Genomic DNA, 57,671 nt, shown 5'->3' on the forward strand with positions numbered 1-57,671 from the left:
ATTTTCATTCTCTGTGGTGTAGCGCTGATTTTGCGCTACATGGATGGCTAACGGGTGCTTTAGCAAAACATGGCCATCATTTCGATGGTCTATTTGCATGTCCAAAACATTAATTTGATCTCCGATATGCATTGTGAAATATTACACTTAAACTAAAGCGGCAGGGTAGTGAAAGAAGAAATATAAATCTATCATGAATTAATGATTTATTCTCAAAATTTAATGAAGAGAGGCGTGAAAATGATTGAAACACTATTAAAGCAGATTCCTATATTAAGCAATTGTAAAGACGTTATTCAAATTAAAAAAGGATTTTCCTCAGATGAAAAATATCTAATACATATGAATGATGGAAACAAAAAGTTACTTCTTAGAACTTTTAAGTTAGAAGAGTTTGAATCAAAAAAGAAAGAATATTCTATTCTAGAAAAGATGCAGGAATATAACGTTACTTGTTCACAGCCGATTTCTATGGGTCAGGTAGGGAGTAGGGGTTACATCATCGCATCATACATCGAGGGTAAAGATGCCGAGGAAGAAATCCAAAAATACTCAGAACAAGAGCAATTTAATATTGGCTTCGAAGCTGGGAAAGAATTGAGGAAAATCCATCAGTTTACGGCTCCAAATCATGTCTCTTCGTGGCATTCAAGGAAAGAGAAAAAACACAAGAATTATATTGACGCTTATTTAGCGTGTGGAATTAGAGTTGCAAATGACGAAAAAATAATGAATTTTATTGAAGAAAATATACACCTCATGAAAGAGCGGCCGAACATGTTTCAACATGATGATTTTCATGTTGGAAATATCATTGTAAATAATAAAAAATTCGCGGGAGTTATAGATTTTAACCTGTATGATTGGGGCGATCCTATTCATGAATTTCTTAAAATTGGTCTCTTCAGTCGGGAAGTAAGCATTCCTTTTTCAATTGGACAAATAAGGGGATATTTTAATAATACTGAACCCGATGAATATTTTTGGAGGCTTTATTCACTTTATCTAGCAATGTGTGTCTTCTCTACTGTAATATGGACCTTAAAAACTGTTCCAGACAACTTAAATAATATGTTAGGTAAAGTTTACACTTTTTTAGAAGATCATGATTACTTTAGTGAATTAAAACCTAAATGGTATACAGAAGAGATATAAGTTTGAAATACTTTTTTTTTGTGAAGGATTGTAATTAAAGTGAATGGTGCAAGTTGAAGTTCAGTAAATATTATAAGGTTTGCGAAAGGTTTCACTGAAACAAACGGGTGCTTTAGTTCAACAAGTAGTTCAGTTAGATGCGATAAGTGATTATTAGGTATGGGAGGAATATTAATGGACTCATTTTTCTATTTCAATATGTTAGAAATATAATTTCTAAATTTTTTTAGATGGTATCTGGGTAGTCGGATTTTTTTACTTGTTAACCAAGACATATGAAAGTGATAGACTTAAACAGGTTTCCAAGTATGTGATGGGAACTGCTTTGGCATTATTATTTGTTTATTCAGTAATGGGAAGTATATAAGATTTTTCCTTATTCAACTAACGGGTGCTTTACTTCAAGAAGGAGTAAAGCCATTTGTTATTGAACTAACTGTGCAGTTTAGTTCAATAAGGACTGGGAAGAACTTGAAGTAAAGGAGACCATAATGAGAAAAATAGACCGTAGTATTGTTATTGGAGTATCAGGTGGTTCAGGTAGTGGAAAAACCAATTATTGTAGTAATTTGGCGAAGACTTTAGATGCATTGAAGGTTAAAATCATATCTACTGATGATTATTTTAAAGAAGAAAACAAAAAGTGAATGCTCCATACAATGGAAGGCAATATGATGATTATGACCATCCTACTTCTGTGGATGTTGACAAGCTAAATAGAGATATTAATCAATTAATATCTTCTAAAATGTTTGATGTTGTTATTGTTGAAGGCTTAATGGTCTTGCATTTTGAAGGAATTCGAGAAAAACTTGATTTGAAGTTATTTGTTGATTGCCCATCAGATGAGAGATTAGTCAGGAGATTAAAACGAGATAAAAACGAAGAAAGCTTTGACGAAATTTCTTCGGAATATCTTGATATAGTTAGACATCGTTATAATGAGTATGTTGAACCTACAAAATGGTACGCAGATATAATAATAAACGGTTCCAATACTACTAAAAATTCAATAGACGTTGTTCGTAAATGGTTGTTAAATTAACATTTTCTTCTTCAACTAACGGTGCAGGTTAGTTGAAGAAGAAACTAAATCCAGAGTAAAGGAGAAATATATATAATGATTGTTAATATGGAACCAACAAAAGAACAAGTTAGGAATTGGATAGAAAATTTTGTCCCCAAAATAGACCTGTTTTTCGTACAAGAAAAGGATTTAATTATGTTAGCAGAGCATTTAAATGAAGTCTTAGTTATTCCAAGAAAAGAATTCTTTGGACATTCATCATATAAACAAATCCAGTTAGTAAATAGCTATACATATTGGAACATTTCTGACAAGGTAGAGTTCGTTATCGTGGCACAACCTGATTGGATATCAAAACTACCAGAGCCAAAGAAGAGAGAACTTCTTTTTATTCAATATAAAGTAAGCAGGGGCTTAATTTTTTCCTTGTCATTGTTTTCTTTTGTAGGTCTACTTCCTGAAGAATACATTTTTGAAGACAAAGGGGAAAAGTTCATAGTAATTCAGCGAAATATATGGGAGCAAATTCCATATAAAGTAAAAGAGAATGCAATTCAAGCATATTCTCAACTATGGGATACTTGGATTGGTTGTGACGTTCCACATCGAACTCCTATACACCTTAAGAAATATGCTAACAAATTCTCAACGGAATCAGGAAGTAATTGTTTATCTGCTACTTTATTTGCTATTACAGAACAAGATTGGATTATTGGAGAGTGGGTTCACCCTAATACATTTTTGAATGGGTTAGAAAGAGCAAATTTTTCCCAAACAAACGATCAAATACAAACTGGAGATGTTATTACTTGGGTAAATAACGATGGTGTTATTCAACACGCTTCTTATCATATAGATAATAATTACTTCTTTAATAAAAATGGACAAACTTTTTTCAATCCCTGGAAGATAGCACACTGGGATCAATTGAATAAGGAATGGAGGCAATACAAGACGAATGTTTATCGCAAAAGAAAGTAAGTATTCTTCAACTAACGGGTGCTTTAGCAAAACAAGACCATCAAAAAATGGTGGTCTTGTTTTATATATCATGTGAAATGTTACACTTGAACTAACGCGGCAGGTTAGTTAAACAAAAACTATTCAGCTAAACAGAGAATGTTGCATTAGACTAGCAATAATTGGGGGAGGAACAATAAAAATGAAAAAAACTTCGGGTATTATATTCTTGTTTGTATTATTGATACTTACATCCTGTGGAGGGTCTAATACATCAACAACGTCTTCCTTGAAAGTTACAGAAAAAGGTCACTCAAACAGTTATAAGGAATATTGGATAAAAGCTTATGACCCGAATAATGACACTGAAGATAAGGCTTTTAAAATCATTGTTAATGAAGAGATGGTTTGGAATCTAATTGAGGAAGATAAAGAATATTTTACTTCTTATTCAAAAGAAGGAAATGAACCTTGGATTTTAAACCAAATAGAACATATGGCTAAACCCCAAAAATAAACCAATCCATTTTCAACTAACGGGTGCTTTACTTCAAGAAAGATAATTTTGATATTTGTCGTAAAAAGAAGGAGATGTTATATGAAAAGAAATGTGAAACTGTTTAGTATTACATTGGTTTTTGGCATAATCGCTATTTTTTCGATAATTATTGATTTATTTTTGATTGATTTTGTAAATTCATTTCTAATGTTAAATCCCGTATTAGATATACTGTTTCAGAACGGCTTTAGCTTTATAATCGACAATGAATTACAAAGTCAAGAAACAAATAGTGCAATATTTCATTATACGAAATGGGCGTATTTTATTCATTTAGTAAGTTGTTTATTAGTTGGAAGTCTTATAGATTTGATTAAAAATAAGTTGTTTTTCCGAGAAGTTTCGGAGTTAAACTGAAATTCCTTCTTCAACTAAAGGAGCAGGTTAGTTTAAGAAGGATTGTAAATTAGTTGTATTGAATTCTTGTAGAGGTGAGTAGATGAAATTTTATCTTTTAGGTGAGAGAACAAATATTGAGATTGATGTATTACATCGAAATTTTCCTGACAGTACTGACTATTGGGATGTTAATTGGGTTAAATCAAAAATAAAAATAGAAATTCCAGGTTATCTGGTTTGTTTTAATGCTGAGTTAAGAACAGATGAATTAAGGGACTTTGTTAATGAACTCAAATTAATGAAGCGATTCTTACAAGGAAAAGCAAGCCTAAAAAATTTAGATAGTTATTTACAGTTTGATTGTGAAATGGACAAATTAGGTAACATTATGTGGACTGGTGAGACGTGCTATCCTGCGGGGGATGGTGCTGTTCTTACATTTGAATTTGCATCAGATCAAACTTTTTTAAATACATTAATAAAAGAATTAGATGAAACTTTAACTATTTTCCCTGTTGTCGGGAAGCCGTAGTTATTCAACTAACGGGTGCTTTAGCAAAATATGGCCATCATTTCGATGGTCTATTTTTATGTCCAAACATAAAGTTGTTCTCAGCAATCCATTGTGAAATGCTACACTTAAACTAAAGAAGCAGTTTAGTTTAAGAAGAAATCTTAGAAATTAGATATAAAGTAAAAGAAAATTCGAACTTCTGCAGTGTTGATTTCGTCCTCAAAGTAGGTTAAATATTATTTGTATAGAATTACTAATAAGGATGATATTAGGGAGGCGATAAATAAAATGAGTAAGTCGATAAAAATTTCATTATTGTTTTTTGCAGTCATTATATTGATTGGTATATTATTTTTGTATCAAGCATTAAACCCAACGCTAAGTAGTATTCAAGTGAATGAGAAAAATGAAGAAGGCATTTATATTTCGCCAAATGGGAAGAAAAGTATAACGGTATATTTTAACGGAGGTCTAATATTCCATAACGACGTAACATATGTGGGGGTATTAGAAGATTTTAACTCGGGTCTGAAAAAGAATATTTTTCTAGTGATGTCAAATGTTAAAGAAGTTCGATGGGAAAGTAATGAAACGATTGTTGTAAATGGTATAGAAATTGCTATTGATGATACCTATGACTTTAGGAAAGAATAAGTTAAAAGAATAGCAAATTCTTATTCAACTAACAGATGCTGTAGCAAAATATGCCCATCATTTCTTAGCTCTATTTTTATGTCCAAAACATTAGGTTGTTCTCAGATATGCATTGTGAAATGTTACACTTAAACTAAAGAAGCAGTTTAGTTTAATAAGCGAAGTGAAGTTTGATTATGCTTTTGACAAATAAAACGCCATAATTTTGCTTTATGCAGGATCCCTACATTCATATTTTTCATTTGGAGTGAACTTTCTAACTTTATAATCATGAAGGACCCATTCAGATTTCGTTGACTCATCTTTTCTTACAGTTATCGTAAAAATATCAAGAGGTTCATGTATTCCTGTGAAGGTCCTACCTTCCAACTTAGCTTCAAATAACCAAGAACCTGCATGGTCTAATTTCTTAACTTCGATGACCTTTTGGCATTGAAATCCAATTAGCCTTCTAGTTCCATAGTGTTTATCCACTGCTAAATACATTTGAGGTGCTAATAAATCGATTACAGCATCTTCTAATAAATTTTCTCTAGTAGGTGGTGTATTCGTTGGTAAATTTTCTTGGGCTTGGATATTCATTATTAGTATAAACATTGTTAAAGGCACTAGTAGAAATAGTTTTTTCATAACTCAATCATCCTTCATTTTTTTGTTATCTTGCACTAAATAGAATGACTAATACATTTATTTATGTTTAGTACGACCATAATGTGTAACAGTCGGGAAGGAGATTGTTTGACTCCCATGGAAATTAAGATCCTCCTTTTAGAGAAAAAGGCGATACGAAATCGGACGCCGCTCAATAATTTTTTAAAAAAGTGCAGGGAAGATGTCTATTAGCAAAAACAGAAGTCTCTTCATACTTTGCCGTGCTTACAATAAGAGATTTTATTGTCGATCATAAAAAGTTGGTTCCCAAATTACAGGGTTGTTTTTATTAAGCTAACAGGTGCTTTAGTAAAACAAATGGATGCCTGTGAGGGGAGCTTTCTTATGGAACTTACGCGGCAGGTTAGTTTAAGAACAAATTAACGAACTAACTGATTCAAAAAAGGGGGTTATTCATTGCATCCAATAGAATTAAATGAATTGATGATAGTCGGTGGAATTTTACTTGTAATTCTATTAGTTTCTTTTATTTTGAAAGGAAAATGGAGAATAATTACTCTAGAATCAGCTATTATATTTTTGGTGTCCTTTGGTATCTTTTATTTCGTACGTCCATATTGGATTGATATGCAAATAGAAAAAAAAGTAGGTTATATACAGATGCATTTGGAAGAACAGTACCCTGGGGAAACGTGGGAATATAGGACAGTGCCTCATCGTGAGGACGGCTACGAATCCTCGAACCCATATTATATAGGTGTAATATTTGATAATGAACCACTAGTGGAATATAAATATTTGGCACGTAAAAAAGGCGATATTATCCAACCAGGGTGGTATACAACTGAATTACAAAGTGACTTATTACATTTAGAAGTGTTTGAAGAATAATTACTGTTTATGATGAAGTTCCATCTTCTCTTATAGATTTGAATATTAATCTCCATTATTTTCTTAATCTTATTCAACTAACGAGTGTGTTAGTCAAATAGAGCCTCGTCATTAGACGTGGCTCCTTTGTATTTAAAAGTATTTCCGATAATACTTCTTTCCTTAGTCTTCCGCTTAATTGAGCGTAGATCAAAGTCGTTTTCTTTTCTCATGCCCCATAATTCAATAGGAGCTCCATTATTCATTAAATGAGTTTAGTAGCTGTAAGTCCTCTATTCGCTTATCCGCTTCAAACGAAGCCCATGCTTTTGACAGTAACAATTCCATTCCCCCTAAAAAATAGTACTATTAAAAGGAGTATTGCCAACTTAATAGAATTATAGACATAGGGTATATTTTTACTAATGCGGCAGTTTAGTTGAAATTTCATTTAGGGACATGTGGTAACAAATATGCAAAGGGGGCACAAAGATGAAGGATATTTATAATCAATCGCACGTAGAGGAGATTTTAAACCGAATTGACAACTTAACTCGAGAATCAAAACCGCAATGGGGTAAAATGGATGTTGCCAAAATGCTGGCACATTGTTCATCTTTTCAAGACATTGCAATGGGAAATGCTTTTCCTCCGAGAGGTTGGTTAGGGATATTAATTGGGAAGTTTGTGAAACCAATTTTATATAATGACAAGCCCTTAGCAAAAAACATGTCAACAATCCCTACTATTTTGATTGTAGATGATAAAGAATTTGAAACAGAAAAGAAAAAACTAAAACAAAAAATTATAACGTTTCAAAGTAATGGTCCTCATAAGTGTACCAATCATCCACTTCCTTTTTTCGGTAAACTTACCGCCGAGGAATGGGGAAAAGGAGTTTATAAGCACCTTGATCATCATTTAAAACAGTTTGGTGTTTAATAAACCAAAGTGAAGATTTTTTTACTAACGGGTGCTTTAGTAAAAAACAGAAAGCAAAATACAATGAGCTGGAGATACATTTCTAACTCATTGTTATGTGTATTGTAAATAAACCTAACTTAGCTTTTTAAAAGATAGCTCTATAAAAAAGAAATGTGATAATTGGAGTAAATATATTAATTATTTTATTGGTGATCTATTAATATTTATTTGTTGCCCTGTTTGTTCGGATGTATATTGGAGAACTTGTCCTTCAGAATCAGTATTGTTCTCATTAAAAGAGGCACACCACACGAAGTCATAGTTTCTCCCCTGATATGAATACTCGCCATCTATATAATAAACGTTCTTATAAATTTCTTCAGTTTCATCATTTTCTAGATCAGGATGTTTATCAGCTCTAATGTTAGCATCATCTACCTCCACACCATCTAATCGATCATATTTCTCAATAATAGTTTCTGCACGAACTGCTAGATTTATTAAAAGCTTTTCATTCATTATCTTTCCTTCTGAGATTTTATAGGTATCGGTTTCATCAGAATTCTCTTCGTTCCCACAAGCAGTTAACAAAAATACAACTAAAGCAACGAAATAAAATATTCTTTTCATACTCTATCATCTCCCTTTATTCCCTATTTTTAGTTTAGTGGAAAGATGAAAAGTAAACAACCTTATCGAGTCTCTTTTTACATGAGAAAGTTATAGTATCTTGTGGTGTTATTAGACTCATATCCAAGAAGAATATGCGGGGTTAAAAAAATAGTGCTCAAAAAAGAAGGAACAATTATTCCGTTCCTTTGGGGTATATTTTATCTTTTATTTCTTCTCTTTAATTGGATTAAAGTTATTAATACACCTAAATTTATTACTATTAGAATAGGAAATCCGAAGTATAGAACATAAAGTATCCAGTTCAATGCATCCTTTTCAGAAAGTAATTCTATTTTATTCACCTCAAGTAATCGTATGAAGAAAACTATACTATAATGCCGTATTACGACCATAATGTGTAATAAAAGAGAAGGTGCTTATTCGACTAACGGGTGCTTTACTTCAAGAAGGGGTAAAGCCTTTTTTCTTATTGAACTAACGCAGCAGGTTAGTGGAATAAGCGAAAAAATCCGAAACATTCTCCCCCGATTTTCGTAGATATAATAAAGGGGGTGAAAAGGTGGATTTTTTAATAAATTTCGTTATTATTGCTTTATTTATTTTTCCTTTCATTGCACTAATTCACGAGTCAGGTCACGCTTTTTTTGTTAAATTATTTGGAGGGGAAATAAGTGAATTTGCGATAGGTAATGGAGAGGTATTATGGAAGAAACACAAATTTACTATAAAGAAAGCTTATTTCGTAGGTGGAAGGGTTGTTACTAAGAGCGACGAGGGATTTAGTAAGACACAAAGAGTGTTTATTCTCTTGGGTGGGGTAATCTTTAATTTTCTCTCTGCGTTTGTATTAGATTTATTTACAGGATATGAATTTGGAGTTTTTCGAAACTATTTAGATAGTTTTATTTTTGTATCATATTTAAACGTAGTTATTAATCTCTTTCCGCTTACTACTATCATCGGAACAAGCGATGGGAAACAATTAGTTGAACTTTATAACAATAAATAATAAAGAAATGAATTTCTTATTCAACTAACGGGTGCTTTACTTCAAGAAGGAGTAAAGCTTTTTTTATTGAAGTAAAGGGGCAGGTTAGTTGAAGAAAACTTACTGAAGGGATGTGACTAACGAAATGGAAAAAACAACAAATAAACGGCAGGTTTTTCAGTGGATCGGGTATTTTGTATTAATGCTTACTCTTCTTTTAAGTATAGTGCTAAATATATCTGAAAGCACACTTGATGTTATCAAATGGACTGGGCTTGGGCTTGGTATAATTCTTACCTTAGTTTCCTTTTTATTTCCCAATAACAAATAAAAGGGATGGTATAAAGAATCTCAACTAACGGGTGCTTTACTTCAAGAAGAGGTAAAGTCTTTTTTCTACTTGAATTAAATAAGAATGATTATATAAAACAACAGCCTTATCAAGCGAGTTGATAAGGCAAAGGTTCACTCTGTTTTTAATTTTTCACGTTGATTTCTTTGCTTTGTCTTTAACCAATAATCGGGTGATTCATAATTAATTAAAGAATAATCAAGTTCATCTCCATTTGTTGCTAACTGAACTAACAAAAATTTCTCCTTATTACTGGGGTGTATATCTGCAACTTTAATGTTTATAACTTCTACTCCTGTTCGTTTAGGTGTTCCAACAACAACAACTTGATTTCCTTTTGTATAAACATCTGTGATATTTGTTTGAAACACAACTAAATACAGGTCAAGGTCTGTTTCATTTATATCAGTAGGAAAAGAAATACCTACATTCTCTATAAAGTGTAATTCTGCTGATATTCCAATGGCGTAAAAAGGAAATATGCGATGGAGAGAATAGTAAACTCTAGAAGGAATATAGCCCAATCTTCCAGTCGTGCTATGCCAGTCTTCTTTATATATTGGTCTAACATAATTTTGTTCGCTTTTTACTACTTTGAAAGGGATTTTTGTTCCTTCTATTAACACTTCGATAATCGGGTAGACATCGGTAGGGAAATGCATCTCTAATCCTTTTTCAAATGGGAAAGGTGAATCAAGAATGGTAGTAGGTTCAGGTGGTTCGATGTTAACTAAACGTTTTTCCAATTCCTGAATCTGTTCGTGTTCACTTTTATCACTATTCGATTGCGGGATAGATAACTCTATCAATTTAGTATGTAAGAACTTGCTGTAAACAATCAAGCTTAAAATAATTGAAAAACAAATAATAAAGCCAATCCTTGTTTTTAACATATTCAAATCACCTCAGCATATTATCTGCTCTTATGAGGAAGTTATGCGAGATTTCTTATTAAACTAACGCATCAGGTTGGTTGAAGAAGAAGTTGGAAAACAAAGGAGTTTTTAATGTCTTTTTTAAATTAATATATATGATATCTAAAAAAGGGGAGAGTATTTTGGGTTCAAGAATAATGCACTCGATTATTGGTGAAAAAATTGCAGAAGCTTTTACAATCAAAGACAAAACATCATTTTTACTTGGAAGTGTTGCTCCAGACGCTGTTTTTTCACATGAAGAAAAAAACTTATCACATTTCTTTATAGGTGAAGTACAAGATTATTCAAGAAGTGTTGATTATAAAGGATTTTTACATAAATATGGTTCGCAAGTAGAAAATCCTTATATATTGGGGTATTATGTACATTTAATTGCTGATGATATATGGTTAAGAGGTTTTAATCTTTCTTGGTTAAGGAACAGAATGGATGCTGATGAAGGATTATTTAAGCTATACAATAATGATTTCCGATTACTAAATGGAAAGTTATTAGAACACTATGGTTTTACAGATGAATTGAGAAAAACGTTTAGTTATTTTCCTACTATTTTAGATTTGGAAGAGGTTAAGTCCGAGGATGTTGAAAAATTTATTCCTTATGTATTAGGCGATATGGAGTACGATAAGGAAGTTTTAAATGAACAACTTAATGTTTTTACGTTTAATCAGATAATCGGTTATATAGAGACATCAGTTGATGTTGGGTTACTGAATATAAGACCGATTCTTACCAAAAAATATTCGACTAACGGGTAGCTTTAGTGAATATCGACGAGCTGTTCAAACAGCTCTTTTTCTTATTGAAATAACGAGGCAGTTTAGTTGAATAAGGGCATTTCGAAACATAAAGTGACATTCCTTAAATCGTCTTTTGGAGACGATTTTATATTTTTAAAGAAAATTTATAAAAGTTTAAGCCAAACTGAACTTTAAATTGTCTAATAGAGGTAATGACAAAATAGAGAGGATGAATTGAGATTATACGTTTAGTGAAAAAGGCTCAAAAAGGGAATGAAAAGGCCTTTTTAAAAATTTTTCAAGTATATGAGGCAGATATCTACCGAATGGCCTTTGTTTATGTGAAAAATCAGGAGGATGCGTTAGATATTGTCCAAGAAGTAGCATATAAATCTTTTGATAAAATCGAAACGTTAAAAGAACCAGCTTATCTTAAAACTTGGCTTATTAAAATTACTATTAATTGCTCACTCAATTTATTAAAACAACATAAGAAAGTTGTGCCACTTACATTTGAAATGTTTAATGAAGTTCCTTCAAATGCTACAGATGTAGCTACTTCAATTTTACTTCACCAAATGTTAGATAAGTTAAGTGACGAGGAAAAAGGTGTCGTGATTTTAAAGTATTTCGATGGATATTCATTTAAAGATATTTCAGGGCTATTACAAATTCCTTTAGGTACAGCAAAATCTGTTTTATATAGGGCAATCCAAAAGTTACGACTACAAGTGGAGGAAGGAGATTTTTATGAATAGAATTCGAAGAGCAATCGAATCAATTGAGCTACCTAGTGATTTACATAACCGATCTAAACTAGGAGTACAGCAGGCGAAATTAAGAAAAAGAAGGTCAAAAAAAATAATTATAGTCCCAGTTATTGCTTCCTTATTCCTTGTATTTTCTGTAGGAGTGGCTGCTGCTACTTCTACAAGTATGAACGAACTAGTAGCAAAGGTTAGTCCAGAGATTGCACTGCTACTTCAACCGGTTGAATTAAGTAGTACGGATGAGGGGATAAACATGGAAGTCGTGGCCGCAATGAACGATGATGATACGGCAGTTGTTTATGTCACAATGCAGGATTTGAAAGGCGAACGTATCGATGAAACATTAGATATTTATGATTACTTTATATCGGGGGGACACTCATTTACAAGTGAAGTTGTTGCATTTGATGAGATAACGAAAACGGCAACAGTGCGTTTTCTAGCAAGTGGTGGAGAAAAAATAAGTAATAAAAAATTGAAATTTCAAATACGTTCATTTTTAAGTGATAAACAAGTTTTTGAGCAAACCAAAGTAAATATCGATCTAAAAAGCGTTGAAGATAAAAAACCTATTGATCTTCATAGAGATTTCATATCAGGAATGGGAGGAAAAGTGTATTCAAATGTTAAAGATCGAGAGAGCATTAAAATTCTCCCAGATGATCACTTAAACATTAAAATACCAGCTATTGATTTTATGGAAGTTACGAATGTTGGATTTATAAAGAACAAACTTCATATTCAAACAAAATGGTTACATAATGATAAAGATAATCATGGGAGTTTTTATTTTATGAATACAGCAGGAGATAAGATTTATCCGTCGAGTATTTCATTCGGTAGAGACAAAAGTGGAAAACTTGAATACGGAAATAACTTCCAAGAATATGTTTTTGATGTGGATACTATCAATTTAGAGAGTTATGAATTAAGCGGTGACTTTACAACTAGTGGTAACTTCGTAAGTGGTAATTGGCAAACGATATTCAAATTAAGTGATGTAAATGAAAGTAAAATAGTTGATTTCTTATATAATTTCGGTAACTGGCAATCACAAGAAGTCACTATTTCTCCACTAGGATTAACGATAATAGGTCTTGGGGAAGTAAAAAATTCTACAGAAATCACGGCAACGATTAGTATGAAAAATGGTAGTACACAAAAATTGACTCACTTAATCTCTATTACAGATAAAGGGCAAATAAAACTTAAACTCTTACCGAATGAACCGTTAGACGTTGAGGAGGTTAAATCCATTAGTATTAATGGAATCGACCTTGATATCTAACAATGATGAACAAACATTAATAACATAAGAAATTGTAACTTTTGTTCAACTAACGGGTGCTTTAGCAAAATATGGCCATCATTTCGATGGTCTATTTTTATGTTCAAAACTTTAAGTTGATCTCAGATATGGTTGAAGAGTGTTGTTTAACCAGTGTTCAACAATCGGGCCAAATTGTTTGTTAATGGATAGCATAAAAACCTTGGTTGTATGGATAATAACCATACAAGGGGTGATGACATGAATTATTTACGAGTAATTATTTACATGTGTATTTTCGGGGTTTTTATATTCTCTCAAATATCATTTGCTGAAACAGATGAAAAAGTCCCCTTTTTAATTAACAATGGTAAATGTCCAGATTCAAAAAACTTAGGGCGTGTAGAATCAAATAAAGGTCTTATTATAAATGCATTGAATACAATTATTCCCGAGGTTTATAAAAGCGATAATTACGAAGGTTGGAAAGTAGAAACCATATCACATCTATCGGAGTCACCGCATCTAGAGGATTATTATGCAATGGCTAAAAATTATTGCGGAGAAGAAATAGCTGATAATTCTTGGTTTGTAGAATTACTATTCCCACAATATTTACCAGCATATGATGCATCACATAGACAAATTTTTGTTACTAAAAATAAACAGGGGCAATGGTTTGCTTGGTTTAGATTTCATTAATGCCTTTTCAATAATCGGGCACGATTGTTGTATTAGCGTCGCTGTTCTTATTGAACTAACGGTGCTTAGCAAAATATGGCCATCATTTCGATGGTTTATTTTTATGTTCAAAACTTTAAGTTGATCTCAGATATATATGGTGAAATGTTACACTTAAATAAAGCTGCAGTTTAGTTGAAGAAGGATTCTGAGTATATAATAATTAAAATAGCATAAAATGGGTAAAGTTTGGGTTGTTTTATCAGAAGATGAAATGAAAGCAAAAAGATTTAAACTAAAGCCTTTTAATTGGAATAAATGCTCTGAAAATTAGGGTATGCCTATATTTATAGTGAAAATGTAGGTTACTATAAGTGAGGATAAAAATGACAATCACGATTTATTTAACTATCGTGATTGTCGTTTTTATTAATCAAACAGTGACTAATATAAAAATGGGATTCAATCACAACCACTTATACTTTCAATGCAGCCAATCGCTTTATTAAACTAACGGTTGCTTTACTTCAAGAAGGAGTAAAGCCTTTTTTCTTATTGAACTAAAGAAGCAGTTTAGTTGAAGATGAAACTTATGATAGAGTATTTGCGACTATATGGATAAAGGGGGTATTACATTGGTTCAAAAGTTATTTTATGTCCTGATTGCATTAACGTTATTTATGATTAGTGGGTGTTCTAATGAAGGGGAAACAACCACAGTAACAACAATTGATAGCATTGATGCCGAAGAAGTTTTAACATTGGACTCTGATGCTGATATTTTTCAGTATGATGGAGTTATCTACAAAACTAATATTGATTGGGTTGAAGAATTGTCTTTAACAAAAGATGTTCAAATCGGTGAAATAAAAACAAAAAATGATGCAAATACAGATTTTAAAGATGAGATGTCAAATAAACTTCCTGTAGGTGCAAAGATTTTTTCCACCAAAGAAAGAGGAGATATTTTAATTGTTGAATCTGAAGGAGAAATCAAAAAATATCTTGCAATCGTTGAAGGGTAAACAAGTCTTCTTCAACTAACGGGTGTTTTAGAAAACTTGACCATTATTTTCGATGGTCTATTTTTTTATCCAAACATCAAGTAGACCTCAGAAATGCATCGTGAAATGTTCTACTTCAACTAACGCAGTGGGTTAGTTGAAGAAAGAGCTTTTTAATCGTAAATAATTATTCCTCCATGCAGATAAATGGGTATTTCTTGTTTATTGTTAATTAATTGAATGGTATATGAATCATCTAATTGAAAGTCATCTAATGGGATATTTAAACCCCCTAAGTAATTTCCTATTTCAATTACTCCGACTTTACTGCCTGCTGAGTTTTGTATGACAATAGACATAGATTCAAACTTTTCTATAGGTTCAATAATTATACTATGAGGTTTTCTAAAATAGATATTATTTTTACCGACAGGGATATTGCTAGAAAATGAAAAACTATGGAAAACATAAAGTTTATATTCATTTGATTTTGAAAGTTCTTTTACTTCAGCTTTGAATTCTTCGGGAGGATTGATAATCACCCCATTTTCATCTAAAAAATTAGCATATGGTTTTCCATTTTCAGCTTCTGCTGATTTATAGAGTTTAGTTTCGATTAATTGATTTTTAATTTCTTCCTCGGAATAGGATTTCATCAATTGCCCGTTCTTGTCGAATAATTTCATGTATGAGCCCTTCAGAGTATTAGCTTCAACGGAATTATGACGAGAGTTTTCGACTGTTTTCTCTCCCTTGAGATTATTGAAATTCATAAAAATCACAATAGTTAATGCCATTACGATAAGTATTAGAAATATAGAATATTTTTTTTTCACAAGAAAACTCCTCCTATCATTTATATATATTTCCATATATTAAAATTATAACATTGTTTCATCTACATTAATATTTAGTATTAAAAGTAAATATTTAACTATGAAAGGATTAGGGAACAATAAGTAAGAATGAAAATGTAAAGCAACTAACTCTTGTTCATCTAACGGGTGCTTTAGTGAAATTGTTGTTCGGCTTAGGCGCTCTTTTTTCTTATTGAATTAAAGTGTTGGATAGTCAAAGAAGAATCGGGAAAGATACCTATAAATAAAAGGTAGGTGGTTTTTCTTGAAGAAAAAATTTTACGCCCTCTTTTGTATCTTATTTCTCGTGAATAATACTGTTGTTTTTGCGAAGCAAGAAGTACCCAACCAAGATTTTATTAATCAGTATTATTTCGATGTCAATTTAACTGGATTTAACGAATTATATACATTTGCCGATTTTCCTTTTTACAATGATAAAGGACAAGTTTCCCCTTTAGGTAAAACTGTTTTAACTGTATTAACATCAGATGTACGACAATGGGTTAGAGAACCAAGGATTTATGTAAAAGACGATCTTGCTTATATACATGCGATTAAGATGGATGGATTGAATATCTTATATACGTTAAAAAAAGAGAAAAACCAATGGAAAGTAATTAATAGGGAAGAAAAAAAACTTCCTACTGTTGGTAGTAAAGTTATACTGGAAAAGGCATTCTTGAGAGCAATTGGACAAGAGATACTTAAGGCAACAAAAAAGTATTACGGTGAGGAAAGGCTTTTTGATTCTGAAAGAATAACTAATATTACTTGGAATGAAAATGAAGATAAGTACAACATAACAATCCAAATTGTTACTTATAAAGGACCTATGATGCCTCCTTATGGTTTCGATACAATTACCTTTCAAATACCAGGTTTTGAAGTGGTAAGTTACGAACATAAAGATGTTTCTGATATCAATAAATTACCTTTAGAACTTGATTAAATTTAAATTTCCTTCTTGAGCTAAAGGGTGCTTTACTTCAAGAAGGTGAAAGCATTTTTTTGAACTAGAGGTGCAGGTCAAGTTGAGGAAGGATAATGTTAAAATTTACTTTGTGAGGTGAAAAATGAGCTCTATTGAATTAAACAAATCTAAATATATTGTCTCTAATATTAAAGACATTTTGCATAAAAATCTTATTCTTGCTAAACCGTTAAATAAAGATGAAATTAAAAAAACTAACCTAGTTAATCCCCCTATATACGATAATGAGAAGTATCTCATTCAAGAACAATGGTTATACAGTATTAATATCGGAGAATGGGAAGATGTAGAAATTATTATTCAAGGAAATAATAAAAAGCCTGATGGGGAGATTATCGAAATGGCGGAAAAAATATTAGGCGAACTTCATCTACATCTAAGCTGTGCATTAAACTATTTACAGAAGTTCTTTCCTAATCAAGAAATGAAAAACTACTATCTATCGACTTTATGTTTTGGAAATATAGTTAATTTTGACGATCATATATTTTCAGGTTTTAGTTTAGCTTTTATTTATGAGGATACCTTTGAGTTTCAGTATAAAGTAAAATTTAAAGACGATGGATGGCCTGTTGGATTTGAAGGTGGGCCAATTTAATAATCACATATGATTTTTTCTTCTTGAAGTAACGGGTGCTTTACTTCAAGAAGGAGTAAAGCCTTTTATTGAACTAAAGCTGCAGGATAGTTGAACAGCTCATTAGAGGAATTTTTTATTGAAGAAACGAATTCTTTAAACAGTTTTTTAAATTGAGAGTGGGGGAATATTATGTTGTTTAATAATGGGGATTTAAAAGTTCGAATATTAGAAGATGAAGATAATGTCCTGTTAGCAAAATGGCTCTCAGACCCATCGGTTCTTGAATTCTATGAAGGTAGGGATAATCCATTTGATTTAGACAAAGTGAATGAAGTTTTTTATGCTACTGAAGATGAAGAAGTTAAATGTATTGTTGAGTATGGTGGTAACGAAATTGGGTATATCCAATTCTACCAGTTAGATGATAAAACTAAAAAAGAATATGGGTATCTAAACGAAAATGTTTATGGGACAGACCAATTTATTGGTGAAATAGAGTATTGGAACAAAGGAATTGGAACATTACTTGTTACATCAATGATTAGATTTTTAATTGAACACAAAAAAGCAGACCGAATAGTTATGGACCCTCAAACAAGAAATACGAGAGCTATAAAATGTTATGAGAAATGTGGTTTTAAAAAAGTAAAAATACTTCCAAGTCGTGAGCTTCACGAGGGAAGATATCAAGATTGTTGGTTGATTGAGTATCATAAATGAAATATTTCTTCATAAACTAACGGGTGCTTTTGATGGTAATGAAACCTTCTCCCTGACAGAACAATTAAATGACAATGAGAAATGGTCAGAAATCGTTAAACGTGTAGAAATGGTTCAACACAGTTTAAGAGAAGCAATAAGTAAAATGACAAATGAAGATTTTGAACTAAGTGATTTAGAAGAAAAGCTATATAATATAATACTTCACGATGCATACCATACCGGTCAAATTATTCAAATTAGGAAGATGCAAGGTTCTTGGCCGTCACATCGTTAATAAGTGGAAGCGAAGGCTCGTGAAATGTGGTATTTAAAGGAGTATTGTTGAATAAGCGTCACTTTTCTTCTTCAACTAACAGGTGCTTTACTGCAAGAAGGAGTAAAGCCTATTTCTTATTTAACTAAAGAAGCAGTTTAGATTGTTTGTTATATTGAATCTAAAAGGGAATATAGTGAAGTATTTACTCCATCCTAAATGAGACATTAATCCTGTGATTAATGTCTCATTTAGTTATGGGATGGTGGTAATTTTGAGTTTCATAAAAAAAGTCTCTTGTTTGTTAGCTGTCTTTTTAGTTTTTGTAAATTTGAGCAGTCGAGAATCAATCGCTTCAAACGGTGAAACTACGCTAAAAGAAGCGATTGAAATCGGATTTCAGCGAGCAAAAGAATGGAATGTAAACGCAACACTTACAAGTGTAAACAGTGTAGATGAAACGATGGGAGGCTCGAGAGGAGAAACAGGGAAACGATTTGTATGGTTTGTGCAATTTATGGTTCCAGATACAGACGAGCATTTAATAATTGGTATCTCAGAAAAGAAAATTACCATGTTTAGACCGATTAAGCAATCTCAGGTCCCAACAATACCCTACGATGAGATTAAGTTGGATAGCTCTGAGATTCTCCAACTAGCAAAGGATAAATACGGACTAAAGCAAGGAAAAGATTGGGCAACTGGATATCATTTTACACTGGCTAACATTGATAATACACCAATTCTAACTGTGATTGGAAATGACCAAGATAACCGATTTACTCGAATTTCATTCAATGCCCAAAACGGAGATGTGGTAAGTGCGAGTCATAAATTACCATACGGTGGAGGATTACTAGCTAGACGTAATGGCAGTGATAACCTAACAAAAAAAGGGATGGCAATTACGGGGGTTGTCGCTGGAAAGAACAATTTAGTGGTATGGGGAGACAAAAAGCCAACACAATTTAGTACAACCAAGCAGCCTTTTATTGAATGGAGCCATAACAAAGGAGAAACATGGACAGAACTACGAGCAAATAATTATGTAACACACGCATGGTTTGATAGGAACGGTCAATTATATGTAGCTACAGAAAAAGAAATATGGGCGGGTATTACATCCAAAAGTAAAGGTACGAAAATCTTTTCAGCAGACCAACCGATTGAGAAAGTAGATTTTTCAACCAACAATCATATAGCTGTGCTATCAAATGAAAGGCTTTACTATACGTTCGATCAAGGGGAAAGTTGGGAAAAAGCTATAGTTCCTGAACCTTTTTATGAGGTACAAATAACGGATAATGATGATTTGTTAGCACTCACAAAAGAAGGAAGGATTTTGCAAAAGGAAAATGATGGTTGGAATGAGCTAACTATGCCCGATAGTAAGGATGAGCCTTTGGATATGAGAGTCATTAATAATCGGCTATTTATTACTACACAAAGTGGTATTTGGGTCCGAGATCTTGAAGAGAAAATTTGGAGAAAAATTCAAGTGGATGAAGTAATATTTCAATTTATTAAAAAAGGAGAGAAATTATTCGGATACACACATAGAGGTGAGGCTATTTATTCCATCGACACAAAAGATGCAAGAGAACCCAAAAAAGTGTTTGATGCGGTTGGTTTTATCGTTTTGGATGTGGATATCATGGAACATACGTTATGGATTGCAACTATCCCCGATTATTCTTGGGAAGAAATGACGATTCAACAGAGACGATAAAAGTATTTACATGAAAAAATATTATGAAACATTACGCTTATACTAACTATGCTTTAGCCAAATATGGCCATCATTTCGATGGTCTATTTTTATGTTCAAAACATGAAGTTGATCTCAGATATGCATGGTGAAACATTGTAAATATGCTTGTTCAGGCCTCTATTCCATTGTTTTATGGCTGGTTTAAATAAAATTTTCTTGAAATTCAAAAAAAGTGGTTGAAAGAAAATTTCACCTGTGTATATAATGTGATTATAGTATATATACATTATATGAGGATGTGGGGATGATATGCAAATTGATCTTCGATGACAATTCACGTTATTGCTATATTGTTTCAAGCAAGCGGTACACATTATGTAAAGTATGTTTTCAAAAAAGTAAAGAAGAGGTATTGGCATGCGAATAATTATTTCCAACAGTTCAAAGGAACCGATTTATGAACAAATAACGAGTCAAATTAAATCCCTTATTTTAGCAGGTGAACTACAGGAGGGGGAAGCAATACCTTCCATGCGTAACCTCGCAAAGGAACTACAAATTAGTGTTATAACGACGAAGCGTGCCTATGAGGAATTGGAGAAGGCGGGCTTTATCTATTCCATTGTCGGTAAAGGATCTTTTGTTGCAGAGCAAAATCTAGAGGTTATACGAGAGAAAAAGTTAAAGGTTATTGAGGAGCAACTGAGTACGGTCATAGCGAATAGTAGAGAAATTGGGCTGTCACTTGATGAGCTGCAGCATTTATTAAAGATTTTATATGAGGAGTGAATGAAATGGAGAATGTGGTTGGATTTACAAATGTAACGAAAAATTTTAAAGACTTTTCTGTTAAAAATATTGATTTACAAGTGAAGCAAGGATTTGTAACAGGATTCATTGGAGCAAATGGTGCTGGTAAGTCGACATCGATAAAAATGATGATGAATCTATTAAAACCAGATGTAGGGGAAATAAAGATTTTCGGGTTGGATTACAAGAAACATGAAAAGGCGATTAAGGAGCGCATTGGGTTTGTGTACGATGGCAATGTGTTTTTTGAAGGGCTAAACTTAAAAGATATAAAACGCATTGTAGCACCAGCATACAAACACTGGGATGATAAAGTATTTTATCAATATGTTGAAAAATTCGAATTACCGCTTAATAAAGCAATGAAAACTTTCTCAAAAGGAATGCAAATGAAGGCATCATTGGCGATAGCACTATCACATCATGCAGAACTCATCATTATGGATGAGCCAACAGCAGGCTTAGACCCGATTTTTAGACGAGAGCTGCTGGATCTTTTACAGGAGTTAATGATTGTTGGAAATCGTACTATTTTTTTCTCGACGCATATTACAACAGATTTAGATCGTATCGCAGATTATATAGCTTTTATTCAGGATGGGGAATTAGTATTTAATCAGTCCATTCACGACGTTGCTGAAAACTATGCACTCGTTAAAGGAGGATTGGATCTGTTGGATAGAGACACTGAAAAGGCATTTATTCATGTTCATCGTGCTTTGACAGGATTTGAAGCATTAACGGACAATACTAAAGCAGTGAAAAATATCTTCGGAGACACAGTTGCCATTGATCACGCCTCTTTGGAAGATATCATGTATTACTTGAAAGGAGGATTACACCATGTTTAATTTGATCAGACGTGATGTCATACTACAGAAAAGGCAGCTATTACTATTTATTCCTTTTATCATATTCTTTATTATTATGGAAGCAAATCCTGTTTTGACTTTTCTCATTGCCAGTCTTTTTATTCCCTTTAACACTTATGCTTACGATGAAAAAGTTGAGACAAACATATTATTAAATTCTTTGCCTTACACACGTACCGAAATAATAGCATCACGCTATCTTGGTGCTATTATTTATATGATTCTAGCAATCGGGGTGACAAGTCTAACATTGTTTATTTTCAATAAACCTTTTACTATGACTGAGATTGCGTTTGGCAGTAGCTTATTCTTATTATTTGCTTCGTTTACCTTTCCATTATTTTATATATTTAAACCAGGCTATATTTTTCCGGTTGTCCTCATTAGCTTTCTCCTTTTATCAGCTATAGGACCTACTATTATTATGTTTTTAGCTGAACATTTAACAGCAATAACTGATTTTATTGTTAATTTATCCGTCCCGGTTTTATATGTAGGAGCGACACTTGGTGTCATGGTAGTCTATGCTATCTCTTGGGGAATTACTAATACCATTTACCAGCGAAAAGCGTTCTAGGTGGGTAATTATACACGCTAAAAAATCAAGTCAACTCCACTTTATTGCACTGGATGTATGTAGATTCTACTTAAACTAACGAGAGCGCTTTAGTCAAATATGACCATCATTTCGATGGTCTATTTTTTATGTCCACAACATGAAGTTGATCTCAGATATGCATGGTGAAATGTTACACTTAAACTAAGCAGCAGTTTAGCTGAAGAAGGATTCTCTGTTTAGATGTGGAAAGAGTAAGAATGATATCAATCTATAATGGCTGAAGGCAGGATTTACATCGGAAAGCTATTACTAGCAAGTACAAAGGAGGAGTTACTAATGAAATTTATGATGGTTGTAAAGGCTACAAAAGATTCTGAAGCAGGAACAATGCCAAAGGATAAGATGGATCAGATGTTTGCTGCAATGAAGAAATACAATGAAGAATTGAAGAAAGCTGGAGTTCTGGTGTCAGTCGGTGGACTCCATCCAAGCTCAGAAGGCATTCGTATTACTTACCCTTTACCAGGCGAACCACCGACCGTTATAGAGGGTCCTTTCGCCGAAATCAATGAGTTGATTGCAGGATACTGGTTCATAGATGTAAAGTCTCGCGAGGAAGCCATCAAGTGGGCGATGCGTGCGCCAGATCCGCATGGTCTTGGAGAAGGACAGATTGAGCTTCGCCAAGTATTCGAATAGACAAATAATTTGAACATCGGATTAACTTTCTGCTCACATCTTTTTAGCGATGGTCTTGTGACACTTGGCGTAGCTATTTTGATAAAGGGAATTGGTTCTTTATTGGCACCATTTCTTGTTACTTATAAAGAGTCTTTGTGAACTAACGTATTTATACTAACTGGTACTTTACTTCAAAAGGAGTAAAGCCCGTTTAGTTGAAAAAGCTATTTTTTTGAAGCAAGCAGGAATATGATGAATAATCTCGAAATAGTTATATACAACAATGTACTGCAATAAATCGAAAGGAGGTATAAGACAGTGGTAAAATTGTGGAACAACTCTTCGAAATAATATATTTTGAGGAGGAAAAATGCAAGATGATAAATATTGTTAACAGTAAAAAAATAAATAGAGAACAATTAGAAAGATTATATAATGATGTGGAATGGTACGCATATACACAAGATTTAAACGTTCTTCAACATGCAATAGAACAATCATTAGAAGTTATATCTGCATGGAATGGTGAAGAATTAGTTGGGTTAATTCGTGTTGTTGGTGATGGATTAACAATTATCTATATTCAAGATATTCTTGTGTTAAATGCTTATCAAAATCAAGGAATTGCTACTCAACTAATGGATCAGGTTTTGAAGAAATATAAAAATGTTCGTCAAAAAGTGTTATTAACTGAGGAAGCTCCTGATGTAAGACATTTTTATGAAAAGAATGGTTTCCAATCTTGCGATAAGGGTTCTTCAGTAGCATTTGCTAAGTTAAGTTAAGGCTCATTCATACATAAAAGAACAGAGTTCACCTTATAGGTGTAACTCTGTTTTTTTATGAAAAAACTGTGTTTGTGAAAGAATGTACTCAAACTAACGGTGTGCTTGTGCGGCCGAGCCTAGGTCGTATCATATAGCCCGACGAGAAAGAACTAGCCATTCACTCGTAGCGAGTCTTGGAGGGCTAATGATAACATTAGCCTTTAAGTGTAGACAGCGTATTTTCATTGTTACTATTTGGAATAGTAAACTTCTGTAAATAGTCAGAACTAAGACTATAACAAGCAACCTTTTTTTTCCACTGTTTGACTACATCAATGTTGTCGTCGTCACAATAGACAAAGAAATTCATTTCTTTTTTTCTACTTTTTACGTTGATAACAAACGGAATAATATTAGTCTCTGGATTCAGAAAAAACTTTTCATTCCCTGGAAATATATCTTGTCTTTTTAAAAAAAGAGCCTCATTAAAATACTCATTAAAATTAATCTTTTCTTCCTCCGCTAAGTATGTTCCATTAAAGGATATAGTAATATCTTTTGAATCAAGTTTGGGATGTAGTTCGAACTTACTTAAAAACCACGCTGTAAGTGCACTTGGTGGAGTCGTTAAGAATTTTAAAATGGCTCCAATTAATATAATTAAAATAGTCATCAAGGTCACTTCATATCAACTCCTTAATAATTTCATCTGACTAACTTTATTTGGTTGTACAAATAGTTGTGATTTTATATTAATGACACCTATTTAATAAATCAATTGAATGTGGAATGTTTCACTAAATGTTCACTTTGGAAAAAATTGATTACAACCGTTATCTATTAATTTATTAGGACCCTAAAACTCTTTATGTTAATAAGTCATACCTTTTCTTTATTAGTTAGTATAGCTGTAATATTCCTACTTTATCGCTATATAGAAAGGGATAATTGTTCTGCTTTACTAAAACAAATGGCTGTCTGTGAGGTTAGCTTTTTCTAATTGGACAGACACAGCAGGTTAGTTCAATTAGAAAAGGAGGATAAAGTTTTTTGTAGAGACATCAAATTTTAAAGATGGAAGTACCTAGAACCTGTTTATCAATAATTTCATTTATTAATTGTTATTCGAAATCATCCCCATTAATGGAACTTTTTATGAACAAGTTAAGTCAGATAATATTAAAAAGGGGATAATGCAACATGAATTCAAAATTTCCAACGCATATTGCAATCATGATGGACGGTAAATTGAGATGGGGCAAGACGAGGGGATTATAAAGAAGCGAAGGGCATTTTGCTGGTTCAAAAACAATGGAACGAATCAGCGATACCGCTTTAGAGATTGGTATCAAAGTTCTTAAGGGACAGGTTTGTTCAAAAAGAAATTAAAAAGGAAGAGCATTTACTATAATTTAGAATCTAATAAAAAAGTAATGCAAAAAATTGAGATGATGCACATTAGCATTATTACATGACAAAAATAAAAATAAAGGGGGGGGATAGTTATGTGGATAATATTTGGGGTTATCGCAATAGTAACTACTTTTATAAATCTTTATATGTATAAAGCAGGAAAGGATTATAAACTTGCTATGGCGATGGCATTATCATTTACAGCATTAACAATTTGTGCAGATTACAGTTATCTAACTCGGTGGGTAAAAGTGGAAGATTGGGCAGCTTTATCGGATGTAATACCTGGTATGGCAAGGGCATTTTGGTTTTTGACGATTGTTTCTATTCTGCTAAATATAGCACCTATATTTTTAGAACGAAAACGTAAGAAATTATGACTCATGCAATTATTGTGTAAGTCTTATCTATAACTAATGGTTGCTTTACATCAAGATGGTGTAAAGCCTTTTATTGAACTAAAGCAACAGGAAAATTGGATAAGGATTATTCATATTTTAAAAAATAGAAACAAAGAGGTGTTTTGATTGGGTGAAGAATATTTTGCAGTTCCTATAAGATGTACAGGGATTGCAACCGTTCTATTAAAAAAGATAGAAAATGAATATAAAGTTTTACTCTTAAAGAGGGCAACTTCTATTTTAAAGGATGTTTGGTGTTATATTGGGGGGAGTATCGAAAAAGGGGAAAAGGCATGGGAAGCTGCTATTAGAGAAATTAAAGAGGAAACTGGGATTACATTGTTAGAATTATATACATCTAACAAGTTTGACCAGATTTACTCACCAAAAGAAAACTATATATATGTTGCTCCTGTATTTGTTGGATATATAGATGAACAACAAGATGTAAAATTAAATTATGAACATAGCGATTATCAATGGTTATCAATTGATGAAGCGATAGAAACAGTTTCATTACCTGGAAATGATGAAGTTCTTATATCTATCGAAAAATATTTTGTAATGAGAAAACCTCCAGAGTTTTTACGTGTAGGAAATTAATATTTCTTCTTCAGCTAACGAGGTACTTTAACTAAACATGGCCATCATTTCGATGGTCTATTTTTTATGTCCACAACATTTAAGTTGACCTCAGGTATGCATGGTGAAATGTTACACTGCGAAAGCAGCAGTTTAGTTAAAGAAGGAGGTATTTTTGAGGTTGTGTTGAATAAGTTAATATATGTATATTATTGAGCAAGAGGGGTATTTTATTTCAAGTCTGAGGTAGCACTTTTATCTTGAATTAAAGAAGCAGTCAATAATACAGTCATATCTCTAGATGATACAAGGAGAGGTTATATGAAGAATGAAAAAGTTATTAAAACCACACTTGGATTCATTGGCTTTCCATTAACATTAGTAAATATATACACTAATAAGAAAAATAAAGTAAACGGATTAGGAAATCTAGTAAAAATAAATGATAGAGTAATTCATACAATTGATTCTGGAAGCGATGATTCAAAATATACAGTAATATTAGATGCTGGATTAAGCTGTTGTTCAATTGACTGGTATTATATCCAACCTAAAGTTTCTGAATTTTCAAAGGTTATTTCATTCGATAGGGCGGGATATGGATGGAGTTCATCGGTGAAAGGAAAATATACAAGTGAAAACGTGGTTGAGGATTTGATAAAAGTGTTAGAAAAATTAAACACAAAACCTCCGTACGTGTTAGTAGGACATTCATTTGGTGGTTTAAATATGCGATTGTTTGCTAGTAAATATCCTAAGTTAGTGGCAGCTTTAATTTTAATAGATTCAGTACACGAAAAAAGATATTTGAGTAGTGAATGGGATGAAGAACGTAAGAACATTCATAAGAAAAACTTGAAGTTATTTAGATTGGGATATATAACTTCAAGCTTAGGTATTCCTAGACTACTAAAGCAACCAGTTGGCAGAAAACGTTTGCCAGAACCTTATCAAAAATATATAAACTATATTGGTTATAACCCAAAAACATTCGAAGCAGTATATAAAGAATTCTTTTATAGTGAAGAATCTGCCTCTCAATTAAGAGACTCAAAACCATTAAATAAAGAACTACCAATAACTGTTTTAAGTTCTAACAATAATGATGCTTCGTGGGTAAAACATCAAAATATTCTTTCTAATTTAACAAATAATACGATTCAAATTAAGACTGACGATGGTCATTCAATTCATTTGGAAAATCCAGAAATTGTAATAGATACAATAAAAGAAGTTATTAACAAACTAGATAAAAACAAGTCCTGATAAAACCAACGGAAGCTTTACTTCAAGAAGAAGTGTGGCACTTTTATTATTAAACTAAAACGATAGTTTAGCTCAGGAGGTTGTTTCATTTCATTAGAATATGTAGAAGATGAACAACCCAAAACTAACATAAGGTGGATAAAAAATGGATAGAAGAGTTCAATTCGACTTTGAAATAGATTTTACTAATGGTGGAGGAATACAAGGGCAGGAATTTCGTCTTGATATTGATGGAATTGACATTTCTGACGAAGAGTTGGCGAAGTATATCGTAGAAGATATGAGATTGTTAATGGTTGGTGAAGTCAGGATACTTAACAAAATAATAATTAATGAAAAACATAAACGACGACCAACTGATGAGAATTCTAAGCAATAACCCCAAGAAAATATTTGAACTTTTTATTTATTGCTAGCGTAGTAAAAAGGTACCATTACTACTTACTCATAGAGAAAGGAGGGGACGTTTTGCTGAATATTCTTGAAGTGGTTGTAGTATTACTCGTTATTACTTTGGCTTTTTTTATCCATGAAATGGGACATGCAATTACAGTAGTTTTACGAAATAAGAAAGCAAAGGCAGAGATATATCTTGGTTCATTCAGTAAAGAGAAAAAACTGAAGCTAAGTCTTGGAAGAATTACATGTTATCTAACCATAGCCTTTTCAGGTATATGTAATGTTTCGAATCCCGAAGAATTACCACCATCTACAAATAAACAAAATCTTATTTTTTCGGCAGGTGGACCGATCGCCTCATTGCTTGGCTTTGTAACACTATATTTCATCTCCTATTTAATTTCAGGTGTGTTAGGCATAATAATTAACAGAGTTGCAGTTATGAGTTTAATAGTATTTTTTACTTCCGCAATTCCCTTTATATATCCTTCATTCCTAAGACATGTAGGAGGTTTACAAAATGATGGTTTAAAAATCCTTAATATACTTAAAGAAATTAGAAAACAGCAAAAAGTAGTCTCGTAAAAAGAACTTCTCTTAATATACATACTGGAACATCCTTTTTAATTTCAACTGTCTTAATCACTTAACTTAAAAATATGGGAGATCGAGATGGTTAGTGACTAGTAGGTGAGTAAACACTTTGTGTCTACATTGCCTGTTTTTTGAAAGAGAACTAAAAAGATAATAAAGTAATATGATAATGCTTTTGGGGGAGTATTCTGCTTAAAAACAAGGGGGACTCTATTATGAAATTTAATGAACAAAATCACCCATTTGATACAGCCACACAGTTGACTGAGGAATCTGGGATTTACTACGGTCACACATCAGAAAGGTACGCTAATATGGTTGGCCCATTTGGCGGTGTCATTGCGGCTACTCTTCTTAGAGCTGTAATGGAGCATCCGGAACGAAAAGGAGAGCCAGTGGCCTTAACTATTAACTATGCAGCGCCAGTTTCAGACGGAAATTTCAACATCAAGGCTACACCGGCTAGAACGAATCGCTCCACACAGCATTGGTTCATTGAACTCTGTCAAGATAAGGACATTATTATCACGGGTACTGCAGTTTTTGTAAGTAGGCGCAAAAAGTGGTCTTCAACAGAAATGACGTTTCCGCATGTACCAACTGCCGAAGAAGTTAAGAGTTTTCCGTCAGTAGGGATGCCTCCTTGGGTACATAACTACGACATGAAAATTGTACAAGGGGCTCCACTCGCCTTATCGCAACCAAATACAAAAGATACGACCGATTCTGTCACACTCCAATGGATTCAAGATGAACCACGAAGACCGATTGATTTCTTATCACTTACGGCAATGTGCGATGCGTTTTTCCCGCGTATTTACGTGCGGCGTAAACAGATGGTACCTATTGGCACTGTTTCACTCACTATTTATTACCATATCGATTCGGATGAACTTACAGAGCATGGAAATAAAGAAGTGTTAGGCCATGCTCGTGCGCTTCAATATCGCGATGGCTTCTTCGACCAGACAGCGGAAATGTGGAGTCCAGAAGGAAAATTGCTAGCTACAACCAGCCAGCTTGTCTATTACAAAGAGTAAAGTTGCAATCTTCATCTTACGATCAGTTTTTTTAGTATTGCTCATAGATATAGTGAAGAAATGCTCTTAAACTATAGGTTTTCATCGAACTTTTTTATAAAACTCCACAACAAAATCACGCCCACCCATTTTGTGCAATTTTTTCAAAATGGGTGGGTTTATTTATTTAAAATGTATAAAATCCGTTTTTAATTTAAACCAATCACACTTGACTGAATATAGTTCAGTCGATTATGATTGAATCAGATTCAGTCAAATTAAATAATCCATTAGGAGATGGCTTATGAAAAGAATATCAAAAGAACCTGATGCAAGACGACAAGAGCTAATGGATATTGGCTTTGAACTTTATATGAAAAATGGTATGGGAGGATTTAGCATAAAGGATGTAGTTAATCGTGCGGACGTAGCAACGGGCTTATTTTATTATTACTTCAAATCTAAGGAAGAGTTTGTTGATGAAATTTTGAATAATTTTATTGTGAAAAACGTGGAAGAAATCCATCAAGTACTTTCATCAAATGAACTTTCTGTAATGAAAAAGATGCAAGAATCTCTAGGGATATTTTGGGCATTTGCTGAAAAACTAGCACCATATAAAAATGTGAGTTCATTTCAGACGGGACAACACTTTCAGCTTGAGCAGAAAGTATTCGTGCAATTACAACCACTAATAGAACAGGTAATTGAAGAAGGGAAAAGAACAGGGATTTTCCAGATTGAGAACCCAACTTTAGCTTCTGGATTTATTTTATACGGTCTTAGTAGCATTGCCCATTCGGAGAAAGTAGAGTTGAATCTTGATACTAAGAAAGAGATGGTTAATTTGGTATTAACCACACTACGATACGATCAAAAAACAGAAGATATATAAAATAGCAATGTGGAAATTTAATGACTGTTGGAAAACCCTAATTAAGAATACAGGAGAATTGATATGAAAGTTTATATTAACGGAAACAATATTTCAAAAGAACAACTTACAAAATGGAAAAAAGAACGTATTCAAAAAGTTTTGAGTACATTAGGACATAGAGAACCTGAAGTAAATGATATAGACTCCATGATAAAAAAGTTAACGGAACTAAAGTTGAGATATTCTTACAACGAAATGTACGATAAATTGAAATCTAGACTTAGAATAAGTGGAATAATGATGCGTGTCGGCGCGGCTTTGTCTGGAGAGAGACGAAAGTTTTCTAAAACAAATATCTATTTAGATGGAATTACAGCAAAAGAAGCTATAAAGGGAATTGATCGTTTTATGCTAAAGCAATCGCACGAAAATGATCAAGTAAATTTATCAGCTTGTCCTGATCATTATGTCTTAAGACCTTTTGGAGAAAACGAGCTGGAGGTCATTGAAACGACTGGTAATTCGCCGTTTCCTGTTCAATTTTTCATTGTCTTTGATGACGAAACTGGATTAAAAACACCTAGAGACAACTCTTATAAGTATCAATCGGTAGGTGTTGCCCGTATGAAAGACGGTACGAGTATAGGAGGAGTTCGACATCAATTCAAAGATACCGATAATGGGATAGAAGTAAGCCTTGTTGTTGAGTTCCCGGCACTTTGTCCTACTAGCATTGTTAAATCGCATCAAATGCACTTAGCATGTGAGTTTTCTTATTGGCTACAGTGGATAAAGGACCAAAAGCATAAGTAAGAAAGAGCATCCTTATTTATTCATTCATTACATTGGACAATGGCTTTGATTTAAACAATGCCGTCGTATTCATTTTTTTATTAGTTACAGATTCGATAAAGTGAAGGTGGATTTCTATGTTTGCAATACTTTTAGCTATAAGTATCGGAGCCGTTTTTGCTGTGCAAACAGCCATTAATGCCCAATTAAGAAAGTTTGTGATTTCCCCTTTTTTAGCTTCAATGATTTCATTCGTTGTTGGAGTAGTATTCTTATTTCTCACAATAATAATTAGTGGTTCACCATTGGGTATTCCATTAGACTTATTCCTTACTCAACCTATTTATATATGGCTGGGAGGCATTTGTGGTGCGATTGCTTTAACTACTAATATACTTTTGTTTCCTAAATTGGGAAGTGTGCAAACATCAATTATACCAATATTGGGAATGACTCTGATGAGTATGATAATAGATAATTACGGTTGGTTTAACTCAATACATTATTCTTTCGGATTGAGCAGAATCGTGGGTGTATTTTTAGTATTAGTAGGGGTTTTTTTGGCTGTTGCCATACAAGGCATGAAAACTAAATCTCATACTGATCCTTCTCAAACAGCTCAGAAAAACTTATTAAATCTATGGTTTTGGCGTGTAGTAGGAATGATGGCAGGGATGCTAATGGCTATACAAATTGCTATAAATGGCCAGTTAGGAAAAGTCCTTCAATCTTCCACACACGCTGCTCTTATTTCATTTTTTGTAGGTGCTATTACCTTAATAATGATTGTTGGGGTAATGGATCGTTCTTACACAAATATTAAAGAGCCAATTAAGCAGGCAGCTCCTTGGTGGATATGGCTTGGGGGTGTATTAGGTGGTTCTTACGTTCTCATAAATATATATTTGGTTGATCAAATTGGAAATGGACAAACTGTAATCCTTACTTTATTTGGACAAATCGCCGGTAGTTTGATGGTAGAACAATTCGGACTGTTTAACTCTTTAAAAAACCGGATTAAACCAATTCAAATATTTGGTTTAATTGTTATTATAGCAGGTGTCTTTTTAATTAGATTATTTTAACATCGTTATTCTAAATAGATAGGTACTTCAATAAATCGAATGAATTAAATAATACAATGCTAAACTTACATTTTTTTAACTCTTCCTATACTAGTAGTTTGTTTCTTTCTTACTTTGGTATGTAGGGGTTAGTTCAATAATTTAATCGGTAAATTCAAACCATAAGAGATGGATAAAAATTGCGGAGGTTTTCAAAGGTGTTTAGAAATGTTTGTAAAGTTCTATTTATTATATACATATTACTAGTGCTTAATTTTATAGTGATTAAGTTCAATGGAAGTATATCACATCTTATCCATACCATACAATCGAATATGGAACGTAGGGCTCAAGGAGAATCAGGTGCAAACTTAGTTCCTTTTAGAACAATCAAAGCTTATATAAATAATATAGGCTTTGGTGTAGCTTTTATAAATATTCTAGGGAATATCATTCCTTTTATACCTATGGGATTCCTAATACCCGCGGCTTTTCCTTCTCAAAGAAATATAATTAAAACGATGATTTTTTGTTGATACTCAGCATAGAGATTATTCAATTAATTTCTTTGTCAGGTTATTTTGATGTGGATGACATTATTCTAAACCTACTAAGTTGTTTTATAGGATTTATGCTATTTATGGGTACAAGAATGCTTTTTAGAAAGTCTCTAAAAAGAGATGAACCTCTTGTAGGGCATTTGTCGAGGTAGCAAATTGGATTTTTACTCTCATCACTCTTCAACTCCCATGAATCTACGATTTAGAGAAAAAGGCAATACGACGCAGATCTTTTGTAACCTTTAGTCTTCAAAATCGTATCAGTAGTAATTGGATTTTCATTTTGGAAAGATTTATTCAATCCTATGTAAGGAATTCACGAAGGAGGGGAAATATGGTAGGTGAAATCGTCTTAGCAGTAATTTTTATGATTCCACTTTATGCATTCTTTATTTGGACCTATAATTGCCCTGAAGAAAGTTTTCTATTTGGACGACGTTGGAAGTACCAAGAGGAATCCGAGATTTCTCCATATGTTGTCCGATATATGAAATTTGTATCAATTGTCGCTATGATTAGTACCCCAATCGTTATTTTTAGCTTCTTCTTAAAACAGTCTTTTTTTGGTCTTGCCTTAATGGCATTTATGCTTGTCATTATTGTTGGTGCGGTTCTTATATTTAGTAAATCTTAAATAAAACGCTTATATATAATGAACGCACGAGGTTAGTTGAATCTAATTTTGGACGTGATTAAAACAGATAATAGATTACTGGAAATTTATGAAGAATGGCAAGATAAATTAGAAAAGGACGAGTGGTATTTCAGTAATTCTTTTGAATCAGTTACTAAGGGAATGACTTCTGAAGAAGCATTTAACTATTTACCAAAAGTCATAGAGATGTTATTTAAGTTAGACGAAGACTATTTGATATGGGAAACCCTTTACTTTTTAATTGAACTGTATAGTATTGCAGATACCACTCAAATACACCCATTTCTTGAAAGTAATTGGTCTGAGTTAACAAATCATATTAAGAAATTTAAAGATTCTTATTCTACTCCATTTAAAGTGCTTAAAAATCATCTTAGAATAACGAATTGAGATTATTCCTTTTTCCACTGACTGGCCAGGCTAGCCTTATTAAGCTAACGGATGCTTTAGCAAAAAACAGACGGCAAAAAAGAGCCTAGAGATACTTTTCTCGGCTCATTTTTTATGTGCATTTTTACTTTAATTTTACAAAATGTTAGACCATGTAACATTAAAATTAGTTATATTTTTTCCTGATTTATTTTAAAGAAATAACATAATGGATCGTTAAAAAGCGTAAGGAGAATATTCGCATCTGATGCTCGGCGTGAAGATGGCTTTCCTTTATTTCTTCTATTAAAAATTGCTCTTGCAACGGCAATTTGAATATGAATTTACGAACTGCTATATAAATCCCGGTTTCCGATTCAGCAGTTCCGTTACTTGTTAAAAGAAGCTTTTCTCTGTGCCGTTGTAACTCTAGAATTCCAATCATCGAGGACCAGGGCAGTGGCAGGGCAATGTTCATATACGTTTTATTATTTGTTTGATGAAAGGAGTAGAGGGCAACAAAAATAACCTCTTTGTCAATTTTACGTATCCATGCTCTTGTTTTTTCGCGTCCGTCTTCTATCGCTACAATATCTCCTGTCATTTCCATTTGTTTATTGGAAAAAGGAAGATTGAGTTGCTGGACTTTTTTACTGACCACTCGATAGGCAGCGGCAAATGGCTTAAACCACGAGTGCCAGTGTACCTCTGAAAATAATCTGTACTGAATCGTGTTTTCATAAAAATGGACGATAGTGGATGGTAGTTTTTCTTTTTCCACATACATCCCCATATCATCTACGAGTCCTTTATAAGTTGTGGTGCCCAAACTTTTTGTTAAAACTTGTTCCCCAATTATACCTTTTCCTCTCAGTTGACTAATCGGAAATCGCAAGTCTCTTTCATTCGATGATGGTGTATATAAAGCCCAGCCGATCACTCCGCATAAAGCGAATAATACGCAATTAAAGAATCCGTGAAAACGTAACATAAAGTCGATACCTACATGGGAGAATCTTACTGCATACAATAACGAAAAAATTATCGTAATACCTAAAGCTCCAAACGATAGCCGAATCAAGTATTTCTGTATGGTATTCCTAAACGGTGCTTTAAAAACTAATAGGATCAACCCATAAATCCCAAAAATATAGAAAAGTACAGAAACGACTTCCAACCAAGGAAAGAAAGTTATACCGATTGCTACGATTATCGGAGAAATGAAGATAGTTGCACAGACATATTTGTATAAGGTGGATTTATATAAACGACCGAGAAAACCAACAAAAATAGGCAATAAAAAAGAAGAATAATGAAAATGGATTGCCGTTAGCCAAGTAATTAAAGGCGAGAATCCAGTATCAATTTGTGCGGTATATGCGAAAAACCACATACCACCTATAAATAAATACATCATTCCCACATCAATCGCAAATTCTTCTAAATGTGTAAAGCCCCGACCTAGAAATCGCCCAAAGCCATATAAAGCAACAACAAATGTGAAAAGTAGATAAATCGTTGCCAATAGTATATCGAATTTAGTATTGGTCGTCGTTTGTAGGATGGAGACAGCTAAAAAAGCCGGAATGGCAAAATAATAATACAGTCTATTTTCTTTTTTTAAGATTAATTGTAACGTAAGGGGCACAAATAAAAGCTGCGCTACTGTTAACATTAAAAAATACCATGGGTCGTTATTAAAAAACATAACCGTTAGACTTAAAATAATATGAAGTAACACAATCTTCTTAAAGGTCATCCGCTTTAAATTCTCCCTCATATTCAAATAAAGTACCGATTAAAGGATTCTTAATGAGAACATGTATAAAAAAAACATCCTTTTCTTCTATATAATATTCCGTTACTTGGACAATCCCTTGGAAAATTCTCAGTAAAGGAATTTCAATTGGTCCCATAACAAAACGCTGCTTACGGGACTCAATTCGCATATGTCCTTTATCTGAAACAAAGAATACTAATTCAGAATAAAATAGACTCGGCTCTCCTAGGTAATCCTTTACGACATGATTGTTATAATCCAAGCTCATCAGCGCATTAAAATATCTCTTTTTTTCGGGGAAATAAAAAATTCTTTCCCAATGTACTTGTTTCTCTCCATTCGGCCCAGTTTGGCTTGTATTAGTAATGCTGAATGGAACATGCTCTCCTGATTCAGGGAATAAAAACTTCCAACGAGTTCCTAGGAAAAATAAGGGGAGCAGCCATTTAGGTCCTACGCTTATTTTCTTCATCATCCCTTTTGCTTTAAAGGGTTTTCCCTCGGAGAGTGTATATCGCTGTTGGAGCATTGGTTGAAGCTGATAAAATTGTTTCCCCATGATCTGCTTATAAATGGACATACGAAATCTCCTTACCTCTTCCGTTTGCAGCTTCTTGCGGAAGGAATATCTTTACTCGTGAAAAATCCAATAATGGTAAGTACAAATAAAGCGACATTGAATGTTATTGGATTGAATGGATGACCAAGGGATGCTGGTTCTGCAAGTGCAGCAGAAATAGTCAATAAAGGTAAAAGAATCATCTGTAAACCTAATAATCTTCTTTTATTTTTATATAATAACCAAACTAATCCAAAAACCATTTCGGCTATGCCAATCCACGACACGATATTGGAAGCTTGGCTTGTCGTCATGGAAAATAGATTTTTCGTCATTGCAATTTCTGCAGGATGCATCATAACTAATTTAGGTATTAAACCTTGATACACCCATATGAAGAAAAATAGAATGGTGATCAGCCAATAGCTGAAAAAACGTGTGTATTGGGAAGATGGTGACTCCCCTTTTTCTAGCCATCTCTTTAGTACATCAAAGCTTAGGGCAGTCGCCCAACCGATGAGAGGTCTGAAAACAAGGAAATCAAAAAAGCGACCAATGGCTCCAAAGTTAGTTTTATAATCGTATTGTGTTAGGAATTTAATAGAATCTGGTTCATTTTTATATTTCCAGTATCCTTTTCCCTCTTGAATGATAGACATTACTTGGTCTGTTCCAAAATGTAAGGAAGAGGTTCTGGAACCATCCTCCGCGTGGAAAGTACCAATACTTTTTCCCCATCCGGCAATGCTCAAACCAAACCCTATATTCGTTTTATATTCAAAATGCTGCGGTTCATTTTCTTGTTTCGGTAAATAGGTGATAGACGAAAAACGGAGATCCCATTGTTCATGCTGCTCTGGTCTTTGTGTGGCATCCCATAACTTCTCCATTTCTGCACCGATAGATAGCTCCACATAAATTGGCTTACGCTTCATTCGAAACACCTCATGTTAAGCTTATCACAAGAGGAAGGGTTTTTGGCTAGTAGTGAAGAATAGACTAAGAGCACAAGGATTAAGGAGGGATCGTCTTGTCTGAGCGTTTTTTTCAGCTGAAAGAGGTCAAAGAACTAGGAGAAATAAAGTTAGTTGGGTTTCGAGTGTTATGTCCAGGAGATGAATATGTAAACGAAATACCAAAAGCATCTATAGAATTACAAAAACGGCTGCATGAAATTCAACAGGTCATCAATCCTTCTCTTCAAATAGGAGCATTTGTCGTGGATAACTCCACTGAAGAAGAGGATGGATATTGGATTTGTGTAGAAGTAAAAGAGTATGTAGATATTCCAGAAGGTATGGTCGAGCTAACTGTTCCTCCCCAGAAATATGGAGCTCTTAAACATACGGGATCTAATAATATGATTAGGAATTCGTATAATAGCTTACATGAGTGGATAGAAGAAAAAGGCTTAAAAAGATTGAAGGATAAATGGCATTTAGAAATGTATTCTAGTTGGGAAGATCCTAATAATGTGGATGTATTGCTACTAGATACGGTTGAATAAAATACGGCTACGGAGGTTATGATCCATGAATATTCATCAAGCAACTATAAACGACCTTGATTCCCTAACGGAGCTTTTCGACTTATATAGGCAATTTTATAAACAAGCATCAGATCTGGAAGGTGCCAAGAAATTTGTAGAAGAAAGGTTCATTAAAAAGGAATCCGTAGTTTTTATCGCCTACGATGGGGGAGAAGCCATTGGGTTCACGCAATTATTTCCATCCTTTTCATCGGTGAGCATGCAAAAATCATGGGTGCTAAATGATTTATACGTGAAAGAAACAGCTCGTAGGAAAGGGGTTGCTGAACAATTAATAAAAAAAGCAATCGGTCTTGCGGAAAAAACGAATGCAAAAGGAATCTTACTAGAGACAGGAAACGAAAACGTAAATGCTCAAAAACTTTATGAAAAGATTGGTTTTATAAATGACTCCAATTATTATTACTATTACTCTCTATAATGCTAGAGATACAAAAAGGAGAGATTAACTCATGGTATATAATTGGGAAAATTCTTCCGCAGAAGTCAACATGTTTGTTCACCATCTTCTAGATAGTACAAAGGATATTTTAGATGATAAGTTAATCGGTTTTTATATACATGGTTCATTAGCTATGGGTGGATTTAATCCAAGCAAGAGTGATATAGATATACTAGTTGTCACTACAGATTCCCTATCTATGGAAATAAAAAAACGGTTGCTAAAGCTGTTTCTAGAATGTTCAAATAATCCGTTCCCTGCAGAAGTCACGTTTTTAAATGAAGGACAACTGAAAGAGTGGAAGTACCCTACACCATTTGATTTTCATTATAGTGAACATTGGAGAAAAAAGTATGAAGAGGGAGCGGCTTTTGTGAGCGATATGCCAAAAGAAGACCCTGATTTAGCCGCACATATTACTATAGTAAATCATCGAGGGATTTGTTTATGGGGAAGGTCAATTGACAAGGTTTTCCCCGCTGTTCCGAAATCCCATTATCTTGCTTCTATTCTATTTGATTATGAAGATTGTCTGAAAAATATCGAGCTAAATCCCGTTTACTGTACGTTAAATTTGGTTCGGGTTTATTGTTATTTAAAAGAAGAAAAAATTACCTCCAAACAAGAAGCTGGCAAATGGGGACTAAGCCATCTCCCACAAGCTTTTCACTCGACTCGACCATACAACAAGTTGTCACAGCTTATGCAAGCAAGGAGCAGAATCCTATTATAGATACGAAACAATTGTTAACGATAAGGGATTATTTGAAAAGAAAAGTGGAAGATTTGCTGGAGGTGAAAGCTTGAGCGAATTGGAAATAAAACAAATAGAAAACTTATTAGCAATCGATTTTGCCCATTTAGTAAAAGAAAGTAAAGAAGACGGCTTTCGTTTTCTAGACAGGCTTGTCGATGAGTATAGGGACGGTATAAATACTTTTCATAAACCAGGAGAAACTTTATATGGTGTCTATAATATAGAAGGACTACTTGTGGCCATTGGAGGACTTAATATAAATCCTTTTACGGAAAATCAGAAAATAGGTCGGTTAAGAAGGGTCTACGTCGCTTCTGCTTATCGAAGAAAAGGAGTGGAAGCGCTTTTATTAAATGAGATTATCTCTAATGCCAGACGACATTTTGATGTATTAGTGTTATATACAGATACTGAAAGTGCGGATAGTTTTTACACTTCGTTGGGGTTTAGCAAAGAGGCGAAATATAAAAAGTCTACTCATTATTTATATTTATAGGAGGGCAAGATGGACCAAAAAACAATTAGTCGTGTGAACCGATCAGGGTGGGATCAATCCGCTTATCAAGCTTGGACAAATCGACATGGGTCACCAAAAGAATATGCTAAAAAGTTAGTTGAGAATCCTACGAATGCTATAGAACACTATTTGAAGTTCATAGGAGAGGTAAAAGATAAAAAAATCGCCAATTTTTTAGGATCCAAAGGAAATAAGGCGGTATCTTTTGCTTTGTTAGGAGCAGAAGTGACGGTCGTCGATATTTCGCAAGACAACAAAAAATATGCGATGGAATTGGCAAACGAAGCAAACGTGGATATACAATACATAGTTTCAGATATTTTAGAAGTTCCAGTGGAGGAGAGCTTAACCGACTTTGATGTTGTCCTTTTAGAATTGGGAGTATTACATTATTTTGTTGATCTACACCCACTATTTAAAGTTGTTTATGATTCACTGAAGCCAGGGAGACAATTCATTTTAAGAGATTACCATCCTGTTCTTTCAAAGCTACTGAATGTAGAAGGAAATGAAATGAGTGCTAGTGGCAATTATTTTAGCAAAGAAGTAGTGGAAGAAGATGTGGCTTATCATTTTTTACTATCGGAGGAAGAACGGGCCACTTTGAAGAAGGTGAATATTCGAAGATGGACATTAGGTGAAATTGTTACAGCTATTTCGAATGCAGGATTCCATATTACTTATCTGGAGGAAGAGGCAGGAGTTAGGTGGGCATTTCCTGTAAATTCACCTGGAGGAATGGAAAATAAAATACCAGGATTATATACGTTAGTAGCTAAGAAAAAGAAAGAGGGATGAGTTCTTGCTTCATCCCCTCATTTTCATTATATAAAAACCACTCCATGCGAATACAATGGACGCAATATAAAAGATGCTGCCAATCGTTAGAAAGTTAATCAATTTCTTTTAAAAGTTGCTCTACTTGTTGCCTAAGTGTAGGGATTTTGTTTTGTACTACATCCCAAACAATCCGATAATTAATGGAAAAATAACCATGAATCATCATATCTCTCATTCCAGCCATTTTTCTCCACTCAACTTGAGGATTCATTTTTCGGATTTCTAATGGAATGTTTTTGGTCGCTTCTCCGATAACCAAAATGTTCTTAATGACCGCGTCGGAAACTAAATCATTATCTAAAAAATCGCCATAGGATACTCCTCTAATAAATTTCTCCACTTTAACTGCAGCGGATAAAATATCTTCTAAAAAAACTCTAGGCTCCCTCTGCATATATTGCACCCCTTAAAATACTCGTTTTTAAAGCGGGTTTAATATCATCTAATATGACTAAATCTACCGGCTTCTGAAAATGATCCTCAAGGTTGAATTTTAGATCCATGTAATTATCAAAAGACAAGTCCGTATCATTAAATTCTACTATCACATCAATGTCGCTGGATTCTTTTTGCTCTTCGCGGCTGTACGAACCGAACAAGCCAATTCGCTTAACACCATATTTCTTTTTCCATATATTAAAGTTTTTTGACAATTCATCAAGGATTTCTTGTTGAGATAACATATCATCACCGCCATTACACTATATTGGTTATTTGTTTTCATTATAACATTACTCTTTAAATTTATTCTCTGAAGCAAAGAAAAACCAAAAAACGTGATTGCAACTCAACTTAATTTTTATAAAACATATAATTCTTATGTATCTTGTTTAGAGACCATTCTTATCAAACTTTATTTTAAATCAACGACCAGCGTTATATACGTTAATTGCTAAGAAAGAGGGATGAGCTTTTAGCTTCATCCCTTCAAGAGACAGTCCCTTTTCTATTTATCTTCCTTTAAACACTGGTTTTCTTTTTTCGCTAAATGCCTGTAAAGCTTCCACGCGATCTTCTGTTGGAATGGTTATTTCATAAGCTTTACGTTCAATATTTAAGCCAGTATTTAAATCTGCGTTCATCCCGTGTTTGATGGCAAACTTAGCTTGCTGTAAGGCAATCGGTCCATTCGCGAGCATAAGCGCCGCAAAGTTCTCTGTTTCTTCCTTCAACGTTTCACGAGACGTGACCTTCGTTACTAGTCCGTAAGCTAAAGCCTCTTCTGCTTTTAGTCTTTTAGCAGTTAAGATTAACTCCATTGCTTTTGCTTCTCCAATAAGTCTTGGTAGACGTTGTGTGCCGCCAGCTCCTGGAATAATTGCTAGACTTGTTTCGGTTAATCCAAGTTGTATGTCTTCTGCTGCGATTCGGAAATCACATGCAAGGGCAAGTTCTGTTCCGCCCCCGAAGGCATATCCATTTATCATGGCAATGGTTGGCTGTGGTAAGTTTTCAATAGCCGAAAAAACCTCGCCAATTTTATAAATATTACGTTTTACTTGTTGATCGGTTAATGTTTTTCTTTCTTTTAAGTCTGCCCCAACACTAAAAGATTTTTCGCCAGATCCTGTGAAAATAACGATTCGAATATCTGGATTAATACGAATGGATTCTGCGATGTCGCCAAGCTCGCGCAACATCTCGTAGTTAAATGCATTTAGCGCATCTGCTCGATTTAATATGACATATGCTAGATTTCCATGTTGTTCATAACGAATTGCTCCCATTTTTTCTCCCCCTACATGTAGTAATATTCCCCATACAAAACATAACATTTTACTAGTAGTCTGTCATCTATCGTTCTTATTAATTACCTCGCTTACTTTTACTGTCTTTTAGAGCAAGAAAAAGTGTAAGATGAAGCAGAGTATATGCGCAATTATGTCTTTAGACACGTCTTTTAACGTATAATCTGCAGAAATATGTTAAATTTGATCGATTTTATTTTTCCAATTTGGTACAATTATGTTATTGAAAATTTAAGGATTTGGGGTATTCACTTGGATATATTTGTTGCGAGACAACCAATATTCGGTAAAAATGAACAGATTTTTGCATATGAATTATTGTATAGAAATAGTCAGCAAAACTCTATGCCAACCATAGATGGTGATGCTGCTACGTTAGATGTATTGACGCATTCTTTTTTAACAATAGGCATTAATGAACTAGCAGGTGAGAAATTATGTTTTATTAATTTTACGGAAAACTTATTGGAAAAAGAAGTAGTTTCTAAATTTCCAGCAGATCGAATTGTTGTCGAAATTTTAGAGGATATTCCTATTACAGCATCATTGCTTCAGAAATTACGAGAGATTAAGAGACTTGGTTTTTTAATTGCCTTAGATGATTTTGTTCTGCAAGAAAACGTTACTCTATATAGTGAGTTATTTTCTTTAGTTAACTTTATTAAAGTGGATTTCCTCTCCAGTACATTGGCAGAACGACAAGCAATCGAACGAATTGTTAAAGCAAATTATCCTAATATTGTATTGTTGGCGGAAAAAGTGGAGACACGAGAACAGTTTTACGAAGCAAGAGCTGTCGGTTATGAGCTTTTCCAAGGATACTTTTTTGCTAAACCGGAAATTATTAAAGGAACAGAAATACCAGCCAATTTAGCTCAGTATTTTCGAATTATTAGTTTGCTACGGGATGAAACTGTTTCAGTTGAGGAGATTTCCTATGAAATCGAGCGAGATGTTTCTCTTTCCTTTAAAGTATTAAAGATGATTAATTCACCTGCTGTTCGTACAAAATCTAAGGTTCGTTCGATAAAACAGGGCGTTTTAATGCTTGGATTAGAGGAATTGAGTCATTGGTTATATGTGTTATTGCTAAGAGAGTCGAAAACGAATCATCTTGGAGATGGAATTGCCCTAATTGAAGCATCCTTATTTCGAGCGAAGCTTTGTGAGTTGCTCGCAAGACGAAAGTTTTTACAAAATGCCTCCGAGTACTTTTTAATAGGAATGTTTTCTTTAATAGATACCTTATTGCATCGACCGATGATTCACTTACTACAAGATTTACCACTTTCAGATGAAGTTGCGGCAACACTTTCTGGAAGCAAGACCGAAATGTCTCCTTTTTTAGAGCTTACTATCGCTTGTGATGAAGTTCGGTGGGATGACATGAATTCTAAAGCAGCCGAACTTACTATTGATCATGAAACGTTAAACGGGCTGTACCTAGAAGCCCGTCGTTGGGCAACTGAAATACTAGACTAACTACCATTTCTTTTGAAGTGGTAGTTTTTTTTTGCCCACTTAAAGAAGGTTTGTATAAATTAACAGTATTGGATTCAATATATTGTTTCTAACTTATTGCTTTTTCTTTAAAAAGTTGTACAATAAATAGAACAGATGTTCTTGAAAAGGAGAATGCGATATGCCGTTAATATCGGAAGAGGCCATCCCGTATTTAGAAAACATGATTTATCTCCCAATGGTATTAACTATTTTAGAGAAGGATCGAATGATATTTGAACAGAGCCCTTTTAAATTAAAACGGCCATATATAGCTATGGTAGAAGGGGCAGCAAAGCAGGTTCAGAAAGAATTGAAAAAGACCCATATTTATATGAAAAGACATACGATGAAAGTTCTTCGCGGAGAAGGAGATGATATGTTCACTGAATATGTATTTTTTCATGGTGGCTATGAAGAACACCGTCGTTATTTAAATGTCCGACTCCGCAATCGCGTGGAAGAACTACTCACGATGTATTTGGCCCTTGCAGAAAATTTACATTAACCGAATAGGTTTTTTTGAAATAGGGGGTTGCGGGCCGTAATGAAACCATTATTTACAAGATGACTCATTCTTTTTAGAAAGTGCATATTTAAAATGTTTGCAAATCCAACTTGTCGACTAATGGTATTGGAAGATGAAGGTACATGTATCTTTTGACCATTCGATAATACAATTATGCAGCCATGATCGGTAGGATAAAATGATGATATAGCTCCAAGTGAAAACCATATATTTAAATCTGATTTGGGAGAGAGAATTGGGATTAAAATACATGGATTCCCAAAATCATGTGCAATAAGAATAGGTAGCTTTAGATAATTTCCAATGGTTTCTTTCGATATTTTAGAGGCTTGTTGAAAAGAAGAACCGTAATAAGAACAAGAATAACGGACAATATCGAAAGGTTTTTTCCCTATGACTGTCGTTTCTCCAGAAAAGTTAATAACCTTTGTGAATACTTTGTTATTTACGACAATTGGTTGAAGTACAGCGGTATCAAATGAAACGAGGAAAGATTTTTCATCTACTTTATCAAACATATATATTCACTCCTTAGTAAGTTATATCTCAATTATAGTTAAATTTGGAAATATAGCAAGTAAATATAACGAACTTTCAAAATGTTTATTATTAACTATAAAATCGTAATTTTCTTAAAATGATTGCAACTCATCTCCAGCTTTTATATAATGGAAAAAAGGCATCGGGGTGATGGAGATGGACAAACAATATTCATATGCGGATTTTTTAAAGGCAATGAGTCAAACAGGGAAAGAAAGTTCTGCAGAAAAATTGTTGAATGAAATTTATCTTGATATGTTTTTGAACATTATCCACCGGGAACAGAGCAGTAAACGATTATTGGCTTTAATAGATGAAGCACTAGATCAAAAAGATGAAAAGGCGTTTATTCAGTATACGGATGCATTACAACAGTTAACCAATTCAAAATGATGAACGAAAAGCCGCTTATGCAGAGCGGCTTTTCTTTATTTCGTGGGAAGGTACGCCGCTTTTATATGAAGCGCAGTATAGGGATAGTGCGTTTTAGTGCAGTGCGTTTGACTAGCGACCGCTATGATTTTCTCAGCAGTCGGACGCTTTCCGCCGGGTGAGCGATGAGCCATTCCCGCCGCTTGCGCGTTCGTTGGAATGTCTCATTTGCCCACTCATCCGGCAGGAGTCGCCGCCAGCAGAGAAAATCAAAGAAAATTGCTTCCACTCCGAGCAAAGAATGTTGTTATGCGAGCATAACGAGTCAGCGTCCAAGCATAAAGTTCCGTCCATTCATAATGTTGCGCAATATTGAATGGAACATCCTATACATGTAAATTAAGCGGAGACCTAAAGTAAAGTGCATGGCAATCAGTGTCCGCTAGCCTTTGAGTAGAGAATTGGTTGCGCTCGTTGCCAATTTGGTTGCTTTCAAGCTCAAACTGGTTGCGTTGCCAATTGAATTGGTTGCTTTCACGAGCTATTTGGTCTCTCTTAGCCATTTCCTAACTTTTAGTGGAAAATAAATACAGACAAAAACGTATATTTGGATGGATTGGAGCTGAAGGACGGCGACTCCAGTGGGATCAAGTGAGTCAAATGAGACTTCACAACGAACGCCAAAGCGGGCGGTGAAGGCTCATCACTCACCCCACGGAAAGCGTCCGTCCTGCAGCGGAAATCCAAGTGGACACTTCCTTAAGACACAATATCTCTATAGTGTCCAAAAGCTTGTCTAACCTAACCTTTTAAAAAACTAAAAAACATACGTTCGTTTTATTAGTGTTCAAAAAAAGAGTATGGTAAACTGAAATTATTCAGAAAGTGGGAGGCTTATGTATGGAACAAATTTTCGATTTGCAAGCTCCGTATGAGCCAGCAGGAGATCAAATAGAAGCAATAAAAGAATTAGTGGAAGGTGTAAAAGAGGGGAAAAAACATCAAACATTACTTGGTGCAACAGGTACCGGAAAAACATTTACCATATCGAATGTTATTCAGCAAACAAATAAACCGACACTTGTGATGGCGCATAATAAAACACTGGCAGGACAGCTGTACAGTGAGTTTAAGGAATTCTTTCCGAATAACGCTGTTGAATATTTTGTGAGTTATTATGATTATTTCCAGCCAGAAGCGTATGTCCCTCAAACAGATACGTATATTGAAAAGGATTCGAGTATAAACGAGGAAATCGATAAGCTTCGTCACTCGGCAACATCTGCATTATTTGAAAGAAAAGATGTCATCATTATCGCATCTGTTTCTTGTATATATGGTCTCGGGAATCCAGAAGAATACAGAGAAATGGTCGTTTCTCTTCGAACAGGAATGGAAATTGAGCGAAATCAGCTATTACGTAAATTAGTAGATATTCAATATGAACGAAACGATATTAATTTTACACGAGGTACTTTCCGTGTCCGTGGAGATGTTGTAGAGATTTTCCCTGCATCCCGCGACGAAAGATGTCTTCGAGTAGAATTTTTTGGTGATGAAATCGATCGCATACGAGAAGTGGATGCGCTCACAGGGGAAATTATAGCGGAACGTGAACATGTAGCAATTTTCCCTGCATCCCACTTCGTTACACGTGAGGAAAAGATGAAAATTGCCATTGAAAATATTGAAAAAGAACTAGAGGAACAACTGAAATTATTACGTAGTGAGGATAAATTATTAGAAGCACAGAGGTTAGAGCAACGTACTCGCTACGATTTGGAAATGATGGTAGAGATGGGCTTCTGTTCAGGTATTGAAAACTATTCACGTCATTTAACGCTTCGAGAGGCGGGGGCAACACCTTATACATTGCTAGATTATTTTCCAAAGGACTTTTTGTTAGTAGTCGATGAGAGCCATGTTTCATTACCCCAAGTTAGAGGAATGTTTAATGGTGACCAAGCAAGGAAATCAGTATTAGTAAATCACGGTTTTCGATTACCATCAGCTCTTGATAACAGACCACTTACTTTTGGTGAATTTGAAAATCATGTCAGCCAGGCAATCTACGTCTCAGCGACACCTGGTCCTTATGAGCTAGAGCATACCCCAGAGATGGTAGAACAAATTATCCGACCTACCGGTTTACTTGACCCAGTCATTACATTGAAGCCGATTGAAGGGCAAATTGATGATTTGATCAATGAAATATATGAACGCACAGCCAAAAATGAGCGGGTGCTTATTACGACATTAACGAAGAAAATGTCCGAGGATTTGACGGATTATTTAAAAGAGATTGGCATTAAAGTGCAATACTTGCATTCTGAAGTAAAAACATTGGAACGGATAGAAATTATTCGTGACCTTCGTTTAGGGGTATATGATGTACTTATAGGGATCAACTTGTTAAGAGAGGGACTCGATTTACCAGAAGTATCGCTTGTTGCTATTTTAGATGCCGATAAGGAAGGGTTTTTACGCTCTGAGCGATCGTTGATACAAACAATCGGCCGTGCAGCAAGAAACTCAAATGGTGAAGTAATTATGTACGCAGATAAAATAACCGATTCGATGCGTAAGGCGATGGACGAAACCAAACGCCGTCGTACAATCCAAATGGAGTATAACGAAAAGCATGGAATTACTCCAAAAACAATTGAAAAGAAAATCCGAGAAGTTATTCGTGCGTCACAAGTGGCGGAAGAAGAGGCTAGCTATGCGCAACAGTTAACAAGCGGAAAACCTTTAACGAAAGAGGAAAAAGGTGCGCTACTATTAAATCTTGAAAAAGAAATGAAAGATGCTGCGAAAGCACTTAATTTTGAACGAGCTGCAGAATTACGAGATGCAATTCTGGAATTGAAGTTGGAGGGGTGAAACCTATTGAAAAATCAAGAAATTATTATACAAGGTGCTCGAGCACATAATTTAAAAAATGTGAGTTTAAAAATCCCAAGAGATCAGTTAGTTGTAATGACGGGATTGTCGGGCTCAGGAAAATCTTCTCTGGCATTTGACACAATCTATGCAGAGGGACAACGACGATATGTAGAATCATTATCGGCATATGCGAGACAATTTTTGGGGCAAATGGATAAACCGGATGTCGATGTGATTGAAGGTTTATCTCCGGCTATTTCCATAGATCAAAAGACAACAAGCAAAAACCCTCGATCTACTGTAGCAACCGTTACGGAAATTTATGATTATTTACGTTTGTTATTTGCACGTGTCGGAAAACCGATATGTCCTACACATGGAATTGAAATTTCCTCTCAAACGATTGAGCAGATGGTCGATCGTTTGAGCGAATACCCGGAAAGAACTAAGATGCAAGTGCTTGCACCAATTGTCTCTGGGCGTAAAGGAACGCATGTTAAATTGCTTGAAGATATGAAAAAGCAAGGGTTTGTACGTATTCGAATAGATGGTGAAATTATCGATTTAGACGATGATATTAATTTAGATAAAAATAAAAAACATAATATAGAAGTTGTAATAGATCGAATTGTGATGAAAGACGGCGTTGCGCCAAGGCTGAGTGACTCACTGGAATCCGCTTTGCGACTTGCAGATGGGCGTGTTTTAATCGATGTGATGGAGCACGAAGAAATTTTGTTCAGCGAACATCACGCTTGCCCGATTTGTGGATTTTCGATTGGCGAGTTGGAGCCACGCATGTTCTCCTTCAACAGTCCATTTGGGGCTTGTCCTGATTGTGATGGATTAGGATCGAAATTAGAAGTAGATCCAGAACTAGTTGTACCTGATAAAAGTTTAACATTAGAAGAAGGTGCAATTGTTGCATGGCAACCAACAAGCTCACAATACTATCCAAAGCTATTAGAAGCTATATGCAAACATTACAAGATTAAAATGAATGTACCAGTTGAAAAATTGCCGATCGATCAATGGAATAAAATTATGCATGGGTCTGGGGGCGATAAAATCCGCTTCCGGTATGAAAATGAATTTGGACAAGTACGTGACAGCATGATCCAATTCGAAGGTGTATTAGCCAATATTGAACGTCGATATAAAGATACATCCTCAGACTATATTCGCGAACAAATGGAAAAATATATGGGGCAACATGATTGTCCATCTTGCAAAGGATATCGCTTAAAAAAAGAAACACTTGCCGTAAAAATAGATTCCTTGCATATTGGTCAAATAACGCAATTTTCTATTGAGGAAGCAAATAAATTTTTTAGTCAGTTAACCTTATCGGAAAAAGATATGCAAATTGCACGATTAGTATTAAGGGAGATTGATGAACGACTTGGTTTTTTAGAAAACGTCGGACTAGATTATTTAACATTGAACCGTGCATCGGGAACATTGTCAGGTGGAGAAGCACAACGTATTCGTTTGGCAACACAAATAGGGTCAAGGCTTACGGGTGTGTTATATATTCTAGATGAACCATCCATTGGTTTACATCAACGTGATAATGATCGTTTAATAGACACGCTTAAAAACATGCGGGATATTGGGAACACGTTGATTGTTGTGGAGCATGATGAAGATACGATGATGGCTGCCGATTATTTAATCGATGTCGGACCTGGTGCTGGTATTCGTGGTGGAGAAATTGTAGCTGCTGGTACACCCGAGCAAGTGATGAAAAATAAAAACTCACTTACAGGTCAATACTTAAGTGGAAAGAAATTCATTCCAATACCGACAGAAAGAAGAAAGCCGGACGAACGATATATAAAAATTAAAGGTGCATCTGAAAATAACTTAAAAAACGTCAATGTAGATATTCCTTTAGGGGTTTTTACAGCAGTAACTGGTGTATCGGGTTCAGGTAAAAGTACATTAGTAAATGAAGTTCTCTATAAATCACTTGCATCCAAGTTAAATAGAGCCAAAGCAAAACCAGGGGCAAACAAAAGTGTCGAAGGGATCGAACAGTTGGAAAAAGTCATTGATATCGATCAGTCACCAATAGGTCGGACACCAAGATCTAACCCAGCGACATATACTGGTGTGTTTGATGACATAAGAGACTTATATGCATCAACAAATGAAGCGAAAGTAAGAGGATATAAAAAAGGAAGATTTAGTTTTAACGTTAAAGGCGGACGCTGTGAAGCTTGCCGTGGGGATGGGATTATCAAAATTGAAATGCATTTTTTACCTGATGTATATGTACCTTGCGAAGTATGCCATGGAAAACGGTATAATCGAGAAACATTAGAAGTACAATACAAAGGGAAAAATATAGCAGAAGTTTTAAATATGACAGTAGAAGATGGATTAGCATTTTTTGAGAACCATCCGAAAATCAGTCGCAAACTCCAAACAATTGTGGATGTCGGGCTTGGTTATATGGAGTTAGGTCAACCGGCAACTACACTCTCGGGAGGCGAGGCGCAGCGTGTCAAACTAGCTTCCGAATTGCACAAACGATCAAACGGTAAGTCATTTTATATTTTAGACGAACCGACAACAGGCTTACATGTAGATGATATTGCTCGTTTACTTGTAGTGCTACAGCGTTTGGTTGACAACGGTGATTCTGTTCTTGTTATTGAGCATAATCTAGATGTTATAAAAACAGCTGATTATATGATTGACTTAGGGCCAGAAGGTGGAGACAAAGGTGGAACAATTGTTGGCGTTGGAACTCCGGAAAAAATTGCAGAGACAAAAGGTTCTTATACGGGTAAGTATTTAAAGCCGATTCTGGAACGTGATCGAAAAAGAATGGATGAAGTTGTTTCGAAAGCATCTACTAAGAAAAAACCAACTGTAAAATCATAAATGAAACTTTTTTAAAATTTAATCGTATTTAGTAGTGTAAGTAATTTGATTTATAGTTTAAATTATGAGGAGGCCTTTCACTATGCAAGAAGAACGTAAACGTATTTTAGATATGGTTGAAAACGGCACGATTACTGCACAAGAAGCATTGTCACTTTTAGAGGAACTTGGCAAACAAACAACACCCGTTTTTTCGTTAGAAAAGGAAGAGTCCAAACGAGAACAAACTCATTCCCAAAGCAAGCAACCGAACACTGACTTTATTGACGATTTAAAGCGCGATTTCACTGTCATGGGTGAACGTTTTATGCAATTTATGCAAGGTACTGTTGATAAGATGAAAGAGTTCGATTTCGAAATGCCATTTGGTGAACCAGTTGTTTTTGAGGAAAGATTGGTAAGGGAAGCAACAGAATTTGATGATATTTCCATCAATATAGCGAATGGTAAAATTGAAATTCAACCGACAGAAGAAACTTATGCGCATGCTACAGTTCGAGTGAAATCTTTTAAGAATTCAACAGAAGAAGAAGCGAAAGCTCGTTTTGCAAATGAATTTATTTTCACGACAGAAGGAAATAAATTACGCGTATACAGTGATATGAAAACTACTTCCGTTCAAGTAGTCTTACATGTACCGAAAAAAACGTATAATCATATTTCGGCACGTCTGTTTAATGGCGAATTCACAGCTAACAATATTGCAGCAAGCTCGTTTAAAGTAAAAACAACAAATGGTAAAGTGACGCTAGATACATTGTCATTTACTAGAGCAGATATAGAAACTGTAAATGGATCCGTACAGGTGCAACATGTAGAAGGGGATTCTATTGAAGTAGAAACTATGAATGGCCGTATTTATGTAGATGGTAAGTTAAAAGAAATTGAAGGCTCGTCTGTTAGTGGACATGTCATTTTAACAACAAAAGATAAAGATGCACGAAAAATAGAAGGAACAGCTGTTGCAGGTACGGTCGAATTGTATGTACCAAAAGACGTTTCTCTAAAAGGGGAAGCTACTACTCAAATAGGAAAAATTGATGTGCAACTTTCGGATGTTACACAGCTTAATCAGTCTGAACAATTATTAAATAAAAAAGTAGGATTCACTAAAATAGCAGATTCCGAAGCAGAACCGCTAAGAGTATACGGGGATGCGAAAACAGGATCTGTGCTCGTACGATATACAGTAGACAGTGAATAAATAAGAAAAACTGAGAAGGAGCATTATGCTCCTCTCAGTTTTTTTTTTGCCCAAAATGAGATTCAAAAGTTAAATGAATACAAAAATATTGAATAATCATGCTAAAATAAGAACTATGTGCAGGAAGAAGCATGAAAGGAGTTAGAAATATGCCTCATGTGACAACAAAGGATATAAAAGAAAAGTTCAATCTTTCCATAGTGAGTGGAGAAGAAGGAATTGGACGTCATGTTGCGATTAGCGATATTTCCCGCCCAGGGATTGAGATGGCGGGTTATTTTACACATTATCCATCCAATCGCATACAATTGATGGGGAAAACAGAAATTTCTTTTTTTGCTTTATTAACGGACAGAGAAAAAAGTGAACGAATGATGAAACTATGTGCATCTGACACCCCAGTGATTATCGTCTCCCATGGAATGGAAGTGCCGGAGGAATTAATTATTGCTTCGAATGAAAACTCAGTTCCTGTATTAACGACTACGATGCCTACTACGAGATTTTCGAGTATGCTAACTAACTTTTTAGAAAGCATGCTTGCTCCTACGACGGCGGTTCATGGAGTTTTAGTAGATATATATGGAGTTGGCGTTCTGATAACTGGTAAAAGCGGTGTTGGTAAAAGTGAAACTGCATTAGAATTAGTGAAAAAAGGACATCGTTTAGTAGCAGATGATTGTGTAGAAATTAGACAAGAAGGGGAAGATACCTTAGTCGGTAGTGCACCAGCGTTAATAGAGCATCTTCTAGAAATCCGTGGACTTGGGATTATTGATATTATGACCCTTTTTGGGGCAAGTGCCGTTCGAAAATATAAACGCATCACATTAGTTATCGAACTGGAGATATGGGAAGAAAAAAGGACATATGATCGACTAGGTCTTGAAGAAGAAAAGATAGAAATTATTAATACACCAATTACCAAGCTAACGATTCCCGTTCGACCGGGTCGAAACTTAGCTGTAATCATTGAGGTGGCAGCTATGAATTATCGATTAAAACGAATGGGTATGAATGCTGCGGAAGATTTTGCAAAACGTCTAGATGATGTAATTGAGCAAAATGGAGAGGCAGATTACCAATAGGCCAATCGGAGGGAGTTTTATATGAATTTATTACAAGTAATTGATCCAGTAGCTTTTTCGCTAGGACCGTTAGAGGTGCGGTGGTACGGAATAATTATTGCGTTTGGCATAATTGTAGCTTTTTTAGTAGCACAAAAAGAAATGGTGAAGCGTGGATTTCATGCAGACTATTTAACCGATCTACTTATCTGGGCTGTTCCCATTGCTATTATTAGTGCCCGCATATACTATGTCATCTTTAAATGGGATTTTTATAGCCAAAATCCAAGTAAAATAATTGAAATTTGGAATGGTGGTATAGCCATTCATGGAGCTCTAATTGGATCGTTTATCACGGCATATATTTTTACTAAAAAAAGAAATACTTCCTTTTGGAAAGTAACGGACATCGTTGCCCCTAGTATTTTGATCGGACAGACGGTTGGGCGTTGGGGAAATTTTATGAACCAAGAAGCGCACGGTGGAGAAGTAACAAGAAGTTTCTTAGAAAATCTAAAGCTTCCAGACTGGATTATTAATCAGATGTACATAGATGGAAAGTATTATCATCCCACTTTCTTATATGAATCGATATGGAATTTAGCGGGTGTAGTTATTTTAATCTTATTACGTAAAGTAAATTTGCGCCGTGGAGAAATGGTTTTGTTTTATTTGACCTGGTATTCAGTCGGACGATTCTTTATCGAAGGAATGCGAACGGATAGCCTGTATTTAATAGGCGATTTACGACAAGCCCAAGTAATCTCGTTAGTAACGATTGCAATCGCAATTATTATATTTGTATATAGAAGAATGACGGTTAAACCAGTCGTACGATATAAGGATAAGTAAAGGAAAGAAGGGGATGGCATGGAAACGTTAAAAAGGGGACTTTTTGCAGGGTTAAAGACAACATGGACATTAAGTAAAATAATTTTTCCAATTACGTTACTAATAGTTATCCTGCAATACACTCCCGTTCTTCCTTGGATAATCAATTTAATATCCCCTTTTATGGGGTTACTCGGCCTTAGAGGAGAAGCAGCTATACCACTCGTTTTAGGGAATGCGTTAAATCTCTATGCGGGCATTGCGGGAATTTTATCGCTGGATTTAACGGTAAAAGAAGTGTTTATATTAGCAACGATGCTATCCTTTTCTCATAATATTTTTATCGAGACGGGTGTTGCACTTCGAGTAGGTGTAAAATTATGGGTTGTGTTAGTCGTACGATTTGGATTGGCTATTTTGTCAGCAATAATTATAAACATTGTCTGGCAAGGTGGTGGTGAAATTGCAAAATACGGAGTAATTACAGCGGTCGAGAAAGTTCCAGATGGCTGGGGAGAAATAGCATTATTCGGCTTGCAAAAAGCAACATTTGGTGTTTTACAATTGGCACTTATTGTTATTCCTTTAATGATCATAATACAAATACTAAAAGATAGAAATTATTTGCAAAAGTTTTCCGAAAAGGTTGCTCCATTTACAAAAATTATTGGTATTCAACCAAATGCTTCTTTAACACTTGTTGCCGGGCTTATTATAGGGCTCGCTTATGGTGCCGGTGTTATGATTCAAGCAGTGCAAGAGGATGGGGTAAGTAAAAAGGATGCAACGCTTGCTTTTATCTTTTTAGTCGCTTGTCACGCGGTTGTGGAGGACACCTTGATCTTTGTGCCTTTAGGAGTTCCTATATTACCTTTATTTTTAATCAGACTTGTGACAGCTTTTGTATTGACGATAATTGTCGCCTACGTTTGGCGTAAATCCGAGCAAAGAAAACAAGAGGAAGTGGTTACATTATGAAAGAAAAACCATATAAAGCGTTATTGTTTGATTTAGATGGAACGATATTAAATACGAATGAACTTATTATCGAAAGTTTTTTACATATTTTAGGAGAAAAATTTCCTGGGAAATATGATAGGGAAAGTGTTTTACCATTTCTCGGGCCAACTTTACGAGAAACATTCCATGCTATTAATCCTGAATTAACAGAAACACTCATAGAAGCCTATCGTACATGGAATCTTCAACATCACGACCAAATGGTTGCGCCATTTGATGGGGTTGTCGAAACATTGCATAAATTAAAAGAAGAAGGTTATAAATTAGCAGTTGTATCGACAAAACGAAGAGACATGATTGATAGAGGAATAAAATTGATGAATTGTGAAACGTTATTTGACACAATAATTGGATTAGATGATGTTACACATGCAAAGCCAGATCCAGAGCCTATCGAACTAGCACTTGAAAGACTGGCAGTAGCAAAAGAAGATGCACTGATGATTGGAGATAATTTTCATGATATCGTTGGTGGACAGAGAGCAGGAGTTGATACAGCTGCCGTTGCTTGGTCGATCAAAGGTGAAGCGTTTTTAGCTACATTTCTACCTACTTATATGATTCATCATATAAGTGATCTTCTTGCGATTGCAAAAGGCCAGCAAGTATGAGGAGAACGGAAAGATATCCTGTAAGTGGTGCAAATTCGTTGTGGCATGTGTACGATACGGTACCTTTTTGGAAAGTAGTGAAAAATTTTATCTTCATACAGGCGGCAAGGTATTCCCCGTTTTTAAGTTGGAAGAACTTTTTTTATCGTACCTTTCTAAAAATGAAAGTCGGCAAAGAGACTTCTTTTGCGCTAATGGTAATGGTAGATGTTATGTTTCCAGAACGTATAAAAGTAGGGAATAATACAATTATCGGATATAACACGACGATATTGGCACATGAGTACTTGATAGACGAATATCGTATCGGTGATGTGCTAATCGGGGATAGAGTACTGATTGGAGCGAATACAACTATTTTGCCCGGAGTCACCATTGGTAACGATGCAGTTGTTTCTGCCGCGACACTTGTAAATGCGGACGTTCCAGAAGGCTGCTTTGTCGGTGGAAATCCAATGCGCATTATATATACAAAAGAGGAGATGATAGAACGTAATAATAAATAATGTACTTCTACATGAAAAGTAGTTCAGCTTTGGATGTCAAAGCTGAACTACTTTTTTCTTTTTTAGTCATCACTTCTTAAAAGAGGTTGAGTGCTACATCTAAAAGAACCACCGAAACTTCTTGATATTTTAAAATCTATATACTCTACTTTAACTCCTCTTTTTTCTAATTCATCACCGATAAATTTAAATTCATGATCGGTAATATATACATTTTCATTTATAGGAAGGCCATTCGTTGCAAGTCTGGATGAGTCTTCTAATGTTACATATATCTTATCCCAATCTTTAAACTGTTCAGGTATGCCATCTAATAATGCTTCTTCACAAACGATCATTAGTCCTTCTCTAACAAAGCTAATAGCACAGTCAAGATGAAGTATCGTAGGGTGAAGAGGTACCTCGACTACTTCATATCCAAAGTTACTTACTAAATTTCTTAGCCAGCTAATACCATTTGTATTTGATGCAAGTCCAGATCTTCCTACAAAGATCGTTTTATCTAAAATTAAAACATCTCCTCCCTCTAAAAATGGACCATCTTCCGAATCTTGTCCTTTTGATATATCTGGTTTCGGAATAGATAGGTACAAACATTTATTTTCGTTTGATTCCATTTCTAATAGATTTCTAACAGGTAGTATTTCATTTCTTCTATGTGGAAATCTAAGTGACCCTTCAATTAAAAAATGACCTATAGTGAAAAAGGGGTCCCTTACAAAAAAATTACTATAGCCATCTTCTTTTCCTATCTCCTTTTCATAGTCCGTCAGCAGCCTAGGTGTTATTACTTCTACATTGTATTTATCTAAAACGTTCTTTAGATTTTCCCTTTCATCTTCCCATTCTTTCTGTCTTTCTGGAAAGACTTCTTTGTAATTTTTACCTAATATGTCTTTTCCTTTGTATAAATCCTTAGTTTCTTCTGTTAAGAATTCCTCATCACTTGTATCTTCCTTCGATGAAAATGCAAACTCAGATTGGGCTATAACGACCCTTTTCAAAGGAGCAAACTCACTTTTCACAAAAACATTACTCATACTAACTCCTCCTTGTATTTATTTTGACTGTAAAGTAGAAACTTTATAATTATCGAAAAGATGTGGTTGAGACAATTAATGATACCACACTCATCCTATTGTACTTATTCGTATACTGCGAGTAAAACATATACTCATTTCTTTGTATTTATTAACCATTAAAAGTTAGGAAATGGCTAAGCGAGACCAATTGGCTCGTGAAAGCAACCAATTCAATAGGAAAAGCAACCAGTTTGCGCTTGAGAGCAACCAAATTGACAACGAGCGCAACCAATTCTTTTATTTAAGCGGTTTACGGTAAATGTTGCGAGTTCGAAGAGATATTGTTGAGCATAACGACAATTATTTTGCAGTAACCGAAGGAAAGTGAACACTGATTACGACGAGGACGAAAAATTTCAATAGATAGGAACATTTCTTTGGAAAAAGGAATGCTTTTTTATTGTCTTTAAAATAATTAGCAATAAAAATAAGTTGATAAATAATATTTTTTTATTGTAAAACGATAAACGAGATGGTAAAATAAAAACAATAATAAATGAATGAGGTGCTTTTGTGAAACAAAGTTCAACACTTTTTTTAAAGATAGCTGTTATTTTTATTGGTATGCCCGTTCTTGCTTTATGTCTATTTTTGTTGCCGCAAATAGCGATTGAGGCAAGTGAAGCAGCTAAAAGAGGGATAGATATTGCTTAT

At 34.4% G+C, this 57,671-nt stretch carries 67 protein-coding genes and 1 pseudogene (1 of these 68 running past the window's edge); 55 read left to right on the forward strand and 13 right to left on the reverse strand.

The genetic code is table 11. The annotated features are described in order from the left end of the window. The first annotated feature begins 234 nt into the window (after positions 1 to 234). The 8 genes from FS486_RS16240 to FS486_RS16270 all read left to right on the forward strand — a co-directional run bounded on the left by FS486_RS16240 (position 235) and on the right by FS486_RS16270 (position 5,208). A complete protein-coding gene (locus tag FS486_RS16240) occupies positions 235 to 1,155 on the forward strand; it encodes an aminoglycoside phosphotransferase family protein (protein ID WP_395940865.1) in 921 nt (306 codons plus the stop codon). A 491-nt stretch (positions 1,156 to 1,646) separates the two neighbouring features. Next, positions 1,647 to 1,802, forward strand: a complete 156-nt coding sequence (locus FS486_RS20230) for a hypothetical protein (RefSeq protein WP_186321488.1) — start codon at positions 1,647 to 1,649, stop codon at positions 1,800 to 1,802. Further along, complete coding sequence (locus FS486_RS16245) at positions 1,799 to 2,200, forward strand: nucleoside/nucleotide kinase family protein (protein WP_144512869.1); 402 nt, start codon at positions 1,799 to 1,801, stop codon at positions 2,198 to 2,200. The genes FS486_RS20230 and FS486_RS16245 overlap by 4 nt, the downstream gene beginning before the upstream one ends. Positions 2,201 to 2,275: 75 nt before the next feature. Continuing rightward, a complete protein-coding gene (locus FS486_RS16250) occupies positions 2,276 to 3,163 on the forward strand; it encodes a hypothetical protein (protein ID WP_144512871.1) in 888 nt (295 codons plus the stop codon). Positions 3,164 to 3,344: 181 nt separating this feature from the next. Further along, the gene (locus FS486_RS16255) at positions 3,345 to 3,659 is read left to right on the forward strand and encodes a hypothetical protein (protein ID WP_144512873.1); all 315 of its coding nucleotides are present in this window, start codon (positions 3,345 to 3,347) and stop codon (positions 3,657 to 3,659) included. An 81-nt stretch (positions 3,660 to 3,740) separates the two neighbouring features. Further along, entirely contained in the window at positions 3,741 to 4,058 is a 318-nt protein-coding gene (locus FS486_RS16260) for a hypothetical protein (RefSeq protein WP_144512875.1), read from the forward strand. Positions 4,059 to 4,140: 82 nt separating this feature from the next. Next, entirely contained in the window at positions 4,141 to 4,572 is a 432-nt protein-coding gene (locus tag FS486_RS16265) for a WapI family immunity protein (RefSeq protein ID WP_144512877.1), read from the forward strand. A gap of 270 nt (positions 4,573 to 4,842) precedes the next feature. Continuing rightward, positions 4,843 to 5,208, forward strand: a complete 366-nt coding sequence (locus tag FS486_RS16270; protein ID WP_144512879.1) for a DUF5412 family protein — start codon at positions 4,843 to 4,845, stop codon at positions 5,206 to 5,208. Between the two features lie 210 nt (positions 5,209 to 5,418). Here the strand turns inward: FS486_RS16270 and FS486_RS16275 are convergent, their stop codons facing one another. Beyond that, entirely contained in the window at positions 5,419 to 5,838 is a 420-nt protein-coding gene (locus FS486_RS16275; RefSeq protein WP_144512880.1) for a DUF3888 domain-containing protein, read from the reverse strand. Positions 5,839 to 6,276: 438 nt separating this feature from the next. Here FS486_RS16275 and FS486_RS16280 point away from each other — a divergent pair, with 438 nt between their 5' ends. After that, positions 6,277 to 6,711: a hypothetical protein gene (locus FS486_RS16280; RefSeq protein WP_144512881.1), complete on the forward strand. Its 435-nt coding sequence runs from the start codon at positions 6,277 to 6,279 to the stop codon at positions 6,709 to 6,711. Between the two features lie 471 nt (positions 6,712 to 7,182). Further along, positions 7,183 to 7,632, forward strand: coding sequence for a DUF1569 domain-containing protein (locus FS486_RS16285; RefSeq protein WP_144512883.1), 450 nt, complete (start codon positions 7,183 to 7,185; stop codon positions 7,630 to 7,632). Between the two features lie 180 nt (positions 7,633 to 7,812). Here FS486_RS16285 and FS486_RS16290 read toward each other — a convergent pair whose 3' ends face one another. Beyond that, positions 7,813 to 8,244 carry a hypothetical protein gene (locus FS486_RS16290; RefSeq protein ID WP_144512885.1) on the reverse strand — a complete coding sequence of 144 codons (432 nt, stop codon included), beginning with the start codon at positions 8,242 to 8,244 and terminating at the stop codon, positions 7,813 to 7,815. 562 nt (positions 8,245 to 8,806) lie between these two features. Between FS486_RS16290 and FS486_RS16295 the strand changes: the two genes are divergently transcribed. Then, positions 8,807 to 9,256 carry a site-2 protease family protein gene (locus FS486_RS16295; RefSeq protein WP_144512887.1) on the forward strand — a complete coding sequence of 150 codons (450 nt, stop codon included), beginning with the start codon at positions 8,807 to 8,809 and terminating at the stop codon, positions 9,254 to 9,256. 444 nt (positions 9,257 to 9,700) lie between these two features. On the opposite strand, the gene FS486_RS16300 is transcribed toward FS486_RS16295, so the two are convergent. Further along, entirely contained in the window at positions 9,701 to 10,480 is a 780-nt protein-coding gene (locus FS486_RS16300) for a hypothetical protein (RefSeq protein WP_260858134.1), read from the reverse strand. A gap of 164 nt (positions 10,481 to 10,644) precedes the next feature. On the opposite strand from FS486_RS16300, the gene FS486_RS16305 reads away from it, so the two are divergent. The 5 genes from FS486_RS16305 (at position 10,645) to FS486_RS16325 (ending at position 15,008) form a co-directional block, all read left to right on the forward strand. Then, positions 10,645 to 11,283: a zinc dependent phospholipase C family protein gene (locus FS486_RS16305; RefSeq protein ID WP_144512889.1), complete on the forward strand. Its 639-nt coding sequence runs from the start codon at positions 10,645 to 10,647 to the stop codon at positions 11,281 to 11,283. Positions 11,284 to 11,516: 233 nt separating this feature from the next. Next, the gene (locus tag FS486_RS16310; protein WP_260858135.1) at positions 11,517 to 12,023 is read left to right on the forward strand and encodes an RNA polymerase sigma factor; all 507 of its coding nucleotides are present in this window, start codon (positions 11,517 to 11,519) and stop codon (positions 12,021 to 12,023) included. Beyond that, on the forward strand, positions 12,016 to 13,323 hold the full coding sequence (locus FS486_RS16315; RefSeq protein ID WP_144512893.1) for a DUF4179 domain-containing protein: 1,308 nt from the start codon (positions 12,016 to 12,018) through the stop codon (positions 13,321 to 13,323). The genes FS486_RS16310 and FS486_RS16315 overlap by 8 nt, the downstream gene beginning before the upstream one ends. A 240-nt stretch (positions 13,324 to 13,563) precedes the next feature. Continuing rightward, a complete protein-coding gene (locus FS486_RS16320) occupies positions 13,564 to 14,004 on the forward strand; it encodes a hypothetical protein (protein WP_144512895.1) in 441 nt (146 codons plus the stop codon). Between the two features lie 614 nt (positions 14,005 to 14,618). Then, a complete protein-coding gene (locus tag FS486_RS16325) occupies positions 14,619 to 15,008 on the forward strand; it encodes a hypothetical protein (protein WP_260858136.1) in 390 nt (129 codons plus the stop codon). Between the two features lie 152 nt (positions 15,009 to 15,160). On the opposite strand, the gene FS486_RS16330 is transcribed toward FS486_RS16325, so the two are convergent. Next, positions 15,161 to 15,823 (reverse strand): hypothetical protein, encoded by a 663-nt coding sequence (locus FS486_RS16330; RefSeq protein WP_144512899.1) that lies wholly within the window; start codon positions 15,821 to 15,823, stop codon positions 15,161 to 15,163. 286 nt (positions 15,824 to 16,109) lie between these two features. Here FS486_RS16330 and FS486_RS16335 point away from each other — a divergent pair, with 286 nt between their 5' ends. From FS486_RS16335 to FS486_RS16380, 10 genes are all read left to right on the forward strand, one after another. Beyond that, positions 16,110 to 16,796 (forward strand): DUF3888 domain-containing protein, encoded by a 687-nt coding sequence (locus FS486_RS16335; protein ID WP_144512901.1) that lies wholly within the window; start codon positions 16,110 to 16,112, stop codon positions 16,794 to 16,796. A 124-nt stretch (positions 16,797 to 16,920) separates the two neighbouring features. After that, on the forward strand, positions 16,921 to 17,436 hold the full coding sequence (locus tag FS486_RS16340; RefSeq protein WP_144512903.1) for a hypothetical protein: 516 nt from the start codon (positions 16,921 to 16,923) through the stop codon (positions 17,434 to 17,436). A gap of 171 nt (positions 17,437 to 17,607) precedes the next feature. Next, positions 17,608 to 18,138 carry a GNAT family N-acetyltransferase gene (locus FS486_RS16345; protein WP_186321489.1) on the forward strand — a complete coding sequence of 177 codons (531 nt, stop codon included), beginning with the start codon at positions 17,608 to 17,610 and terminating at the stop codon, positions 18,136 to 18,138. Next, positions 18,122 to 18,415, forward strand: coding sequence for a hypothetical protein (locus FS486_RS16350; protein ID WP_144512907.1), 294 nt, complete (start codon positions 18,122 to 18,124; stop codon positions 18,413 to 18,415). Before FS486_RS16345 ends, FS486_RS16350 begins: the two co-directional genes overlap by 17 nt. A 253-nt stretch (positions 18,416 to 18,668) precedes the next feature. Then, entirely contained in the window at positions 18,669 to 20,123 is a 1,455-nt protein-coding gene (locus FS486_RS16355) for a WD40/YVTN/BNR-like repeat-containing protein (RefSeq protein WP_144512909.1), read from the forward strand. Positions 20,124 to 20,522: 399 nt separating this feature from the next. Then, complete coding sequence (locus FS486_RS16360; RefSeq protein WP_144512911.1) at positions 20,523 to 20,894, forward strand: GntR family transcriptional regulator; 372 nt, start codon at positions 20,523 to 20,525, stop codon at positions 20,892 to 20,894. Positions 20,895 to 20,899: 5 nt separating this feature from the next. Next, entirely contained in the window at positions 20,900 to 21,766 is an 867-nt protein-coding gene (locus tag FS486_RS16365; RefSeq protein WP_144512913.1) for an ABC transporter ATP-binding protein, read from the forward strand. Next, on the forward strand, positions 21,759 to 22,364 hold the full coding sequence (locus FS486_RS16370) for an ABC-2 transporter permease (RefSeq protein ID WP_144512915.1): 606 nt from the start codon (positions 21,759 to 21,761) through the stop codon (positions 22,362 to 22,364). The genes FS486_RS16365 and FS486_RS16370 overlap by 8 nt, the downstream gene beginning before the upstream one ends. A gap of 318 nt (positions 22,365 to 22,682) precedes the next feature. Then, on the forward strand, positions 22,683 to 23,045 hold the full coding sequence (locus FS486_RS16375) for a YciI family protein (RefSeq protein ID WP_144512917.1): 363 nt from the start codon (positions 22,683 to 22,685) through the stop codon (positions 23,043 to 23,045). Between the two features lie 359 nt (positions 23,046 to 23,404). Continuing rightward, positions 23,405 to 23,812 (forward strand): GNAT family N-acetyltransferase, encoded by a 408-nt coding sequence (locus FS486_RS16380; RefSeq protein WP_144512919.1) that lies wholly within the window; start codon positions 23,405 to 23,407, stop codon positions 23,810 to 23,812. 196 nt (positions 23,813 to 24,008) lie between these two features. Here FS486_RS16380 and FS486_RS16385 read toward each other — a convergent pair whose 3' ends face one another. After that, the gene (locus FS486_RS16385; protein ID WP_260858139.1) at positions 24,009 to 24,467 is read right to left on the reverse strand and encodes a YfmQ family protein; all 459 of its coding nucleotides are present in this window, start codon (positions 24,465 to 24,467) and stop codon (positions 24,009 to 24,011) included. A gap of 832 nt (positions 24,468 to 25,299) precedes the next feature. Here FS486_RS16385 and FS486_RS16390 point away from each other — a divergent pair. From FS486_RS16390 to FS486_RS16450, 12 genes and pseudogenes are all read left to right on the forward strand, one after another. Continuing rightward, positions 25,300 to 25,587, forward strand: coding sequence for a hypothetical protein (locus tag FS486_RS16390; RefSeq protein ID WP_144512923.1), 288 nt, complete (start codon positions 25,300 to 25,302; stop codon positions 25,585 to 25,587). Positions 25,588 to 25,734: 147 nt separating this feature from the next. Beyond that, positions 25,735 to 26,211, forward strand: coding sequence for an NUDIX hydrolase (locus tag FS486_RS16395; RefSeq protein WP_144512925.1), 477 nt, complete (start codon positions 25,735 to 25,737; stop codon positions 26,209 to 26,211). Positions 26,212 to 26,511: 300 nt separating this feature from the next. Then, the gene (locus FS486_RS16400) at positions 26,512 to 27,456 is read left to right on the forward strand and encodes an alpha/beta hydrolase (RefSeq protein WP_144512927.1); all 945 of its coding nucleotides are present in this window, start codon (positions 26,512 to 26,514) and stop codon (positions 27,454 to 27,456) included. 145 nt (positions 27,457 to 27,601) lie between these two features. Then, entirely contained in the window at positions 27,602 to 27,835 is a 234-nt protein-coding gene (locus tag FS486_RS16405) for a cyclase (protein WP_144512929.1), read from the forward strand. Between the two features lie 89 nt (positions 27,836 to 27,924). Beyond that, entirely contained in the window at positions 27,925 to 28,440 is a 516-nt protein-coding gene (locus FS486_RS16410; RefSeq protein ID WP_186321490.1) for a site-2 protease family protein, read from the forward strand. Positions 28,441 to 28,664: 224 nt separating this feature from the next. After that, the gene (locus tag FS486_RS16415) at positions 28,665 to 29,489 is read left to right on the forward strand and encodes an acyl-CoA thioesterase (protein ID WP_144512931.1); all 825 of its coding nucleotides are present in this window, start codon (positions 28,665 to 28,667) and stop codon (positions 29,487 to 29,489) included. Positions 29,490 to 29,772: 283 nt separating this feature from the next. Then, positions 29,773 to 30,363 carry a TetR/AcrR family transcriptional regulator gene (locus FS486_RS16420; RefSeq protein WP_144512933.1) on the forward strand — a complete coding sequence of 197 codons (591 nt, stop codon included), beginning with the start codon at positions 29,773 to 29,775 and terminating at the stop codon, positions 30,361 to 30,363. A 63-nt stretch (positions 30,364 to 30,426) separates the two neighbouring features. Continuing rightward, the gene (locus FS486_RS16425) at positions 30,427 to 31,158 is read left to right on the forward strand and encodes a hypothetical protein (protein ID WP_144512935.1); all 732 of its coding nucleotides are present in this window, start codon (positions 30,427 to 30,429) and stop codon (positions 31,156 to 31,158) included. A 116-nt stretch (positions 31,159 to 31,274) separates the two neighbouring features. Beyond that, on the forward strand, positions 31,275 to 32,222 hold the full coding sequence (locus FS486_RS16430; protein WP_144512937.1) for a DMT family transporter: 948 nt from the start codon (positions 31,275 to 31,277) through the stop codon (positions 32,220 to 32,222). 197 nt (positions 32,223 to 32,419) lie between these two features. Further along, a pseudogene (locus FS486_RS20725) lies at positions 32,420 to 32,913 on the forward strand (VanZ family protein). A 182-nt stretch (positions 32,914 to 33,095) separates the two neighbouring features. Then, positions 33,096 to 33,395: a hypothetical protein gene (locus FS486_RS20235; RefSeq protein ID WP_186321494.1), complete on the forward strand. Its 300-nt coding sequence runs from the start codon at positions 33,096 to 33,098 to the stop codon at positions 33,393 to 33,395. A 36-nt stretch (positions 33,396 to 33,431) separates the two neighbouring features. Then, entirely contained in the window at positions 33,432 to 33,806 is a 375-nt protein-coding gene (locus FS486_RS16450) for an ABC transporter (protein ID WP_260858137.1), read from the forward strand. 187 nt (positions 33,807 to 33,993) lie between these two features. Here the strand turns inward: FS486_RS16450 and FS486_RS16455 are convergent, their stop codons facing one another. From FS486_RS16455 to FS486_RS16465, 3 genes are read right to left on the reverse strand one after another with little or no spacing between them, the layout of a single operon-like run. Then, positions 33,994 to 35,544: a YndJ family protein gene (locus FS486_RS16455; RefSeq protein ID WP_186321492.1), complete on the reverse strand. Its 1,551-nt coding sequence runs from the start codon at positions 35,542 to 35,544 to the stop codon at positions 33,994 to 33,996. Next, entirely contained in the window at positions 35,534 to 36,145 is a 612-nt protein-coding gene (locus FS486_RS16460; protein WP_144512945.1) for a DUF4166 domain-containing protein, read from the reverse strand. The genes FS486_RS16455 and FS486_RS16460 overlap by 11 nt, the downstream gene beginning before the upstream one ends. A gap of 11 nt (positions 36,146 to 36,156) precedes the next feature. Further along, positions 36,157 to 37,059 (reverse strand): DoxX-like family protein, encoded by a 903-nt coding sequence (locus tag FS486_RS16465; protein WP_144512947.1) that lies wholly within the window; start codon positions 37,057 to 37,059, stop codon positions 36,157 to 36,159. 95 nt (positions 37,060 to 37,154) lie between these two features. Here FS486_RS16465 and FS486_RS16470 point away from each other — a divergent pair, with 95 nt between their 5' ends. The 5 genes from FS486_RS16470 (at position 37,155) to FS486_RS16490 (ending at position 40,187) form a co-directional block, all read left to right on the forward strand. Continuing rightward, a complete protein-coding gene (locus tag FS486_RS16470) occupies positions 37,155 to 37,631 on the forward strand; it encodes a GyrI-like domain-containing protein (RefSeq protein WP_144512949.1) in 477 nt (158 codons plus the stop codon). Positions 37,632 to 37,656: 25 nt separating this feature from the next. Beyond that, positions 37,657 to 38,094, forward strand: a complete 438-nt coding sequence (locus FS486_RS16475; protein WP_144512951.1) for a GNAT family N-acetyltransferase — start codon at positions 37,657 to 37,659, stop codon at positions 38,092 to 38,094. A gap of 31 nt (positions 38,095 to 38,125) precedes the next feature. Next, complete coding sequence (locus FS486_RS16480; RefSeq protein ID WP_144512953.1) at positions 38,126 to 38,848, forward strand: aminoglycoside adenylyltransferase domain-containing protein; 723 nt, start codon at positions 38,126 to 38,128, stop codon at positions 38,846 to 38,848. A gap of 70 nt (positions 38,849 to 38,918) precedes the next feature. After that, entirely contained in the window at positions 38,919 to 39,368 is a 450-nt protein-coding gene (locus FS486_RS16485) for a GNAT family N-acetyltransferase (protein ID WP_144512955.1), read from the forward strand. A gap of 9 nt (positions 39,369 to 39,377) precedes the next feature. Next, entirely contained in the window at positions 39,378 to 40,187 is an 810-nt protein-coding gene (locus FS486_RS16490; protein ID WP_144512957.1) for a class I SAM-dependent methyltransferase, read from the forward strand. 94 nt (positions 40,188 to 40,281) lie between these two features. On the opposite strand, the gene FS486_RS16500 is transcribed toward FS486_RS16490, so the two are convergent. The 3 genes from FS486_RS16500 to FS486_RS16510 all read right to left on the reverse strand — a co-directional run bounded on the left by FS486_RS16500 (position 40,282) and on the right by FS486_RS16510 (position 41,956). After that, on the reverse strand, positions 40,282 to 40,623 hold the full coding sequence (locus tag FS486_RS16500; protein ID WP_144512959.1) for a HepT-like ribonuclease domain-containing protein: 342 nt from the start codon (positions 40,621 to 40,623) through the stop codon (positions 40,282 to 40,284). Next, the gene (locus FS486_RS16505; RefSeq protein WP_144512961.1) at positions 40,607 to 40,912 is read right to left on the reverse strand and encodes a nucleotidyltransferase family protein; all 306 of its coding nucleotides are present in this window, start codon (positions 40,910 to 40,912) and stop codon (positions 40,607 to 40,609) included. Before FS486_RS16505 ends, FS486_RS16500 begins: the two co-directional genes overlap by 17 nt. 267 nt (positions 40,913 to 41,179) lie before the next feature. After that, positions 41,180 to 41,956, reverse strand: coding sequence for an enoyl-CoA hydratase-related protein (locus FS486_RS16510; protein ID WP_144512963.1), 777 nt, complete (start codon positions 41,954 to 41,956; stop codon positions 41,180 to 41,182). A 273-nt stretch (positions 41,957 to 42,229) separates the two neighbouring features. On the opposite strand from FS486_RS16510, the gene FS486_RS16515 reads away from it, so the two are divergent. Together FS486_RS16515 and FS486_RS16520 are read left to right on the forward strand one after the other, a co-directional pair. Continuing rightward, positions 42,230 to 43,459 carry an EAL and HDOD domain-containing protein gene (locus FS486_RS16515; protein WP_186321493.1) on the forward strand — a complete coding sequence of 410 codons (1,230 nt, stop codon included), beginning with the start codon at positions 42,230 to 42,232 and terminating at the stop codon, positions 43,457 to 43,459. A 160-nt stretch (positions 43,460 to 43,619) separates the two neighbouring features. Further along, positions 43,620 to 43,985, forward strand: a complete 366-nt coding sequence (locus tag FS486_RS16520; protein ID WP_144512967.1) for a YhjD family protein — start codon at positions 43,620 to 43,622, stop codon at positions 43,983 to 43,985. Here FS486_RS16520 and FS486_RS16525 read toward each other — a convergent pair. After that, positions 43,982 to 44,524 (reverse strand): competence protein ComK, encoded by a 543-nt coding sequence (locus FS486_RS16525; RefSeq protein ID WP_144512969.1) that lies wholly within the window; start codon positions 44,522 to 44,524, stop codon positions 43,982 to 43,984. The genes FS486_RS16520 and FS486_RS16525 overlap by 4 nt on opposite strands. Before the next feature lie 178 nt (positions 44,525 to 44,702). Here FS486_RS16525 and FS486_RS16530 point away from each other — a divergent pair, with 178 nt between their 5' ends. The 9 genes from FS486_RS16530 (at position 44,703) to FS486_RS16570 (ending at position 55,935) form a co-directional block, all read left to right on the forward strand. Next, the gene (locus FS486_RS16530; protein ID WP_144512971.1) at positions 44,703 to 44,939 is read left to right on the forward strand and encodes an IDEAL domain-containing protein; all 237 of its coding nucleotides are present in this window, start codon (positions 44,703 to 44,705) and stop codon (positions 44,937 to 44,939) included. 879 nt (positions 44,940 to 45,818) lie between these two features. After that, the gene (gene uvrB, locus FS486_RS16535; RefSeq protein ID WP_144512973.1) at positions 45,819 to 47,801 is read left to right on the forward strand and encodes an excinuclease ABC subunit UvrB; all 1,983 of its coding nucleotides are present in this window, start codon (positions 45,819 to 45,821) and stop codon (positions 47,799 to 47,801) included. A 6-nt stretch (positions 47,802 to 47,807) separates the two neighbouring features. Next, positions 47,808 to 50,696: an excinuclease ABC subunit UvrA gene (gene uvrA / locus FS486_RS16540; protein ID WP_144512975.1), complete on the forward strand. Its 2,889-nt coding sequence runs from the start codon at positions 47,808 to 47,810 to the stop codon at positions 50,694 to 50,696. An 82-nt stretch (positions 50,697 to 50,778) separates the two neighbouring features. Further along, positions 50,779 to 51,900 (forward strand): DUF4097 family beta strand repeat-containing protein, encoded by a 1,122-nt coding sequence (locus tag FS486_RS16545; protein WP_144512977.1) that lies wholly within the window; start codon positions 50,779 to 50,781, stop codon positions 51,898 to 51,900. Between the two features lie 149 nt (positions 51,901 to 52,049). Then, positions 52,050 to 52,988, forward strand: coding sequence for an HPr(Ser) kinase/phosphatase (gene hprK / locus FS486_RS16550; protein WP_144512979.1), 939 nt, complete (start codon positions 52,050 to 52,052; stop codon positions 52,986 to 52,988). Positions 52,989 to 53,009: 21 nt separating this feature from the next. Continuing rightward, positions 53,010 to 53,819 carry a prolipoprotein diacylglyceryl transferase gene (gene lgt / locus FS486_RS16555; RefSeq protein WP_144512981.1) on the forward strand — a complete coding sequence of 270 codons (810 nt, stop codon included), beginning with the start codon at positions 53,010 to 53,012 and terminating at the stop codon, positions 53,817 to 53,819. 18 nt (positions 53,820 to 53,837) lie between these two features. Continuing rightward, a complete protein-coding gene (locus FS486_RS16560; protein ID WP_144512983.1) occupies positions 53,838 to 54,776 on the forward strand; it encodes a nucleoside recognition domain-containing protein in 939 nt (312 codons plus the stop codon). Continuing rightward, the gene (ppaX, locus tag FS486_RS16565; protein ID WP_144512985.1) at positions 54,773 to 55,429 is read left to right on the forward strand and encodes a pyrophosphatase PpaX; all 657 of its coding nucleotides are present in this window, start codon (positions 54,773 to 54,775) and stop codon (positions 55,427 to 55,429) included. Before FS486_RS16560 ends, ppaX begins: the two co-directional genes overlap by 4 nt. Further along, positions 55,426 to 55,935, forward strand: coding sequence for an acyltransferase (locus tag FS486_RS16570; RefSeq protein ID WP_144512986.1), 510 nt, complete (start codon positions 55,426 to 55,428; stop codon positions 55,933 to 55,935). Before ppaX ends, FS486_RS16570 begins: the two co-directional genes overlap by 4 nt. A gap of 62 nt (positions 55,936 to 55,997) precedes the next feature. Here the strand turns inward: FS486_RS16570 and FS486_RS16575 are convergent, their stop codons facing one another. Then, entirely contained in the window at positions 55,998 to 56,975 is a 978-nt protein-coding gene (locus tag FS486_RS16575) for a dimethylarginine dimethylaminohydrolase family protein (protein WP_144512988.1), read from the reverse strand. Positions 56,976 to 57,530: 555 nt separating this feature from the next. Between FS486_RS16575 and FS486_RS16580 the strand changes: the two genes are divergently transcribed. After that, a protein-coding gene (locus FS486_RS16580; RefSeq protein WP_144512990.1) for a DUF2975 domain-containing protein crosses the window boundary here: on the forward strand, positions 57,531 to 57,671 show its start. The gene runs 351 nt beyond the window's last position; only the first 141 of its 492 coding nucleotides appear in the window; its start codon is at positions 57,531 to 57,533; the stop codon falls past the right edge of the window.

The sequence above is a fragment of the Bacillus sp. FJAT-22090 genome, assembly GCF_007676755.1.
Lineage (GTDB): Bacteria > Bacillota > Bacilli > Bacillales_A > Planococcaceae > Psychrobacillus.

Coding starts and splice junctions, on each gene's coding strand:
- FS486_RS16475 (WP_144512951.1), top strand. CDS start 37,657: ATGAATATTCATCAAGCAACTATAAACGACCTTGATTCCCTAACGGAG.
- FS486_RS16525 (WP_144512969.1), bottom strand. CDS start 44,524: ATGTTTGATAAAGTAGATGAAAAATCTTTCCTCGTTTCATTTGATACC.
- FS486_RS16375 (WP_144512917.1), top strand. CDS start 22,683: ATGAAATTTATGATGGTTGTAAAGGCTACAAAAGATTCTGAAGCAGGA.
- ppaX (WP_144512985.1), top strand. CDS start 54,773: ATGAAAGAAAAACCATATAAAGCGTTATTGTTTGATTTAGATGGAACG.
- FS486_RS16415 (WP_144512931.1), top strand. CDS start 28,665: ATGAAATTTAATGAACAAAATCACCCATTTGATACAGCCACACAGTTG.
- FS486_RS16255 (WP_144512873.1), top strand. CDS start 3,345: ATGAAAAAAACTTCGGGTATTATATTCTTGTTTGTATTATTGATACTT.
- FS486_RS16275 (WP_144512880.1), bottom strand. CDS start 5,838: ATGAAAAAACTATTTCTACTAGTGCCTTTAACAATGTTTATACTAATA.
- FS486_RS16380 (WP_144512919.1), top strand. CDS start 23,405: ATGATAAATATTGTTAACAGTAAAAAAATAAATAGAGAACAATTAGAA.
- FS486_RS16360 (WP_144512911.1), top strand. CDS start 20,523: ATGCGAATAATTATTTCCAACAGTTCAAAGGAACCGATTTATGAACAA.
- FS486_RS16300 (WP_260858134.1), bottom strand. CDS start 10,480: ATGTTAAAAACAAGGATTGGCTTTATTATTTGTTTTTCAATTATTTTA.
- FS486_RS16405 (WP_144512929.1), top strand. CDS start 27,602: ATGGATAGAAGAGTTCAATTCGACTTTGAAATAGATTTTACTAATGGT.
- FS486_RS16345 (WP_186321489.1), top strand. CDS start 17,608: ATGTTGTTTAATAATGGGGATTTAAAAGTTCGAATATTAGAAGATGAA.
- FS486_RS16340 (WP_144512903.1), top strand. CDS start 16,921: ATGAGCTCTATTGAATTAAACAAATCTAAATATATTGTCTCTAATATT.
- FS486_RS16290 (WP_144512885.1), bottom strand. CDS start 8,244: ATGAAAAGAATATTTTATTTCGTTGCTTTAGTTGTATTTTTGTTAACT.
- FS486_RS16385 (WP_260858139.1), bottom strand. CDS start 24,467: ATGACTATTTTAATTATATTAATTGGAGCCATTTTAAAATTCTTAACG.
- FS486_RS16500 (WP_144512959.1), bottom strand. CDS start 40,623: ATGCAGAGGGAGCCTAGAGTTTTTTTAGAAGATATTTTATCCGCTGCA.
- FS486_RS16425 (WP_144512935.1), top strand. CDS start 30,427: ATGAAAGTTTATATTAACGGAAACAATATTTCAAAAGAACAACTTACA.
- FS486_RS16545 (WP_144512977.1), top strand. CDS start 50,779: ATGCAAGAAGAACGTAAACGTATTTTAGATATGGTTGAAAACGGCACG.
- uvrB (WP_144512973.1), top strand. CDS start 45,819: ATGGAACAAATTTTCGATTTGCAAGCTCCGTATGAGCCAGCAGGAGAT.
- FS486_RS16520 (WP_144512967.1), top strand. CDS start 43,620: ATGCCGTTAATATCGGAAGAGGCCATCCCGTATTTAGAAAACATGATT.
- FS486_RS16390 (WP_144512923.1), top strand. CDS start 25,300: ATGTGGATAATATTTGGGGTTATCGCAATAGTAACTACTTTTATAAAT.
- FS486_RS16260 (WP_144512875.1), top strand. CDS start 3,741: ATGAAAAGAAATGTGAAACTGTTTAGTATTACATTGGTTTTTGGCATA.
- FS486_RS16480 (WP_144512953.1), top strand. CDS start 38,126: ATGGTATATAATTGGGAAAATTCTTCCGCAGAAGTCAACATGTTTGTT.
- FS486_RS16505 (WP_144512961.1), bottom strand. CDS start 40,912: ATGTTATCTCAACAAGAAATCCTTGATGAATTGTCAAAAAACTTTAAT.
- FS486_RS16320 (WP_144512895.1), top strand. CDS start 13,564: ATGAATTATTTACGAGTAATTATTTACATGTGTATTTTCGGGGTTTTT.
- FS486_RS16570 (WP_144512986.1), top strand. CDS start 55,426: ATGAGGAGAACGGAAAGATATCCTGTAAGTGGTGCAAATTCGTTGTGG.
- FS486_RS16460 (WP_144512945.1), bottom strand. CDS start 36,145: ATGTCCATTTATAAGCAGATCATGGGGAAACAATTTTATCAGCTTCAA.
- FS486_RS20235 (WP_186321494.1), top strand. CDS start 33,096: ATGGTAGGTGAAATCGTCTTAGCAGTAATTTTTATGATTCCACTTTAT.
- FS486_RS16365 (WP_144512913.1), top strand. CDS start 20,900: ATGGAGAATGTGGTTGGATTTACAAATGTAACGAAAAATTTTAAAGAC.
- FS486_RS16265 (WP_144512877.1), top strand. CDS start 4,141: ATGAAATTTTATCTTTTAGGTGAGAGAACAAATATTGAGATTGATGTA.
- FS486_RS16285 (WP_144512883.1), top strand. CDS start 7,183: ATGAAGGATATTTATAATCAATCGCACGTAGAGGAGATTTTAAACCGA.
- FS486_RS16270 (WP_144512879.1), top strand. CDS start 4,843: ATGAGTAAGTCGATAAAAATTTCATTATTGTTTTTTGCAGTCATTATA.
- FS486_RS16575 (WP_144512988.1), bottom strand. CDS start 56,975: ATGAGTAATGTTTTTGTGAAAAGTGAGTTTGCTCCTTTGAAAAGGGTC.
- FS486_RS16430 (WP_144512937.1), top strand. CDS start 31,275: ATGTTTGCAATACTTTTAGCTATAAGTATCGGAGCCGTTTTTGCTGTG.
- FS486_RS16370 (WP_144512915.1), top strand. CDS start 21,759: ATGTTTAATTTGATCAGACGTGATGTCATACTACAGAAAAGGCAGCTA.
- FS486_RS16400 (WP_144512927.1), top strand. CDS start 26,512: ATGAAGAATGAAAAAGTTATTAAAACCACACTTGGATTCATTGGCTTT.
- FS486_RS16560 (WP_144512983.1), top strand. CDS start 53,838: ATGGAAACGTTAAAAAGGGGACTTTTTGCAGGGTTAAAGACAACATGG.
- FS486_RS16420 (WP_144512933.1), top strand. CDS start 29,773: ATGAAAAGAATATCAAAAGAACCTGATGCAAGACGACAAGAGCTAATG.
- FS486_RS16455 (WP_186321492.1), bottom strand. CDS start 35,544: ATGACCTTTAAGAAGATTGTGTTACTTCATATTATTTTAAGTCTAACG.
- FS486_RS16250 (WP_144512871.1), top strand. CDS start 2,276: ATGATTGTTAATATGGAACCAACAAAAGAACAAGTTAGGAATTGGATA.
- lgt (WP_144512981.1), top strand. CDS start 53,010: ATGAATTTATTACAAGTAATTGATCCAGTAGCTTTTTCGCTAGGACCG.
- FS486_RS16315 (WP_144512893.1), top strand. CDS start 12,016: ATGAATAGAATTCGAAGAGCAATCGAATCAATTGAGCTACCTAGTGAT.
- FS486_RS20230 (WP_186321488.1), top strand. CDS start 1,647: ATGAGAAAAATAGACCGTAGTATTGTTATTGGAGTATCAGGTGGTTCA.
- FS486_RS16510 (WP_144512963.1), bottom strand. CDS start 41,956: ATGGGAGCAATTCGTTATGAACAACATGGAAATCTAGCATATGTCATA.
- FS486_RS16530 (WP_144512971.1), top strand. CDS start 44,703: ATGGACAAACAATATTCATATGCGGATTTTTTAAAGGCAATGAGTCAA.
- FS486_RS16490 (WP_144512957.1), top strand. CDS start 39,378: ATGGACCAAAAAACAATTAGTCGTGTGAACCGATCAGGGTGGGATCAA.
- FS486_RS16465 (WP_144512947.1), bottom strand. CDS start 37,059: ATGAAGCGTAAGCCAATTTATGTGGAGCTATCTATCGGTGCAGAAATG.
- hprK (WP_144512979.1), top strand. CDS start 52,050: ATGCCTCATGTGACAACAAAGGATATAAAAGAAAAGTTCAATCTTTCC.